Origin of the sequence: Enterobacter pseudoroggenkampii (assembly GCF_026420145.1) — a bacterium.
Taxonomy (GTDB): domain Bacteria; phylum Pseudomonadota; class Gammaproteobacteria; order Enterobacterales; family Enterobacteriaceae; genus Enterobacter; species Enterobacter pseudoroggenkampii.
Window position 1 is genome coordinate 1,942,447 of sequence record NZ_JAPMLV010000001.1, and the last position, 56,945, is coordinate 1,999,391.

Below are 56,945 nucleotides of genomic sequence, written 5' to 3' on the forward strand. Positions count from 1 at the left end.
AGCGGGAACTGCAGCCCGGAATTGACCAGCGCCGTGGTTTTACCGGAGCCCGGCGCGCCGATAATGACGTACCACGGCAGCTGATAGAGATATTGCGTGCTGAAGCGCTGCGTCCACTGGGCGCCCTGGCCCGCTTTGCTGAAGTGCGCTTTTTTAAGCATCTGCGCGGCTTCATCAAAACGGCTGGCGAGGATCTGCTCCTCGCTGTTCAGCCGCTTCTGCGGATCCGCCGCTTCCGGGCTGGCGGTATTCTCCTTGAGCTTGTCCATCAGCTTGCGGTTCAGCCAGGCGTTGTACAGGCGCGGCAGAATGTGGCCCTGCGCCCAGAGCAGATAGACCACGGCAATGCTGATAATACGGTTCTGCTCAGACTCAAGCGGTCGAGTGTCCACGATGGACAACAGGGGACCAATCATCCAGATCACCGCCGCCAGCGCCGTGACGCCGAGGAAGCTCCACAGAATGCGGTTGGTCAAAATGGAAAGAAGTGTAGTCAGCATTCCTTAGTTTCCTTGCGGCAATCCGTTCAGCTCAGCCTGAGTGTTTTCAGGCGACACCAGCAGAGTAATTTCCACACGGCGGTTACGGGCGCGATTTTCAGGCGTCGTGTTCGGCGCCACCGGGTTAATCTCGCCCCGCCCTTCCGCTTTCACGCGGCCAGGCTGAGAGAGGCTTCCCTGCAGCATTTTCTGTACCGAGCGGGCGCGTTCCAGAGAGAGTTCATAGTTAGAGGCAAAGCGCGCGCTGCGGATCGGCACATTGTCGCTGTAGCCCACCACCAGAATTTTGCCGCTGACGTTATTCATCGCCTGCGCAATGCGGTGGATGACCGGTTCATAGCGGTCACGCACGACGGTAGAGGCAGAAGCAAACAGCCCGTCGCCCTTCAGGATAACGACGCTGCGATCCGCTTCGTCTTTCACCGCGACCAGGCCAGCCTCGATTTCAGGTTTCAGGAAACCGCGCAGGTTCAGCACAGCCGGAAGCTGACGCGCCGGTTGCTGAATAGTGGTTTCCGGCAGCTGGGACTGATAAATCTTCGCCAGCACCGGGTTGGTGTTATCGCCAAGACGCCAGTTAAGCACGATATAAAACAGACAGGCGATAAACCCGGCCAGCGCCACGCAGGCCCACAGGGGAACCATCGGCCGCCAGAGCTTGCGCAGCACCGGACGATCTTCCGGATGGGGTGAAAGCGGCGGCGGATAGCTGCCGCGCACACCGCGGATCATCTGCCACAGCCGCTGCTTGATGGTTTCAAGCTGGGTGCGGCCGTTATCCAGCACCCGATAGCGTCCTTCGAAGCCCAGCAGCAGGCAGTAGTTGATCATCTCCAGCAGCAGAATGTGCTCGCGCGGGTTTTGCGACAGGCGCGCCAGCAGCTGGAAGAACTTCTCGCCGCCCCAGGTTTCGTTATGGAACGTCACCAGCAGACCGTTGCTTGACCAGACGCCGCTGCTGCCCCAGGGGGTGAGCGCGGCGGCCTCATCGAGCGCCGTACACAGGCAGTAACGTGCCCCGACGATCACTTCGTAGGGCAGCCCCGCCTGCTGGCAGCGGACTTCGAAACGGCGAATCTCATCAATCAGGCGCTGGCGTAACGCCACCTGATCGTCATGGGAGATCGAGTGACGGATCTGCGGAATCGCATTGAGCAGCGGATTGGCGGCCGCCACCAGCTGATTGTTGCTACTGGCTCCGGTAAAGGCGGCATCACTGCCGGTGTCCTGTCGTTCCTGCATATTAAGCGCTCGCTTTATTATTCTGTCGGGCTACGGATGGCCCAAAACTCCATATCCAGCCCCGGGAATTCCCCTGCAAGATGCAGGGCGAATGCACCGGACTTATCCATCTCGTGCCACAGCTCGCTGCCCTTCTCCAGTTCAAAGTAGCTATAGCCGGCATGCCACGGGATCTGCGGCGGCGCGACCGGCATGGCGCGCAGCATAATGCCCGGCAGCTGAAGCTGAACCAGATCGCGGATTTTCGAGACCGGCGCGACCTTCATCTGCGCCGGGAAATGGGTTTGCAGGTGTTCGCCTGGCACGTTGGCTTTAACCGCCAGCACGAAGCCGAACTCACGCACCATGCTGGTTTCAGGCACCGTGGCGATGTTCAGGCCGTGAGAGCGTTCGTTAAGCGGCAGCTGAATCGCGTGGTCTTCCATCACCAGCGACAGCCCCTGACGCAGCATCAGCATCAGCTTGCTGAAGCAGTTTGCCAGATCGTCATGATCGTAAATCGGCAGCACGCTTTCGGCGGTACGCTGGGACGTCCAGGTGGCGAGCTCGGTCGCAAACGGCAGCCAGCTGCGCCAGAGCGTTTCCGGATGCAGCAGCGGGAGGGTTTTTAAATGTGAAACCTCGCCCAGATGACGGTTAACCAGCGACAGCAGCGTGAACTCAATCAGCTCGGAGGTATTAAAGCGGCCGGGCTGGCGCAAACGACCGCCAATTTGCTGGCTGCGCTGCACCAGCAGACCGTGCAGATCGTTAATCATGCTGTAGATCTGCGGGCTGTTGTTGGCGTTGAGCATCGGCGGGATGTAGCTGTTGTCGAGCCGCACGTGGTTGTCGTTACGCTTCTCGGTCACAAACGCCACGCCGATGGCGGTCCACTCTGCCGTGAGGTCTTTTTCCAGCATCAGGGTCAGACGCAGGCGGCCAAACTGGACGGTGGCATCCCCCACCGACATGGCGTTATCGTCTTCCACCTCTTGCTCGAAAGCGATGAAGCGCGCCAGCGAGGCCGGTTCTTCGCTAAAAATCACCTCTTCTCTCTCGCCACGACGTACCGGCAGCGCAAGCACCACCTTTTCGTTAGTGAGATTGTCAGGAATTTTCAGCGGTGCAGGGCCGTTGCGCCCGTTACGTACCTGGAAAAAGGTGCCGTCCGGCAGCAAACCGCTGCAGTAGCTCAGGGCAATGCATCCCTGACGAAGCATCGCTTCATCCAGTTCAACGTCGAGAAAGCCCCAGAGATACGACCGCTGTAGTGCGCCCCATTCACGAACATGGTTGAGCAGATAGCTTTCAGTCCGCTGAAAATGGTGTGGACGCAGGAACATGCCTTCGGTCCAGACGACCTTTTCTGCTTTCGTCATGATGATGTGTTTCCTGTTTTGAAGCGCGTTACTGGCTGATGACACGAATGCCGTTCACGTCGAGAAAAACGTTGGCCTGAAGTTCATCTGCTGACCATTTCCAGAACTGGTAGATATGATTTTCGCCAGGCACAGGCAGAGGGAGTGAAACGCGCCATTTTTTGCCATCCAGCACCTGATACTCCGCCATCACGCCGATGTAGCGGGCCTCCGGAGAGCTTTGCCCGCTGAGGGTTTTGGACAGCTGTCCCGGCATCAGGAAGAACACGTCGCTGTTCAGCAGATTCGCGCCAAGCGTGGCCGACGCGTTGTTCTGCAGGGAGTAGAAGTCGCTGGACATGAAATCCGCATCGGATTTCAGCAACAGCACCCGGACCTTAAGCGGCGCAGATTCATTGATTTGTGGATGAGCCTGAAACTGCAGATTGTAGCGGGAGGGGTCGCTGTGTGAAGACGACGTACAACCACTGACCAGGGCGAAAATCGCCGCGTAAAAGAATAACCACAGCTTATGAAAATTTTTATTATTCATAAAAATGCGCTCATGAAAGCCGTTTAGTTCAGGATCCAGGTACCGTTAGCGCTGTCTTTGCAGGCTTTGCTGTTGCCATCGACATCGACACAGGTCGCTTTTTTACGCACTTTTGGACGAATCGCCTGTTTACGCACGGCGGCGTCGTACTGGTCGGCCTTGATAACCGCACGCATCGGGACGTAACCAATCAGCTGATCGTTGCCTTCGTCGGCAAGCGCCATCCAGTAGTGTTCAACCTGCCCCAGCACCACGTACGTTTTTCCGGTCTCGAGATTACGGATAACTTTGCCGCCGAAGTCAGGTCGGCTCATCAGGGAAGCCGGATACATGGCACGATACGGTTCGTTGACCGGCGTGAACTCCGTCGGCGGCGTCACAGCGTGACGGTGGGTTAAGGTAACGCCGTTGACCTGGCTGGTCTCGATCGTATCGTCGTTGATCACAGGTTTTTGCGGCGCTTTACAGCCCGCCACCGCCATTACAAACAGAAGTGAAAACAGTACGCGCATTTTCATATGCTTTTCCGTAGCGATATTTCGATGATGAAGATAAGGGGATGAAGTTTGACTTAAGTGCTATTGTTAAAATAGCAGGATATTTTCGGGGCGTTACTATTTTAAGGACATAGCTACCGCACGAGCCCTTCAGAATAAGGCCCAGTGTCTTCCTGACATATTTTGACAAACGGTAAGCAAGTTTACATGAGCTTCGCATCAATTCAATATTTACCGCCGCGTAACTGTTGGTAAATGAAGCAGTCGGAAAATTATAGGATTAATCCTATAAAAAAAACGATTTGCCCCACCCTTTCTTATTTCCTCACTGCAAAACCACATAACATGATGTTTTATCTATTAAAAACACAAAAGAGAACCACTTTCATTAACGCAATAACGCTATTATCGCCACTACCATAATTAGTAGAATTCGCGTTTTTTTGATGTCAAAGGAATATATCTCCGATGAATTATTTGTTGCACTAACAAGGTATCTTTAATATTGAACACGCTTCATCGCTTGGGTGAGAATATTTCACTTAATGCAGCCCGACGTTAATTTCATGCCGCAAAAAAACTGTATATTTTATGTCGTGATAATTCCACAGTAAGGTATACCTTATATCTATTATTCATTAAGCCTGAGTAAACCTTCCTGTCATTTCCTCAAACCCAAAATGCCTCCAGCAGCCCGCCAGACGTGAATCGTGGCGATATCTCCAGCGCATCAGCTTCATTCGAAGTTTTACTGGTACTACATCCTTCCTTGCTCACCGCCATCTATCTCGCCTACCGACCGATAGATAAGATTTATTATTAAAATGATAAAATTTCGTTATAATTTCTTTAAATATTTAAACATTAATCCCCATAAGCCGCTGTAATAAAAAGAATTTAAGATAAAGCATCTTCCCGCACCGCATGCGCGTAGCCATACGGTCGTCATTGCTTTTGCTTATTGTCCTGTGCAGCGCTTTTATGGGTTCAGATGTTGTTGACCAAACAAATCAGGAGTGGGTATGAACAAGAAAAGACGCTCGGTGCCAGGCATCAGACACTATGACGGCCCTGCCGGCGGCTGGGGGGCACTAAAAGCGACGGCCATCGCGGTACGTACCCAAATGGATACCCTTGACGCTCCCGCGACGCTGCTGCGCACCAACCAGCCTGATGGCTTCGACTGCCCGGGCTGCGCGTGGCCTGATAAAGAACACAAATCGACGTTCCAGTTCTGCGAGAACGGCGCCAAAGCGGTGACCTGGGAAGCGACCAGCAAACGTGTCACCCCCGCGTTTCTGGCTGAAAACAGCGTCTCCTCGCTGCTGGCAAAATCGGACTTTGAGCTGGAAGGCTACGGTCGACTGACGCACCCACTGCGCTATGATCGGGCGAGCGACACCTTCCGCCCCGTCGACTGGGACGAGGCGTTTCAACGCATCGGCGAAGTATTGCGCGGGCTCGAGCCGGATCAGGTCGAGTTCTATACCTCAGGACGCGCCTCTAACGAAGCGGCGTATCTGTTCCAGCTGTTTGCTCGCGAATACGGCACCAACAACTTCCCCGACTGCTCGAATATGTGTCACGAGGCCACCAGCGTCGGTTTACCGCGTTCAATTGGCATCGGAAAAGGCACCGTTTCGCTGGACGACTTCGATAAGACCGAGCTGGTGCTCTCCATCGGCCACAACCCCGGCACCAACCATCCGCGAATGATGGGGACCCTCCACGAGCTGGCCCGCCGGAACGTGCCGATTATCGTCTTTAACCCGCTGCGCGAACGTGCCCTGGAACGTTTCGCCGACCCGCAAAGCGTGATTGAAATGGCAACCTACAGCTCCACAGATATCGCTTCGACCTATTTCCAGGTGAAGGCCGGGGGCGATGCCGCCGCGCTGAAAGGCATTGCCAAACACCTGCTGGAAATGGAGGCCGAACGCGGTGACGTGCTGGACCACGCATTTATTGCCGAACACACCCAGGGCATTGAGGCGTTCGCCGCCGATATCGCGCAAACCCGCTGGGACGACATCGAACGCGAGTCGGGTCTGAGCCAGGCGGCGCTCAAAAAGGTCGCCGAAGCCTATGCAAAATCGAAGGCCACCATCATTACCTACGGGATGGGGATTACGCAGCACAATAAAGGGACGGCCAACGTCCGCCTGATTGCCGACGTGCTGCTGCTGCGGGGGAATATCGGGAAACCTGGCGCGGGAATATGCCCGCTGCGCGGCCACTCAAACGTGCAGGGGAACCGTACCGTCGGGATCAGCGAGAAACCCACACCGGCATTCCTTAATCGCCTGAAGGACGTGTTCGGCTTTGAGCCACCGTCGCACCACGGACACGACGCGGTGCAGGCCACGCAGGCGATGATCGACGGCCGCGCGAAAGCGCTCATCTGCCTCGGCGGCAATTTTGCCGTCGCGATGCCCGATCACGAGCGGGGTTTTCCGGCGATGGGTAACCTGGATTTGAGCGTGCACGTCGGCACCAAGCTCAACCGTACCCATCTGCTGGTGGGCAAAGAGACCTTTATTTTCCCGTGTCTTGGCCGTACCGAGCTGGATGTTCAGGCCACCGGCCGCCAGTCCATTACCGTCGAAGACTCCATGTCGATGGTGCATGCTTCATCCGGCAAGCTGAAGCCTGCATCGCCGTTGCTTCGGTCAGAACCCGCTATCGTCGCGGGCATGGCGAAAGCCACCCTGCCGGATACCCGCGTGGACTGGATGACGCTGGTTGAGGATTACGACCGGATCCGCGAACTGATCGAGCAGACGATTCCGGGGTTTGAGAACTATAACGCGCGGATCCGCGTTCCCGGTGGTTTCCGTATGCCGCTGCCACCGACGCAACGTATCTGGCCAACGGCGACGGGAAAAGCGATGTTCTCGGTGTTCGACGGGGTTCACGAGAACGCCAGCGGTGAAGGTGAGCATGTTCTGCGCCTGATCACGCTGCGCAGCCACGACCAGTACAACACCACCATTTACGCCCTGGACGACCGCTACCGTGGCGTATTTGGCCGTCGCGACGTGCTGTTTATGAACGAAGACGATATGGCGCAGTCAGGGCTGGAACACGGCGACCGCGTGGATATCGAAACCGCCCTGCCCGGCAGCGCTCAGCGTCTGAAAGACATTACCGTGGTGGCGTACAACATCGCGCCGGGGACCGTCGGCGCCTATTATCCGGAAGCCAACGTGCTGGTACCGCTTGATTATCTGGATAAGGACAGCGGTACGCCGTCGTATAAATCCGTTCCGGTTCGCATCACCCTGCGCTCAAAAGAGATCCGCATGCTGTAAGGCTGTTCGCGCAGAGAAAAAGATGGATATTAAACAGTTAAAATATTTAATCGCGCTCGACGAGACCCGCCATTTTGGCAAGGCTGCCTCGCAGTGCAACATTACCCAGCCGACTCTCTCCATGCGCATCCGCAGCCTGGAGGAGGAGCTCGGGCTGGTATTGATTGTGCGCGGGCAGCGCTTTGAAGGGTTTACGCCGGAGGGTGAACGCATCCTCGCGTGGGCCCGCGCGCTGCTGGCCGCGCACGACGGGCTACAGGCGGAAGCCGCGCTGTGCAATGGCCAGGTGGTGGGTGAACTCCGTCTGGGGATGGTGCCGCTGGCGAGCGTGGATCCGATGATTTTTATTCGCCATTTGACGCAAAAATACCCGGAGCTGACCTACAGCCTCTATTCTATGTCCTCCGCGCAGATTGCCGACGGCGTCAGTCGCAATCAGCTTGAGCTGGGAATTTGCTACCTCAACAGCATCGACACCAGCCTGTTTGACATTATCCAGCTTCCCAAAACGAAGATGGGCCTGCTGCACGACGTCCGTCATTTCCAGCTCGGCCAGGAGACATTGACCTGGCGCGATCTGACGGATTTTCCGCTGGGGTTCCTGACCAAAGGGATGCACTACCGGGCGCATATGGAGGCCGGCTTTAAGTCTGTCGGCATTGAACCGACGGCCGTTTTCGAGAGCGACTCGACGTTCCAGATCATTCAGGCGGTTCAGAGCGGCGTATGCTGCGCCGTCATGCCGCTGAACAACGGGCTGGAAGCACTGAACAGCCATTTCAGGATTGTCCCCATCGCTGACGCGAACATTGAGGCCCCTGTCGGCCTGATTATGCGCAGGCAAAAGCCTATCTCCTCCCTGGCGCTGCGCTGTTTTACCGACGCGCAGGAGATTTATCACGCGGACAATGAGGCGTAGGCCTCGCGCGTCACCACGCTAAAACCGCCGATCAGCACTGCGTCACAAATCGCCTGATGTTCCGGTGAACTGACCAGCGCATGGAGCGCATCGCGAATGGCGTTTAGCGTTTCAGGTGAGGTGTTATGCGAAGCGATCAGCGGCAGTCCCGGCGTCAGCGGGGTATGGTCAATGATCGCCAGCCCCGCAAGCCGTTCCGGCTCATGGCGCTGCAGCAGTGCCCAGGTTACGCAGTCGATGGCCGCGATATCCCCTGCCCCGCGTTTCACATCAATCAGCGACTGGCGATGGCTGCCGCTAAAGGACGTTTGCGCGAAAAATGGACCGCCACTCAACAGGGGAGCCACTTTTTTTCGCAGCGCATTGTAGCCAGACTGGGAATCCGCAGAGTTACAGACCGCCCGTCGTCCGCGAAACTCCGCCAGCGTCAGGTGCCGATCCTCCTCGCGCACCGCCAGAAAGCTGCGGTACTGGATCCCTTCGCAGCCCGGTGCCGTGTAGTGAAAACAGCCGACCACCTGCACGTCCGGGAGCTGCGTGACCAGCGGGTAACCACAGGTCTGGCTAAGGATAAGCCCGGGCTGTTGCCAGTGCGTGAGCAGATCGGACTCCGGCCAGTCGGGGACATCATCGACGGGCACACCGCGTGCAGCCAGCAATCCCTTAACCGCCAGCCAGAGCGCGCGCGTGTCGGCGCGATCCACCGCATACATGGGAAACGCCAGCAGATTACTCATACCCTTCTCCCTGTTGCTTTCCGGGGTGAACGGTGACGTCGACGGGACTGAACCAGAACCGGCGCAGCCATTCACCGTAGCCCCTGACGAGAAAACCGCGGTTTCGCTGCTGGTACGCCTCCCGGTTTTTCTGGTAGATCGTCTTCAGCCCGTACCAGGGAACGCCCGGCAGATCGTGATGTACTGAATGGTAGTTGAGATTCAAAAACAGCACCCGCCAGAACAGTCCGGCCTCGTTAATGACGGAGCGCGCCAGCGGATCGTCCGCCGCACGATGTTCGAAAAACGATCGCACCTTGGTCAGCGCGAGCGCGGGATAACTGACCGCAAGCACGAACCAGACGGGTGAAAAACCGATATGCGTCATCCAGACGAAGAGTACCGCCAGCAGCGTGATGTGAACCAGCCACATCGTCATCGCCCTCAGGTGAAGATGGCGAAACGCCGCCGCGGCGCTGCCCAGCGTCTGGACGATATCCAGCAGCGGCGCCAGCAGAAGCCGCCCGGCAAAGGTATTCCGGGCCCGGATCAGGCGCTTCTGCCTGGGGGAAAAGCGCCCCCAACTCTCGTCGGTAAAATAGTACGACTCCGGGTCATCCACCGGATGGGTCAGGCTATGGTGCCGATGATGGGCCAGATGGGAGTCCCGGTACAGGCCGTACGGATACCAGACCGCCAGCGGGAGCGTGCCAAACAGCTGGTTAAGCCAGGCAAAACGCGTGGGGTGTCCGTGGATCAGCTCATGCTGCAGGGACATGTACCAGGCGCTAAACCAGACGAGCAGCAGCGTGGCGGGCAGCAGGCCGAGCGTTTGCCAGAACGTCAGCGTGCCAAACCAGCCTGCATAAACAGTGATAATCAATAGCCAGGTGGGCAGTTCGCTTCGCCATATAAAACCCGATGCAAGATGGCGGATTTGTTCGCGTTGTTGCGGATGTAAATAGAGGGAGCTTCGTTGACTCATTCCTTCGGACGCCGTTTCGCCAGAGACAGTGCCCAGACGATCGGGGATAACGCCGGAAATAACAAAGAACTTAAATCGCTTTGCTTTGCCAGAAACGTGGGGCGCACGCGTTGCTTGACTTATTCTGTGATAAAGGTACTTTTCAGGACATGAAGAAGATCCTGATTATCGTTCCCGACGGCGGCATGCTGTTTGAAGCCGCCGGTATCGCCGACATTCTGATGCAGGCCAACCGGCTGCACCCGGAAGGGCTTGCGCAGCCCCGCTACCGGATTATCATCGCCACCACGCAGCCTCACCAGGTGATCCACGGCCAGTCCGGCCTGAACCTGCTGGCGGACTATCGTCTGCCGGAGCTGGATCCGCGTGAACCGCTGGATACCATTATCATTACCGGACGCGGCATGAACGAGCTGGAGAGCACGGCGGTGGTGGACTGGCTGCATCTCGCTGCGCCGCATGCCCGGCGGGTAGCCTCTATCTGCGGCGGCGCGATGCTGCTGGCCCAGACCGGCTTGCTGGACGGTCGTCGCGCCACCACCCACTGGCGGCTGCTGGAGACGATGCAAACCCAGTATCCGGCTATCCACGTCGAAGGCGGTCCGCTGTATATTCAGGACGGCCCCATCTGGACCTCCGGCGGCGTAAGCTCCGGGTTCGATCTGACCCTGGCGCTGGTGGAGGACGACTACGGATTTACCCTCGCCCGCGACGTGGCGCAGGATATGGTGATGTATCTGCGTCGTCCCGGCGGCCAGCTGCAGTTCAGTCGTTACAGCCTGCAGCCGCCTGGCGCGTCGGGCCCGATAAGCGAACTGCAAACCTGGATCCTGCAGAACCTCACCGCCGATCTGTGCGTGGAAAATCTGGCCGAGAAAGCGGCGATGAGCCCGCGTAATTTCACCCGCGTATTTACCCGCGACGCGGGCGTCTCTCCGGCCCGCTACGTGACCGAAGCGCGTCTGGCCGCCGCCCGCCAGCTGCTTGAGCAGACCCGCGATCCCCTTGAGCGCGTTGCTGAGCAAAGCGGGTTTGGCACCAGCATTAATTTGCGCCGCATCTTTGAGAAACAGCTTCACCTTACCCCCGGCGAGTACCGCCAGCGATTCCACTGCCGCAAGATGGCGTAATCTGATCCTTTTTTGTCGTTTACGCCAACCAGCCCGACGCCTACAGTGACTCCAGACAACAGAGATAAGGAGTGCACCATGGTTAAGGTCGGTATTAACGGTTTCGGCCGTATCGGACGTAATTTCCTGCACGCGGCGCTGGGTAACCCGGATCTGCAGATTGTGGCCATTAACGATCTGACGGACAGTAAAACCCTCGCCCACCTGCTGAAACATGATTCCCTTCTGGGCAAGCTGCCCGCACCCGTTGAAGCGGCTGACGGCGCGCTGCAGGTAGACGGGCAGCGGATCACGGTGTTTAGCGAACGCGATCCGGCGAATATTCCGTGGCGTGATGTCGGCGCCGACGTGGTGATTGAGGCCACGGGCTTCTTTACCGAGCGGGAGAAAGCGGCGGTACATATCACCCACGGTGGGGCTAAGCGCGTCATCATTTCCGCCCCCGGGAAGAACGACGACCTGACGATTGTGATGGGCGTTAACCATGACCAGTACGATCCCGCCCGGCACACAGTGGTGAGCAACGGGAGTTGCACCACCAACGGTCTGGCACCGGCCGCGCAGGTGCTGCACCAGCAGTTCGGGATTGAGCATGGCCTGATGAACACGACGCACGCCTACACCAACAGTCAGGCGCTGCACGATCAGCCGGAGAAAGATCTGCGTGGCGCACGCGCGGCGGCGCTGTCGATTGTGCCCTACTCCAGCGGCGCGGCGAAAGCGCTGGGGAAAGTCATCCCCTCCCTGGACGGCAAGCTGACCGGGTATTCCCTGCGTGTGCCGGTGCCGGTGGTGTCGATTGTGGATTTAACCGTGACGCTGAGCCGCAACGTGACCGCCGAAGAGGTGAATGACGCGTTCCGCAACGCGGCCGCCAGCGGGCCCCTGAAAGGCATTCTGGGGTATAGCGATGAGCCGCTGGTCTCCAGCGATTACCAGGGCGACCCGCGATCGTCGATTATCGACGGGCTTTCCACGCTGGTCATCGGCGGGAACATGGTGAAGATCCTGGCGTGGTATGACAATGAGTGGGGCTTCTCCAACCGCCTGGTGGATCTGGCGGTGCTGATGGATAAGAAAGGGCTGTAAGCCTGAGGCCGGGTGGCGCTAACGCTCACCCGGCCAAAAATCATTCCGCTTTCACTTTCACACCCATAAACACAATCACCATCGCCATCACCAGCAGGAAACCGCTTCCCGCGAATACACCGCTGGCGCCGTTGAGGTCAAATACTGCCCCGCCTCCGGCCGCACCGGCGCTTATCGCCAGCTGGATTGAGGCCACCAACAGCCCCCCTGCACTTTCGGCTTCATCCGGGACAGTGGTGGCAAGCCAGGTTGACCAGCCCACCGGAACCAGGCCAAATGCAAAGCCCCACAGCGCGACCAGCAGCCCGTCCAGCATGGCCAGATGACCAAAGGCGACCATCATGAGCGCGAGTACGCCCATCGCAAACGGCACCAGCGCCAGCGTCAGGCGCAGATTGCGTGCCAGCAGATGCCCGGCAACGGAGGTGCCCACAAAGTTGGCGATACCAAAGCCCAGCAGGATCAGTGATATGGTCTCCACGCTCGCTTGCCCCACCGTTTCCAGGAACGGACGCAGATAGGTAAAGAAGGCGAAATGGCCGCTGAAGATCAGAATGGTCGCCAGCATGCCGCCGATCATCCCCGGACGACGCAGCACGCGGAACAGCGTACTCAGGCTGCCGCTGCTCTCAGGCTTCATGGACGGCAGGACCCAGAGCTGCCACAGCAGCGCCAGCATGCTCGGCAGAATGCAGAGGATAAACACGTTACGCCAGCCGATCAGGCTGCCCAGATAGCTGCCGAGCGGCGCCGCGACTACCGTGGCAATCGATACGCTGGAGAAGATCACCGCCAGCGCCTTCGGCACTTTATCCGCCGGGACCAGACGCATCGTCGTGGCCGTCGACATTGCCCAGAATCCCCCGATGGCTACCCCCAGCAGCAGGCGCCCCATCAGCAGGACGTGCAGGTTGGGCGCAAAGGCCACCAGCAGGCTGGAGATAATTTGCAGCACCGAGAAAAACATCAGCACCCAGCGGCGGTCGATACTTTTGGTTGCCGGGGTGATCAGCAGCCCGGTGACCAGCGCCACCAGCGCGGTGGCAGTGACGGCCTGTCCGGCCATCCCCTCGGTCACGCCCAGGCTCGCGGCCATTGGCGTTAACAAACTGGCCGGCAGAAATTCTGCCGTAATCAAACCAAATACCCCCAGCCCCAGTGAATAAACGGCCCGCCAGGCGGGTTTTGCAGGCGCTACCGCCTCGCTCGCCGCGACACATGAACTCATCTGTTGATCTCCCGTTATAAAAATGTGACTACAGTCGCAAAAGAATAGAAGGTTCACCCTGGACGATCTATGACATATAATCTCCACTTATTGATTATTCGTCCGGAGTTGTGCCATGACCGTACAGTCACCCGATTTGATCAGCGAACTTTTACGCGGCATGCGCCTGTCAGGCGTGAAATACCGGCGCATTGAAGCCAGTGCGCCATTTGGCGTCGCGTTTCATCAGGCTCCCGGCCGGGCGCAGTTTCATTTTGTGAGCCACGGTAGCGCTCTGCTGCGCATGGAGAGCGGAGCAACGTTCGAACTGAGCGGTGGCGACGCCCTCTTTATTCCCGGCGGGAATTCCCATGCCCTGCTCTCTGACGAGCAGGCTCCTCTTACCCCTGTCAACGCCTTTCCGAGCGAGCCTATCTGCAGCTCGGTCTGCGCCATCACCTGCGAGCCCTGCCCGGAGAGCGAGAACACCCTCATCTTTAGCGGGTGCATGGATTTTGAGCTGGGCGGAATGCAGCCGCTGATCAAGGCAATGCCGGAAGTGATGATGGTCAGCCGGTTAATGTCCACCTGGCCGGAGATCCACCCGCTGCTGGCGGCGATGGAGCGGGAGTCCGTGGCGCGTCAGGCCGGGTTTGCCGGGATCCTTGCGCGACTGGCCGACGTGGTAGCGGCCTTAATTGTGCGCGGCTGGGTTGAAGGCGGCTGTGGTAAAGCCACCGGCTGGGTGCAGGTTTTGCGCGACCCGCGCCTGAGCCGGGCCATTTACGCCATGCACCAGCAGCCGGGCCTGAACTGGAGCGTCGCGGATCTGGCAAAAGAAGCGGGCACGTCCCGCTCCGTGTTCGCCGAACGGTTTCTGGCCGCGACGGGAACCACTCCGGCAAAATATCTCAGCGAGCTGAGGATGCGCCTGGCCATCCAGTACATTCGCCATGAAAATCAGCCGATAGAAACCGTTGCGCTGCGGCTGGGGTACGGCTCTCTGGCGGCATTTAGCCGGGCATTTAAGCGCATTATTGGACATGCGCCGGGCACGCTGCGGGAAGCCAGCCAGACGCCGGAAGAGGTCTGACTGGCCAGCAATATTTAACGCGAAGCGGGCAATATTCGTCTAAGGTTTTCAGGTGATTGACAACAGCGGTCACGCTGTTTAGTGAAGACAGGAGACGAACTGATGATAAGACCTCGTACACTACGCCCCGCGTTCTTGACCCTTGCGTTAGGCGGCGCGCTGCTCGGCGTAACGACATTCGGTTATGCCGACGATAGCCCCGCAGCCCAGACAGCCTCACCCGATATTTTGCTGGGCCCGCTGTTTAATGATGTGCAGAGCGCCAAACTGTTTCCCGATCAGAAAACCTTTGCGGATGCCGTCCCCAAAACCGACCCGCTGATGATTCTGGCGGACTATAGGATGCAGCACACGCAGTCCAGCTTTGACTTACGCCACTTTGTCGAGATGAACTTTACGCTCCCTGCGGAAGGGGAAAAATATGTTCCGCCTGCTGGACAAAGTCTACGTGAGCATATTGACGATCTCTGGCCCGTACTGACGCGCACCACGGATAAAGCCAGCAACAAATGGGATTCCCTGCTGCCGTTACCCAAACCTTACGTTGTGCCCGGCGGACGTTTCCGCGAGGTCTACTACTGGGACAGCTATTTCACCATGCTGGGCCTGGCAGAGAGCGATCATTGGGACAAAATCAGCGACATGGTGGATAACTTTGCCTATGAAATTGACACCTTCGGCCACATTCCCAACGGCAACCGCAGCTATTACCTGAGCCGATCCCAGCCGCCGTTCTTCTCGCTGATGGTGGAACTGCTGGCAACGCACGACAGTGATGCGCTGAAGAAGTATCGTCCGCAGATGGAAAAAGAGTATGCCTACTGGATGGACGGCGTCGACGCCCTTCAGCCGGGTCAGGCCAACAAGCGCGTGGTGAAGCTGGATGACGGCGCTGTCCTCAACCGCTACTGGGATGACCGCGACACTCCGCGCCCGGAGTCCTGGCTTGACGATGTAAATACTGCCAAAAGTAACCCTAACCGACCGGCAACCGAAATCTACCGTGATTTGCGTTCCGCCGCGGCCTCGGGATGGGACTTTAGCTCCCGCTGGATGGACGATCCGCAAAAACTCGGCACCATCCGGACCACCAGCATTGTCCCCGTGGACCTGAATGCCCTGATGTTCAAAATGGAAAAACTGCTGGCGCGGGCAGCCCAGGAGAGTGGCGACGCCGCCAGCGCAAGCAAATACGAGGCGCTGGCCACCGCGCGTCAGAAAGCCATCGAGAGCCACCTGTGGAATGATAAAGAGGGCTGGTACGCGGATTACGATCTGAAGAGCAAGAAGGTACGCAATCAGCTCACGGCGGCAGCCCTGTTCCCGCTTTACGTGAAGGCGGCGGCGCAGGATCGTGCCGATAAAGTCGCTGCGGCAACCTCCTCACGTCTGCTACAGCCGGGCGGAATAGCGACCACCACCGTCAACAGCGGTCAGCAGTGGGATGCGCCAAACGGCTGGGCCCCGCTGCAATGGGTGGCGGCGGAAGGGTTGCAGAATTACGGGCAAGAGAAGGTCTCGATGGATGTGACCTGGCGCTTCCTGAAAAACGTTCAGCATACTTATGACCGGGAAAAGAAACTGGTCGAGAAATACGACGTGTCGACAACCGGTACGGGCGGCGGCGGCGGCGAGTATCCGCTGCAGGACGGCTTCGGCTGGAGCAACGGCGTGACGCTGAAGATGCTGGATCGGGTCTGCCCGAAAGAGAAACCGTGCGACAGCGTGCCGGAGAATCGGCCTGCCGCGAATGATGAGGTGGCGCCGGTGAAGGCGACGGCGCAGTAAGTGAGTATTGCCGGGTGGCGGCTACGCCTTACCCGGCCTACTTTTTAAACTCACAGGGCTTTGCTTAGAAACTGTAACTCGCCCCTAACTGATACGTTCTGTCGCGCCCAATCCAGCAGTTGGTCGCATCGTAGCAGGTCAGCGTCTCTTTGTTGGTGATGTTCTGCGCGCTGGCCTTAAGCGTCAGCCCTGCCAGCGAAGGCAGGATTTCGCCCATCCGATAGGATGCCGCCAGATCGTACTGGGTGGTACCGCCCAGCTTACCCGCATCGTTAGCCGGTGAGATTTCCATCGGGCCGGTATAGCGCGCCCCCGCCCCCAGCATCAGCCCTTTCAGCGGCGTGTTCTCAAAGGTGTAATCCCCCCAGAGATTGAAGGCATTCTCCGGCACCTGCGTTGGACGTTTCCCTTTGTACTTATCATCTTCCGTGTTGATCGCGTGGGTGTAGGCATAGTTAGCAATCAGCGTCAGGTTGTCCGTCGGGCGGCTGATGGCAGACAGCTCAGCCCCTTTGGATTCCACCTCCCCGGTCTGACGATAGTTCAGGAAGCCCGGATCGGAGGTGACGACATTTTTCTGACGGATGTTGAACACCGAAGCGGTAAAGGTGGTGGCGTAGTCGGCCAGCAGATATTTCACGCCGCCCTCCACCTGCTTGCTGGTGGTCGGCTTGACGTCTTTCGCCGCAAGCGTTCCCTTCGGCGACACCGGCGCAAAGCCTTCGGAATAGCTGATAAACGGTGACAGACCATTATCAAAGGCGTAAAGCGCGCCCAGGCGTTTGGTGACGCGATCCTGAGAGACCCAGTCCTTATCACCGTTTTGCAGATAATTGGTGGTCACGGAGCGATAATCGTCGTAGCGCAGGCTACCCAGCAGATTTAAGCCCCCCCACTCCACCTGATCCTGCAGGTAGTAGCCGTTCTGCTGATAGCTCAGACGGTTTTTCTGGGCGGTATACAGCCCTAATGCGCTTTCACTGATTTGCGAATAGTCAGGATGACGCATATCCATGCCCGGCGTGGTCGACGCGTAACGGTAGTGGAAATGGGAGTTCAGCTTCTGGTAGTCAAACCCGGCCAGCAGATGGTGTTTCCAGTCGCCCAGCGCCACGGTTTTAGTCACCTGGTTATCGATATTGAAGCTCTGCAGATCTTCATCGGTGGTGTAGGCAAAGCGGTTAAGCTGATAGACCTCGCTTCCCGTGCCCGTCGCATAGACGCTGCGCTGATGCGTATCGACGTCGAAATAGCGCGCCTTCTGGTTAAAGCCCCAGCCGCTGTCGAACGCATGTTCAAAGCTGTAGCCCAGCATCCACTGGCGCTGCTTAAATCCGTTCCACTCATCACCGGCATAGTCGCGCTTGCCCGCGTATTTCGAGCGCAGGTAGGCGAGCGGCAGCGGGTTCGACGGCGTCAGGCTCGGGGAGTTCTGCGCCAGCGCATCCAGAGTCAGGCGGGTTTTGCTGTCGGGTTGCCAGGTGACGGACGGGGCAACCAGGTAGTTTTCATACCGGGTGGTGTGCGGCTGATCGTCATTTTCCGTCGCTTTACCCAGCAGACGGTAGTTCCAGTCGCTGTCGGCGATCTGCCCGGTTGAGTCGAGATACCCCTCTTTCAGATTGCGGTTGCCGGTGTTAAATCCGAATTCGGTTCGCGCTTCTCGCTGTGGCTTTTTACTCTGGATATTCACCAGCCCGCCCGGCGAGCCGCCGCCGTAGAGAACCGATGAGGGGCCTTTCAGGATATCAACGCTGTCAATCAACAGCGGATCGATGCGGGCTTTGGTATTGCCGGTGACGTTATAGGGCAGCTGCAGCCCGTTGTAGAACTCCTGGTCGACGGTAAAGCCACGAATTTTATATTCGCTCATGTAGGAGGTATTCCCCCGCACCTCGGTTGAGACCCCTGGCGCATAGCGCAGGATTTCATTCACGGAATTCGCATGGCGCTTGTCAATTTCCGGCGCAGAGAGGGTCGTGATGACCTGCGGCGTTTTACTTTCAGCAACGGCCGATTTCGTGGCGCTGTTCGTCCAGGCCGGCAGCGCGCTGCCCTGCTCTGCGCCGGTGACGACGATAGTGGATTCTTCGGCGAATGCCGGAACGTGCAGTGCGAGCGAGACGGCGCCTGCCAGGGCGCATAGCGTAAAACGTGAAGGAGTCATAATGTCGTCTTGTTGTTAGATGCGATACGGAACGACAATTATTATCATTTAGATTAACAAATCAATACGCAGGCAAAAAAACGGCCCTCCGCAGAGAGCCGTTTACGTCATGTTATGCTCGTCGCAGTAACCTGAATATGCCCAGCACCACAATGGCGCCCACGACAGCGACCAGAAAACTGTGCAGGTCGAAACCACTTATGTTGCCTCCGAAGCCAAACATCGTCGCCAGCCAGCCGCCCACAACCGCACCAACGACCCCGAGTACACAGGTCAAAATAAAGCCGCCGCCATCGTTTCCCGGCATGATCAATTTCGCGATAGCGCCAGCAATAAGACCAAAGATAATCCAGGCGATGATACCCATAGCGATGCCCTCTTGCAGGTTTAACGCGTGCGCAGAAAACCTTCTGCACAGCTAACTTAAGTATAGGTCATCGCCGGAAAACCATTTTCATCTCACCGACTTATCTTTACGTAAACAGGCAAAAAAAACTCACCGGTTTGTATTAAGTTTCATTGCAGATTGCCGATAACGCTAAGACAGTCTGTCATCAATCAAGGAGCCATCCGGCGTGAGTCATTACAGTGAGCAGTTCCTCAAGCAAAATCCGCTGGCTGTATTAGGGGTATTACGCGACCTGCAAAAAGGTGAAGTGCCGCTGCGCATCAGCTGGTCGAATAATCAGTTCATCAGCAAGATCCTTGACGCCTCACAGGAGCGGCTGGTGATTGATTTAGGCAGTCAGGAGTATGAAAACCGCGCGGCGCTGAAGGCGGAGAATATCGCGGTGATGGCCGAAACGCAGGGCGCCAAAGTGGAGTTTGTCCTGTCGCGACTGGAACTGAGCGAGTACCAGGGACTCCCTGCTTTTGCTACCCCACTTCCCACCAATCTCTGGTTTGTTCAGCGTCGTGAATATTTCCGCATTAGCGCTCCGCTTCACCCCGCCTATTTTTGTAAGGCCAAAATGCCGGATAAAAAAGAGATCCGCTTCCGCCTCTTCGATCTGTCACTGGGCGGCATGGGTGCGCTGATGGATACGCCGAAACCCGACGGACTGGTAGAAGGCATGCGGTTTACGCAAATTGAACTGGATATGGGGGGCTGGGGTCGCTTTTATTTCGATGCACAGCTGATTGCCATCAGCGACCGTACCGTTGTGGACAGCAAAAATGAAACCATCACCACCCCGCGTCTGAGCTTCCGCTTCCTGAACGTCGGGCCCGGTGCAGAGCGTGAGCTTCAGCGCATCATTTATTCGCTGGAGCGGGAGGCGCGGGAACGCGCAAATAAAGTTCTGTAAGAAAATCGGGCAGCGTGACCGCCGCCCGTCTGCGGCATTACATGGCATCCATCGCTTTCTGTACTTTCCAGATATAACGAGGCGCCTGTGGTGCCGGGTGATTTTTCGCCACATGCTCAAAGAATTCGTCTTTGTCCATGCCGTTAATCTCTTCTATCGCCTCTTTGCGGTCAGAGGAGAAGGTTCTGAGCAACGCGCCGGCACCGTTAACGTAAGAGACCACCAGCGCGTACTGCATCACCTCCGGATCCTTAATACCCTTCAGCACGCCGTGCTCCATGATGCTCAGATAGGCCGTGCCCATTGAAATGTTACGTTCCGGGTTCTTCAGCTCGCTGGTTGACGGCTGACCGCTCCAGCCCATATAGCGGTAAACTTCTTTCCCCGCCGTTGACGCTTTAAGCTGCATCAGCCCCACCGCGTTGGATTTGCTGACAAGCGTGGGGTTACCGCCGGACTCCACCGCAATGATCGCCGTGATAAGACGCGGACTGACGCCCCAGGCCTTCCCGGCTTGTTCACTGATCGGCATCCACTGCATGGCCCGTTTCACCGGCACTTCCGGGTTCCAGGGTGGGTTTTGATAATCATGTTTTGAACTACAGCCAGCAAGCAACACAATCAAAAAAGCAAACCATCTCAATTTCACGTCATCTATCCTTATAGCCGGTCATCGCGGTGCGCCGCCTCTTGAAGCAGGCGTCGTATACGCGGCATGATATAGACAATTAGTTTCTCATTCAGCAAGGAATTGCCATGTCTCAGTTTCATCTCATCGCGCCGTCGGGCTACTGCATTAACCAGGACGCGGCGCAGCGGGGCGTTCAGCGTTTGCTGGAATCGGGTCATCAGGTAGAAAATCAGACGATTATCCCCCGCCGCCAGCAGCGTTTTGCCGGTACAGAAGCGCAGCGGCTGAATGATATCAACAGCCTGGTGAACCTGAAGGGTGAAAACCGGATTGTGCTGGCGGTGCGCGGCGGATATGGCGCGAGCCGGCTGCTGGAGAGCATTGACTGGCAGGGTCTGGCGCAGCGCCAGCAGCAGGATCCGCTACTTATATGCGGCCACAGCGATTTCACCGTCATCCAACTCGGGCTGCTGGCGCTACATAACGTTACCACCTTCAGCGGCCCGATGCTGGCCGGTAACTTCGGCGCCCCGGAGCTGAATGCGTTTACCATGGAACACTTCTGGCGCGCGCTGCGCAATTCCACCTACAGCGTGGAGTGGCAAGGCAATGGGCCGCACTGGGAATGCGAAGGTCAGCTCTGGGGCGGCAACCTGGCGATGCTGGTTTCACTTATCGGCACGCCGTGGATGCCGCACATCGAGGACGGCATTCTGGTGCTGGAAGATATCAACGAACATCCGTTCCGCGTCGAACGCATGCTGTTGCAGCTCTATCATGCCGGTATTCTTGAACGCCAGTCCGCGATTGTGCTGGGCAGCTTCAGCGGTTCTGCGCCGAATGACTATGACGCGGGTTACTCCCTGGAGAGCATGGTTGAGTTCATTCGCTCGCGGCTGGATATTCCGGTCATCACCGGTCTGGATTTCGGCCATGAGCAGCGCACCGTGACCCTGGCACTGGGGGCACACGCCTCGCTGATCCACAATGATTCCGGCAGTCGGCTGACCATCAGCGGCCATCCTGTCATAAAGGCATAAAAAAGCCGTTATACCCCCTTAATAAAACGCTGTTGCCGTCGTTAATATGTTAGGGTTTTAGTAACAGCGTTAACATTGAGGTGGGAGTAAGAGAACATTGGATGCCGCAGCGATAATCAGCCTTTTCATTTTGGGTTCGGTCCTTGTAACCAGCAGTATTTTATTAAGTTCATTTTCATCGCGTCTCGGCATACCTATTCTTGTCATTTTCCTCGCCATCGGCATGCTGGCCGGCATTGATGGCATTGGCGGTATCCCTTTCGATAACTACCCTTTCGCCTACATGGTGAGTAACCTCGCGCTGGCGGTGATCCTACTGGACGGCGGGATGCGCACCCAGGCGAGCTCCTTCCGTGTGGCCCTGGGGCCCGCGCTGTCGCTCGCCACAGTCGGCGTGCTGATTACCTCCGGCCTCACCGGAATGATGGCCGCGTGGCTTTTCCATCTCAATATCATGGAAGGTTTGCTGATTGGCGCGATTGTTGGCTCAACCGATGCGGCAGCAGTATTTTCCCTGCTTGGCGGAAAAGGGCTTAACGAACGCGTGGGCTCCACGCTTGAGATTGAATCCGGCAGTAACGATCCGATGGCGGTGTTTCTCACAATCACGCTTATCGAGATGATCCAGCAGCACGAAAGCGGGCTGAGCTGGACGTTTGCGTTACATATTCTGCAGCAGTTTGGCCTGGGGATTGTCATCGGCCTGACAGGGGGATATCTGCTCCAGCAGACGATCAACCGTATATCGCTTCCTCTGGGGCTTTACCCGCTGCTGGCGCTGAGCGGCGGCATTCTCATTTTTGCCGTCACTACCGCAGTGGACGGCAGCGGCATTCTCGCCGTCTACCTCTGCGGGTTCCTGATGGGCAACCGCCCTATTCGTAACCGGCATGCCATTTTGCAGAACTTCGACGGTCTGGCCTGGCTGGCGCAGATCGGCATGTTTCTGGTGCTGGGTCTTCTGGTTACGCCATCGGACCTGCTGCCGATCGCCGTTCCGGCGCTGCTGCTCTCTGCATGGATGATCTTCTTTGCCCGTCCGCTGTCGGTATTTGCAGGCCTGCTGCCGTTTCGTGGCTTCAACCTGCGCGAGCGGATCTTCATCAGCTGGGTGGGCCTGCGCGGCGCGGTGCCGATTATCCTTGCGGTGTTCCCGATGATGGCCGGTCTGGATAACGCGCGGCTGTTCTTTAACGTGGCGTTCTTCGTGGTGCTGATTTCGCTGCTGTTCCAGGGAACCTCGCTCGGGTGGGCGGCTAAAAAAGCCAAAGTGGTGGTCCCTCCCGTGGGCTGGCCGGTCTCCCGCGTGGGGCTCGACATTCATCCGGAGAACCCGTGGGAACAGTTCGTCTATCAGCTGAGCGCCGACAAATGGTGCGTGGGGGCTTCACTGCGCGATTTGCACATGCCGGCCGAAACGCGCATTGCCGCTCTGTTCCGCGACAACGTTCTGCTGCACCCCACCGGCAGCACCCGCCTGCGCGAAGGGGATATTCTCTGCGTGATTGGCCGCGAGCGCGACCTGCCCGCGCTGGGCAAACTGTTCAGCCAGTCGCCTCCGGTGGCGCTGGATCAGCGTTTCTTCGGCGATTTTATTCTGGAAGCCAGCGCCAGGTTTGCCGATGTCGCGCTGATCTACGGCCTGGATGAAGGTGCTGAAGACGGAGATAACCAGCAAACGCTGGGCGAAATCATCCAGCAGCGGCTTGGCGCTGCCCCGGTCGTGGGAGACCAGGTGGAGTTTGCCGGGATGATCTGGACGGTTGCCGAAAAAGAAGATAACGCGGTGCGGAAAGTCGGTTTGAGGCCGATGGAAGAGGAAGCGGAGTAGCGGTTTTTTTGCCGGGTGGCGGCTTCGCCTTACCCGGCCTACAAAACCCTCGAACGTAGGTCGGGTAAGCGTTAGCGCCACCCGACACAAACATTCGTTACACCGTCACAACCGGCACTCTCGGTGCCAGGGCGCACATCAATTCGTACCCCACCGTGCCCGCCGCGGCAGCAACGTCATCAATCTTAATTTCGTTACCCCACAGCTCGACCGGTGAACCGATGCCCGCCTGCGGGCATGGCGTCAGGTCAACGGCCAGCATATCCATTGATACGGTGCCCACCGTTCCCGTGCGAACCCCATCGACCCACACAGGCGTACCGGTCGGCGCGATGCGCGGGTAGCCGTCGGCATAGCCGCCCGCCACGATGCCAATCCGCTGCTCGCCCTTTGCCCGGTAGCGGCTGCCGTAGCCCACCGTGTCGCCGGCCTTCAGGGTTTGCACACCAATGATTTCGCTGCGTAGAGTCATGACCGGCTTCAGGCCGCTGTTGGCGATATCCTGCCACTGGCCTGAGGGAGACGCACCGTACAGAACGATCCCCGGACGCACCCAGTTATAGTGCGCCTCGGGATGCCACAGCGTGGCCGCCGAGTTCGACAGCGAGCGCTGGCAGTCCAGCCCTTCTGCCGCCTGCTCAATGCGGACCATGGCATCGGCAATGCCGTCCGGTCTTTCCGCGTCGGCAAAATGCGCCATCAGCGTCATTTCACCTACGTTCTTCAGCGCGCGCAACTGCTGCCAGACCGTATGCACCCGCTCAGGCTGGAAGCCCAGGCGGTTCATGCCGCTGTTCACCTTAAGATAGATATCCAGCGGAGCATGGAGCTTCGCATCCTGAATCGCCTTAATCTGCCAGTTGCTGTGCACGCTGGTAGTCAGACGGTACTTATCCAGCAGCGGCAGATCGTCGGCGTGGAAAAACCCTTCCAGCAGCAGAATAGGCCCTTTCCAGCCGCGCTCGCGCAGCAGAATGGCCTCTTCCAGATTGAGTAAGGCAAAACCATCGGTGGCGCTCAGGGCGCTCCAGATACGATCGATACCGTGGCCGTAGGCATTCGCTTTCACCACCGACCAGACGCGCGAACCAGGTGCCGCCCGACGAACAATCTGCAGGTTATCTTTCAGGGCCTGTAGGTTCAGCTGGGCCAGAACAGGACGGGACATGACAGCTCCTTAGTTATGCGCGCCGTGCAGATGCTGTGGACGCGAAGGCGTAAACCCCGATTGATAGCGTGCAGCGCTTAAATCGTCAAACGGAATTGCCGGCGTGCGCCCGGAAATCAGGTCGCTCAGCAATTGGCCCGATCCGCAGGCCATCGTCCAGCCAAGCGTGCCGTGGCCGGTATTGGTCCACAGGTTTTTAAACGGCGTGCGGCCCACGATCGGCGTGCCGTCCGGGGTCATCGGACGCAGGCCGGTCCAGAACGTCGCCTGCTCCACAAAGCCACCGCGCGGGAAGAGATCGCCCACAACCATCTCCAGCGTTTCACGACGCGGCTGCAGCAGCTCGGTGTTGAAGCCGACAATCTCCGCCATGCCGCCTACGCGGATGCGGTTATCGAAGCGGGTAATGGCGATTTTGTAGGTTTCATCCAGAATGGTCGATACCGGAGCACCGCTCTCTTCTTTCACCGGAATGGTCAGCGAGTAGCCCTTGAGCGGGTAGACCGGAATGTCGAGAATACCTTTCAGCATGGCGGTGGAGTACGAACCAAACGCCATCACGTAGGCATCGGCTTTGATCACCTCGTCGCCGCACTTCACGCCGTAAATTTTTTCCCCTTCCGACAGCAGCTTGTCGACAGAGGTGTTAAAGCGGAACTTCACCCCCGCCTGCTCGCACATCTGCGCCAGACGCTGCGTAAAGAGCTGGCAGTCGCCGGTTTCGTCGTTCGGCAGGCGCAGGCCGCCTGTCAGCTTATGCGCCACTTCCGCCAGCGCCGGTTCAACCTGACCAAGCTGGCTGGCTTCCAGCAGCTGGTACGGTACGCCAGCATCTTCCAGCACGGCGATATCGCGGGTGGCATTTTCGTACTGCTGCGCCGTGCGGAACAGCTGCAGCGTTCCGCCCTGACGGCCTTCGTACTCAATCCCCGTCGACGCGCGCAGCGCTTTCAGGCAGTCGCGGCTGTATTCCGCCAGGCGCACCATGCGCCCTTTGTTCTCCATGTAGTGGCGGGTGTCGCAGTTGCGCAGCATCTGCCACATCCACTTCAGCTGGAACTGCGTGCCGTCAAGGCTGATGGCCAGCGGCGCATGGCGCTGGAACATCCATTTAATCGCTTTCAGCGGAACGCCCGGCGCAGCCCACGGAGCGGCATAGCCGGGAGAGATTTGCCCGGCGTTCGCCGCGCTGGTTTCGAGCGCCGGACCGGATTCACGATCGATAACGGTTACGTCATGTCCCGCCTGACTTAAATACCAGGCGCTGGTTACCCCAACGACACCACTTCCCAGTATGACAACACGCATAGCCACTCCATTATGTGCAAAAGAACAATCTTCTAATTACAGATTGATAACCTAGTTGAAAATATTATTCAACATATGACTTTTTTATGGTGACTTACCTCACACATCCCCCAGCATCAGGGGATAGTGCTAATTTGGGATCTCCTGCTGCGCGTTATTTTTAACCAGCATAATATGCTGAGACATACCGTTTTTTTGCCGTATCAAAAACGCGAAATCGCAAAGAAAAAATTTCTGCCCCAGCACGCTTTTTAACACGTTGATCTATGCTTGAAAGGAGGCTCTCCAGACAGAGAGAGCACCCACAACGAGGGCGCGCTAATGGCTACTATTGATTCCCTGAACAAGGACAACACACGTCTGAGCGATGGACCCGACTGGACCTTCGAGCTGCTGGATGTTTACCTCGCCGAAATCGACCGGGTCGCAAAACTGTATCGTCTGGATACCTATCCCCATCAGATTGAAGTCATTACGTCCGAACAGATGATGGACGCCTACTCCAGCGTCGGGATGCCGATTAACTATCCGCACTGGTCGTTTGGTAAAAAATTTATTGAAACAGAGCGGCTGTATAAGCACGGCCAGCAGGGGCTGGCGTATGAGATTGTCATTAACTCCAATCCGTGTATCGCCTATTTAATGGAAGAGAACACCATTACCATGCAGGCGCTGGTGATGGCGCACGCCTGCTACGGGCACAACTCCTTTTTCAAGAATAACTACCTGTTCCGCAGCTGGACGGATGCCAGCTCCATCGTCGATTACCTGATCTTCGCCCGTAAATATATTACCGACTGCGAAGAGCGCTACGGCGTGGACGAAGTGGAAAAACTGCTCGACTCCTGCCACGCGCTGATGAACTACGGCGTGGACCGCTACAAACGTCCGCAGAAAATCTCCCTGCAGGAGGAGAAAGCGCGGCAGAAAAGCCGCGAAGAGTATCTGCAGAGCCAGGTGAACATGCTGTGGCGCACCCTGCCGAAGCGTGAGGAAGAAAAAGCGGTCGCCGAAGCGCGTCGTTATCCGTCCGAGCCGCAGGAAAACCTGCTCTATTTTATGGAGAAGAACGCCCCGCTGCTGGAGCCGTGGCAGCGTGAGATCCTGCGCATCGTGCGCAAGGTGAGCCAGTATTTCTATCCGCAAAAGCAGACGCAGGTGATGAACGAAGGCTGGGCGACATTCTGGCACTACACCATCCTCAACCATCTGTACGACGAGGGTAAAGTTACCGAGCGGTTCATGATGGAATTCCTCCACAGCCATACCAACGTGGTGTTCCAGCCGCCTTACAACAGCCCGTGGTACAGCGGCATTAACCCGTATGCGCTTGGCTTTGCCATGTTCCAGGACATTAAGCGTATCTGCCAGTCGCCAACGGAAGAAGACAAGTACTGGTTCCCGGATATCGCCGGCTCTGACTGGCTGGAAACGCTGCACTTTGCGATGCGCGACTTCAAGGATGAGAGCTTCATCAGCCAGTTTATGTCGCCGAAGATCATGCGTGACTTCCGCTTCTTCACCGTGCTGGACGACGACCGCAACAACTATCTGGAGATCTCCGCAATCCACAACGAGGAGGGTTACCGTGAGATCCGCTCTCGCCTCTCTTCCCAGTACAACCTGAGCAACCTTGAGCCGAATATTCAGGTGTGGAACGTCGATTTGCGCGGTGACCGCTCCCTGACGCTGCGCTATATCCCGCACAATCGCGCGCCGCTGGATAAAGGGCGCAAAGAGGTGCTGAAGCATGTGCATCGCCTGTGGGGCTTTGACGTGCAGCTGGAGCAGCAGAATGAAGACGGGAGCGTCGAGCTGCTGGAACGCTGCCCGGCGCGGTTGAATACGCTGTAGTGCAGCCTTTTTTGCCCGGTGGCGCTACGCTTACCGGGCCTACAAGACCCGCAGGTCGGGTAAGGCGTAGCCGCCACCCGACGAAAAAAAACCTCTCATACGAGAGGTTTTTTATTTCAGCGGCTCTGAATCGCCAAATCGCCCGGCAGCGTTTTCTGCATGCGGTGCCAGATTTCACCGGAATCATGACCGTAGCGGCGCACCGTCTCATAAACCTGATCGTGCAGGCCTTCAGTACAGAGCTTGCTCAGCTTATGGTAGAAGCCCAGCGCAAGGCTACGCGCTTCCGGATTGGCAAAGTAGTGGCGGCCGATGCGGGTATAAAGCCCTTTCATACCGTTGAGGATCAGGCCATACACCGGGTTGCCGGAGGCAAACGCCAGGCCGCGAAACACGTTGTAATCGAGGGTGGCAAAAGCATCGGCGTGATCTTCCACCTCGTTCGCTGTGGCCAGCACCGCAAGGGCGTCTTCCGGATGCTGACGGAAAGCGGTACGAATAAAGATCGTCGCGATGTTGGTGCGAACGGAGAGAAGATTATCAATGAGCTGCGGCACGCTTTCATGGTCGAGACGCGCCAGCGTTTCAAGAATGTTCAGCCCGGACGTTTCCCAGAAGTTGTTTACTTTCGTCGGCTTGCCGTGCTGGATAGTCAACCAGCCATCGCGCGCCAGCCGCTGGAGCACTTCACGCAGCGTGGTGCGAGTGACGCCAATCAGTTCAGAGAGTTCGCGTTCAGCCGGAAGAATGGACCCCGCAGGGAAACGATTATTCCAGATGCTTTCAATGATGTACTCTTCCGCGAAACCCGCCGGGCTCTGCGCCTTAATGACCATAGTGAGATTTCCATTACACAGCTTTAGCAAATTGGACTCATCATACCAGAGGCAGCCAGTGGCAGGTAGCACGGCAAAGAGAGAAAAGAGGGATCGCCGTTTCATTTTTATGAAATTTACAATGCAGCCTTATCCGCCTCCAGGCCGCGATTTTTGCGTATACTGATGTTTTGTCTTACTTGACGGGGATGGACGTCTGTCGTGGAAATTTCTTTTGGGCGCGCACTGTGGCGCAACTTTTTAGGCCAGTCTCCGGACTGGTACAAACTTATACTTCTGGTGTTCCTGGTCGTTAACCCTCTCCTCTTTAGCGTAAACCCGTTCATTGCCGGGTGGCTGCTGGTGGCGGAGTTTATCTTCACCCTGGCCATGGCGCTGAAATGCTATCCCCTGCTGCCGGGCGGACTGCTGGCGTTTGAGGCCGTCGTCATCGGCATGACCCGCGCCGAGCACGTCAAAGCCGAGCTGGCATCCAATCTCGAAGTGCTTCTGCTGCTGATGTTTATGGTGGCGGGCATCTACTTTATGAAACAGCTGCTGCTGTTTATCTTCACGCGCCTGCTGCTCAGCATTCCGTCGAAAATGTTGCTCTCGCTGGCGTTTTGCCTTGCGGCCGCCTTCCTGTCGGCCTTCCTGGATGCGCTGACGGTCGTCGCGGTGGTGATAAGCGTAGCGGTGGGGTTTTACGGTATTTATCACCGCGTGGCCTCCTCTCGTCCGGGCGAGGATTTGCAGGATGACAGCCACGTCGATGCGCATAATCGTGAGGTACTGGAACAGTTTCGCGCCTTCCTGCGCAGCCTGATGATGCATGCTGGCGTCGGTACCGCGCTGGGCGGCGTGATGACCATGGTGGGCGAACCGCAAAACCTGATCATTGCCAAAGCGGCGGGCTGGCACTTCGGTGAGTTCTTCCTGAGAATGGCGCCGGTGAGCGTACCGGTGCTTTTCTGCGGGCTGGCGACCTGTCTGCTGGTGGAGAAGTTTCGCCTCTTTGGCTATGGGGCCCAGCTCCCGGAGCCGGTACGTCAGGAGCTGCATAAATTCGATCTGCAGAGCCGACGCCAGCGGACGCGCCAGGAGACGCTGCGTCTGATTGCGCAGGGCATCATCGGCGTCTGGCTGATCGCCGCGCTGGCGTTCCATCTTGCCGAAGTGGGGCTGATTGGCCTGTCGGTCATTATTCTCGCCACCACCTTTACCGGCGTGACGGACGAGCATGCCATCGGTAAGGCGTTTACCGAAGCCCTGCCATTTACCGCCCTGCTGGCGGTGTTCTTTGCCGTCGTGGCGGTGATAATCGACCAGCATCTGTTCGCGCCGATTATTGCCTTTGTCTTAAAGGCATCGCCGGATGCTCAGCTGTCGCTGTTTTACCTGTTCAACGGCCTGCTCTCGTCGATCTCAGATAACGTCTTCGTCGGGACGGTCTATATCAACGAGGCCAAAGCGGCTATGGAGCAAAGCGTTATCAGCGCCGGACAGTTTGAGCTGCTGGCCGTGGCGATCAATACCGGCACCAACCTGCCATCGGTGGCGACGCCAAACGGCCAGGCCGCCTTCCTGTTCCTCCTGACCTCCGCCCTCGCGCCGCTCATACGACTTTCTTATGGCAGGATGGTGTGGATGGCGCTGCCCTATACGCTGGTGCTCACGATCGTGGGATTGCTTTGCGTCAAAATTACCCTCATTCCCTGTACGCAATGGTTGATACAAGCGGGTATACTTGCGGCGCAATAAACACTGCATCTCGGGCAGTTCGCTGCCCGTTTGCCTTTTCGCACGATAAACATCCAATTACGTTTTATTTCGCCAGGTACAGGTGGCGCGAAAAACGAATTCGTTTACACTGCGATTTCTAAGCATGTTCCAGGGAAATGATTATGTTGAGATTTTTAAACCAGTGCTCCCGCGGTCGCGGAGCGTGGTTGTTAATGGCCCTGACCGCCTTTGCGCTGGAAATGGTCGCGCTGTGGTTCCAGCATGTAATGGGACTCAAACCTTGCGTGCTTTGTATTTATGAACGCTGCGCACTGTTCGGCATTATGGGTGCGGGCCTGGTGGGCGCGATTGCCCCAAAATCGCCGCTTCGCTATGCCGGTATTGCCATCTGGATATACAGCGCCTGGAAAGGAATTGAACTCTCCTGGCAGCACACCATGATGCAATTGCATCCGTCACCGTTTATGACCTGTGATTTTGCCGCCCGCTTCCCGAGCTGGCTGCCGCTGGACAAATGGCTGCCGCAGGTGTTTGTCGCATCCGGTGACTGCTCCGTTCGTCAGTGGGAATTCCTGACGCTGGAGATGCCGCAGTGGCTGGTGGGTATTTTTGCCGCCTACTTCGTCGTGGCGCTGCTGGTGCTGATTGCCCAGCCGTTCAAACCGAAGAAACGCGATTTGTTCGGAAGGTAAAAGCAAAACGGCAACCTCGGTTGCCGTTTTTAGTGTTTGCGCCCTCTCCCGTGGGAGAGGGTTGGGGTGAGGGCATCAGGCCGCACAAACACAATAAAAAACCCGCCTCGGCGGGTTTTTTATTGTCAACGGGTCGGGTGGTTCATGATGTGGTCTTCCCAGTCACGCACCTCGGACTCTTTCACCGCGATGTGGCGCACTGAAATGCGCTCACCGTGCATCGCCGCTTTTGAACCGGTTAACAGCGGATGCCAGTCAGGCAGACCTTTCCCTTCCGCCAGCAGGCGATACGCGCAGGTATGCGGCAGCCATTCAAAGGTGGGCAAATTATCCCGGGTTAACTTGATGCAATCCGGCTCAAACTCGAAGCGGCGCTCATAGTTACGGCACTGGCAGGTTTTAATGTTTAACTGCTTGCAGGCAACGTTGGTGAAGTAGATTTCGTCCGTGTCTTCATCCATCAGCTTGTGCAGGCAGCACTGACCGCAGCCGTCGCATAAGGATTCCCATTCCGCGTCCGTCATGTCGTCGAGAGTTTTGCTTTGCCAGAAAGGGATGTCGTTCATCAGGATGTCCACACGTCAAAAGAAAGCGCACCTTATAACGAGTCTGGCACGTCGATGCAAGTTTTGCCGCCCTTTTCAGGCGGCAAGAGGAGGTTACAGCACGCGGGTTTTCAGCGACAGGCCGTTAAAACCGACCTCAAGCTCGTCACCGCTGAGCAGCGGGCCAACACCTTCTGGGGTTCCGGTCAGGATCACATCGCCCGGCTTCAGGGTAAAGAAGCGGCTCATGTAGGCGATCAGCGGCACAATCTTATGGATCATGTCTGCCGTGGTCCCCTGCTGGCGGATTTCACCGTTAACCTTCAGGCTGAGCGGGGTGTCCTGCGGATCGCCGGTAAATTCGCTCACCGGCACAAACGCCGAGATCGGGCAGGAATTATCAAACCCTTTGGCTTTTTCCCAAGGCTGCCCGGCTTTCTTCATTTTGCCCTGCACGTCACGTAGCGTCAGATCCAGCGCCACGCCGTAGCCGGCAATCGCTTTCTGAACATGATCTTCGGAGGCCTGACGCAGCGTTGCGCCGATCAGCACGGCGAGTTCAACTTCGTGATGCACCGAGCCGAGCTCCTGCGGCAGGGCCAGCGGCTGGCGGATATCGCAAAGCGCCGTTTCAGGCTTAATGAACAGAACCGGCTCTTCTGGCGTCGCGCTGCCCATCTCCTGAATATGTTTTGCATAGTTGCTGCCCACGCAGACGACTTTGCTGACGGGATAATCCAGTAATGCACCTTGCCAGTTGTGATGTTGATACATGGTCGACCCCTAAACGGTTGATGTGTTGTGCCCAAAAACAGTTGAGACTATTTTTTACCGTTCGCCTCAAGATGCTGTTTTAATAAATTCTCGGGTGGCGGTGGAAGCTGTAAATAATAGCCTTGCTCGGCTAAGGCCGTTTTTACTTTATCCAGATCGGCATTAATCAGTTTCTTACGACCATCAAGCGGCAGCAGCATCGCCAGCTGTGGTCGGCCAAAGTTCTTCATTAATTCTTCAGGCACGCGTGAAAAATCGTCTTTCTTTTCGACATAAAGATAGGTCTGGTCACGGCTTGTACTTCTGTAGATCACACAAAACATGTTTTTACTCTGAATTAATGGGTGGTTGCTTGCCTCAATATACTCCTGACTATAACATGCCTGATACTCTTCGGAATATCGCAGCGAGTGGTTGCGGTTAATAGCAAATTGAGTAAGGCCAGGATGTCAAACACGCCCATCGAGCTTAAAGGCAGTAGCTTCACCTTATCAGTAGTACATTTGCATGATGCAAAACCCGAGGTTATTCGTCAGGCGTTAGAGGACAAAATCGCCCAGGCTCCCGCCTTTCTGAAGCACGCCCCTGTTGTTATCAACGTTAGCGGTCTTGAGGCTCCGGTTAACTGGAAACTTCTCCAGCAGGCCGTCTCCTCGACCGGACTGCGTATCGTGGGCATCAGCGGCTGCAAAGATACTGAGCTGAAAGCGGAAATTGAGCGTGCGGGGCTGCCTCTTCTGAATGAGGGCAAAGAAAAAGCCTCGCGTGCAGCACCCGTTGCCGTGCAAACGCCCCCTCCTGCGGTGCAAAACGTTACTACCGTCACAAAAACGCGAATGATTGATGTGCCGGTTCGTTCCGGTCAGCGCATTTATGCACCAAACTGTGATCTGATTGTTACAAGCCACGTCAGTGCTGGCGCTGAGCTGATTGCAGATGGCAACATTCACGTATACGGTATGATGCGTGGACGTGCGCTCGCGGGTGCAAGTGGCGATCGAGACGCGCAAATATTTTGTACTCACCTGACGGCGGAACTGGTGTCCATCGCAGGTGAATATTGGCTGAGCGACAAGATCCCAGCCGAATTTTATGGCAAAGCGGCTCGCCTGCTTCTGGCAGACGACGCGTTGACCGTTCAACCGTTGAATTGATCCCTTTTTAACAAGGAATTTCTATGGCACGCATTATTGTTGTTACTTCGGGTAAAGGAGGCGTTGGCAAGACCACCTCCAGCGCGGCCATCGCTACTGGTTTGGCCCAGAAGGGAAAGAAAACCATCGTTATCGACTTCGATATCGGTCTGCGTAACCTCGACCTCATCATGGGATGTGAGCGTCGCGTCGTGTATGACTTCGTGAACGTCATTCAGGGCGATGCCACGCTGAACCAGGCGATGATTAAAGACAAGCGCACCGAGAACCTCTACATTCTCCCGGCCTCTCAGACGCGTGACAAAGACGCCCTGACCCGTGAAGGAGTGGAAAAGGTGCTCGATGAGCTGAAAAAAATGGATTTCGACTTCATTGTCTGCGACTCCCCTGCCGGCATCGAAACCGGTGCCCTGATGGCACTGTACTTCGCTGATGAAGCGATCATCACCACTAACCCTGAAGTTTCATCCGTGCGTGACTCAGACCGCATTTTGGGGATCCTCGCCTCTAAATCCCGTCGTGCGGAAAATGGCGAAGACCCGATTAAAGAACACCTGCTGCTCACCCGCTACAATCCGGGCCGCGTGAACAAAGGTGACATGCTGAGCATGGAAGACGTGCTGGAGATCCTGCGCATTAAGCTGGTGGGCGTTATCCCGGAAGATCAGTCCGTGTTACGCGCTTCTAACCAGGGCGAGCCAGTGATCCTTGATACATTGGCAGATGCAGGTAAAGCTTACGCCGATACCGTTGACCGTCTGCTGGGAGAAGAACGTCCTTTCCGCTTCATTGAAGAAGAGAAGAAAGGTTTCCTCAAACGCCTGTTCGGAGGATAAGTTATGGCATTACTGGACTTTTTTCTCTCGCGGAAAAAGAACACCGCCAACATCGCAAAAGAACGTCTGCAAATTATCGTTGCGGAGCGTCGTCGTAGCGACGCCGAGCCTCACTACCTGCCACAGCTGCGTAAGGACATCCTGGAAGTGATCTGTAAGTACGTGCAGATTGACCCGGAGATGGTGACGGTGCAGCTGGAACAAAAAGACGGGGATATTTCGATTCTGGAGCTGAACGTGACGCTCCCGGAAGCGGAAGAGTCGCGTCCGTAGGTTTGTGATTTCGTAGCCCCGGTAAGCGCAGCGCCACCGGGGGAATATGCCGGGTCTATCGCCCGGCATATTTTTTATCGCGGATACCCTTCCAGCAGCGTATTCAGGCGATCGGCCATCAATTCCCCGCGCCACCCCGCCATCATTTCCGGTACGCCATTCTGCGGCTTCAGCTTCCAGTGCCAGTTCAGCAGCTGGTTAATCTGACGACGTGAGGCGAGCAGTTCAGCGCTTAGCTTGCTTTCCGTTGCAACGTTCTGCACCAGCGCTTTGATCTCCTTAAACGCTTTGCGATAGCCCGGCATATCCATCAGGTTCAGCAGCGGTTCCGGTAGCGCATCTTCCGGCAGCTCCTGCGCTTTTGCGACCAACGCCAGCAGGGTTTTGCCGTGGAAGCGGATCTCGCTGCCCGAAAGCCCAATGCTGTCCAGCTCTCCCAGGCTGCCCGGCATATAGCGCGCCACCGCCCAGAGATGTTCTTCGCGAACCACAAAGTTAACGGCCAGATCGCGCTCGCGCGCTTTACGCAAACGCCAGTCTGCCAGCAGCTGCAGGCACGCCAGCTGACGCGTACGCAGCTGCCAGGCGTTGCTGATGTCGCGCCAGGCCTCTTTCGGGTCAACGACTTCCTGACGACGCTGCTGGGTCATACGACACTCGTCGAGCGCCGCAGGCAGCCATCCGGAGGCTTCTGCCTCTTTCATTAACTGTCCGGCAATCGGCAGCAGGTAAAACACGTCTGCCGCCGCATACTCCAGCTGACGCTCGGTTAGCGGACGCGCCAGCCAGTCGGTACGGGATTCACTTTTATCCAGCGTCAGCCCCGTATACTCCTCTACCATGGCAGCAAAGCCCCATGAGAGCGGACGATTGCTGAATGCCGCAAGGATCTGCGTGTCAATCAGCGGCTGGGGCATGATGCCAAAGGTGTTCAGAAAGACTTCCAGATCTTCACTGCCTGCGTGCAGGTATTTCGTCACGGCGGTATCGAGCAGCAGGTCACGCATCGGCGTCCAGTCGGTAATGCCGAGAGGGTCGATCAGCGACACGTGTTTACCGTCGTACATCTGAATCAAACCCAGCTGCGGATAATAGGTCCGGGTACGGACAAACTCGGTATCCAGGGCAATGGCAGGAAAGTCGCGCGTCACTTCGCACAGCGAAGCCAGCTCGTCGTTGGTCGTGATCATCTGGTAATTCAAAACGGGTTCTCTTTTGTTTGCGCCCATAAAAAACGCCGGCTTAACCGGCGTCTGGGCGATTAGCGTGAAGCTCAGGCCTTATTGTCTACTTTGCCACGGGCTTCGTCACGTAATTCTCGTCGTAATATCTTCCCGACGTTGGATTTCGGCAGCTCGTCGCGGAATTCCACCAGCTTCGGCACCTTGTAGCCCGTCAGCTGACGACGACAAAACGTTACCAGCGCTTCCTCGGTGAGAGAAGGATCTTTCTTGACCACAAATATCTTCACCGCTTCACCGCTGCTGCCGGAAGGCACGCCGACTGCCGCCACTTCGAGCACGCCGCTGTGCTGCATAACCACGTCTTCGATCTCATTCGGATAGACGTTGAAACCGGAGACCAGGATCATGTCTTTCTTACGATCGACGATGCGCAGGAAGCCTTCGTCATCCATCACCGCAATATCACCGGTGTGCAGCCAGCCGTCTTTGATGATTTCGTCGGTCGCATCGGGGCGCTGCCAGTAGCCCAGCATCACCTGCGGACCTTTGACGCACAGCTCCCCCGGCTCGCCCGGCGCGACTTCGTTATCGTTATCATCGACCAGTTTGGCCTCTGTGGAAGGAACCGGCAGACCAATGCTTCCACTGTGATAGTCGATATCATGCGGGTTAACGCTGACCAGCGGCGCGCATTCCGTCAGGCCATAGCCCTCCAGCAAATACTGACCGGTGAGCTTCACCCAGCGCTCGGCGACCGCCTGCTGAACCGGCATGCCTCCGCCCGCTGAGAGATGCAGCGTGGAGAAATCCAGCTGCTGGAACTCTTTGTTATTCAGCAGCGCGTTAAACAGGGTGTTTACCCCTGTCATGGCGGTGAACGGGTATTTCGCCAGCTCTTTCACCAGGCCCGGGATATCGCGCGGGTTGGTGATGAGGATGTTCTGACCACCCAGTTCAATAAACAGCAGGCAGTTCATGGTCAACGCAAAGATGTGATACAGCGGAAGCGCGGTGATCACCACCTCTTTGCCCGGATGCAGCAGCGGCCCGTAGGTGGCGTTTACCTGTTCAAGGTTTGCCAGCATATTGCGGTGGGTAAGCATGGCCCCTTTGGCGACGCCGGTGGTCCCGCCTGTGTATTGCAGAAACGCAAGATCTTCCGCGACCACTTCGGGTTTCACATACTGCATACGGTAACCCGCATGCAGCGCGCGGCGGAAGGAGATGGCGTCCGGCAGATGATATTTTGGCACCAGACGTTTGACGTATTTGACGACAAAGTTAACCAGCGTGCCTTTAGCTGTGGAGAGCTGGTCCCCCATGCGCGTCAGGATGACGTGTTTCACCTGGGTTTTGTCGACCACCTTTTCCAGCGTATGGGCAAAGTTGGACACAATGACAATCGCAACCGCGCCGCTGTCGTTCAGCTGATGCTCCAGCTCGCGCGGGGTATACAGCGGGTTGACGTTGACGACGATCATCCCGGCACGCAGGATACCGAACAGCGCCACCGGGTATTGCAGCAGGTTCGGCATCATCAGCGCGACGCGATCCCCTTTTTGCAGCCCCAGCCCTTCCTGCAGATACGCCGCAAACGCCCGGCTGCGCTCCTCCAGCTTACGGAACGTCATCACCTCGCCCATATTCACAAATGCGGGCTGGTCCGCGTAGCGCCTTACCGAGTGTTCAAATAATTCCACCAGGGATTGATAACGGTCAGGATTGATCTCAGCAGGAACATCTGCGGGATAACGGTTAAGCCAAACCTTCTTCAATGCATCACCTCTGAAATGAGTGTTCGTCGTCATCACAACCCCGATAATAAACAGTTTGTTAACATTATATTAACTCAGCGTACCAGTTTATTAATTGTTCATATTTAAGGTTGCGAAGCGCGTCACTCTTTTTTTTCGTTTTATCCGTAAAAAAACAGAGACAGCGGCTGAGCCGCTGTCTCTTTTCTAACAATAACAGTAAGTTACTCAGTAACGATCGTCTGAACCTGTGCAGGGCCCGGGTTGTACCAACCCCAGCCCGGGTAGCCATAACGATAAGGATGTGGACCCCACATCCACGGATCCATCGGCTGAGGCGGCATGATCACCTGCTGTGCCAGCCGCCAGCGTTTATACCCGTTGACCTGCATGGTCATAAATTTGTACGGCGTGTTGCCGATTTTGCCCTGCACGGCGCCGGTAATCGGCCCGACGACGGTCACCAGCTGTCCGCGGAAATCGACCGGATCGAGGAAACCGCTGACGTCCGCGTAGATACGTCCCCGGGAGGCCTCGCCCAGTACAGGCCGCGCGCCGCTGTCCAGCGGAACGGTGGCGATCTCCAGACGGGTTTTCCCCTGCTGGTTTTGTACGTCTATGACCTTACCGCCAAAGCGTGCTTCCTGGCCGACGTACAGCTCAGGGGCATTCATCACCCGAACCAGATCCTGCTGTGGCGTCGGGCTGCTGCCCTTAATCGCATCAGGAACGGAAACGCATCCGCTCAGTGCTATGGCAACTGCGCCTGCCATAATAAGGCGTACTACTTTAGTCTGAACCGCCATGATGCGACTCCTTTTTCTCAGTTCCTGTTACTGAGATTCACTCGCGGCCCGGAAGTTTCTTCCACGCGACGGTGTTTCGCAAATAAACCGGCTCCGCCTGTTCAACGGCCACGGTTTTTCCTGCTGCGAGCAGCTGGCTGGCAATCGGAAGCATATCTTCAGCAGCCGGGAGCAGCATGTTGCCGTCCACCAGCGTCAATCCGGTGTCGTTCGCCATCTCAGGCCACGCTGGCCAGCCCGTGCCGACGGTCGCCCACTCGCCGGACAGCTGCTTCAGTCGTTCTGTGACCGCTTCTGGCTTAAGCACGGCTTCCGTCTCTTCGCCGTGCCACACGCCCTGCTCGTCGCGGGTGTATTCGGCCCAGTAGACTTCGCCCATGCGGGCATCAATCGCTGCCAGGACGCGCGTTGCCCCGGTCATGCGCCATGCGCCCTGCGCCATGGTGGCAAGGGTAGAGACGCCGATCATCGGCAGTTCGGCGCCCAGCGCCAGCCCCTGCGCAATGCCAATCCCGATACGTACGCCCGTAAAGCTGCCGGGGCCGCGGCCAAAGGCCAGCGCGTCGAGGTCGGTTAAGGAGGTGTTGCCCTGGGTTAAAATGGCTTTTACCAGGGGCAGAATGCGTTGGGTGTGTTCCCGGGGGCACTCTTCGAAATGGGCAGAAACAGCACCGTCGTTCAACAGAGCAACAGAGCAAGCCTCTGTCGCGGTATCAATAGCCAGAATTCGCATCAGTCGTCGCGCTCTCGCAAGGGTCAGTCACAAAATGGCGCGCATCTTAGCACACTCCGGGGTAAATTACTCCGCCGTTGGGTTTGCCAGGAAACGCACCGCGCGTTTTATGTCCCGCGTCCGCGGCGCGGGCGGCAGGCTTGCAAGGAAAGTCGCACCGTAAGGACGCATCACCAGCCGGTTATCGCAGATGACCAGCACGCCGCGATCGGTGACGTCACGGATTAAGCGCCCTACCCCTTGCTTAAGCGTGATGACCGCATCCGGCAGCTGTACCTCGTCAAACGGATCGCCGCCGCGCAGACGGCAGTCTTCCATCCGCGCCTTCAGCAGCGGATCGTCCGGGGAGGTAAACGGCAGCTTATCAATGATCACCAGCGAAAGCGTGTCGCCGCGCACGTCCACCCCTTCCCAGAAGCTGCTGGTTGCGACCAGCAGGGCATTACCGGCGCTGACAAACTGCTGTAACAGCTGGCCTTTGCTGGTTTCGCCCTGCAGCAGCACCGGTAGGGTCATCGTGGCGCGGAACTGCTCGGCGAGATCGCGCATCATGGCGTGGGAGGTGCAGAGCATAAAGCAGCGGCCGTTGTTGGCCTCGATCATCGGTTTTAGCATTGCAGCCAGATGGCGCGCAGCACCCGGCTGGTTCGGCAGCGGCAGATTACGGGGAACGCAGAGCAGCGCCTGTTTTTCGTAGTCGAACGGGCTGGGCAGGAGCAGCGATTCCGCCTGCTCAATGCCGAGGCGCTCGGTGAAGTGGTGCAGATCGTCATTCACCGACAGGGTTGCCGAGGTAAAGATCCAGCTTCCCGGCTTTTGCGCCATCACCTCTTTGAATTTATCAGCCACCGTCAGCGGCGTGAGCGCCAGCGTGAAATGCCGCGAGGTGCACTCGTACCAGTAGCTGTACCCCGGCTGGTTGATCTCTTTCAGCCGTTTGAGCCGACCGCGATAGAGCGTAGCGCGCTCGAAGGCTGCATCCAGCAGCGCGGAGCGGCCGAGGGACAGTTTCGCCACGTCGTAGCAGAGCTCCAGGGCGTCATCGAGCAGCAGCAGCGCGCGCTGGATATTTTTGTCCGCCAGCAGCTCGCGCAGGTTGCCGCGATAGCCCGGCTCGCCGAGCTGTAAACGGAAATCCTGCGCGCTCTGCGCCAGGCGGTCGGCGCACTTCTGCAGCTGCTGGGTATCTTTGAGTTCGGTCCGGTAAGCAATGGTGAAATCTTTCGCCAGATCCTGCAACTGACGGCTGGAGAGCGACTGGCCGAAGTACTGGCTGGCGATATCCGGAAGCTGGTGCGCTTCATCAAAGATCATCACGTCCGCTTCCGGGATCAGCTCACCAAAGCCGCTGTCCTTAACCACCATATCCGCGAGGAACAGATGGTGGTTCACCACCACCACATCCGCATCCATCGCCGTTTTGCGCGCTTTCACCACAAAGCAGTCTTTATACAGCGGACAGTCGCTGCCGAGGCAGTTGTCGTTGGTGCTGGTCACCAGCGGCCAGGCCGGGGAATCTTCCGGCACGCTCGCGCAGGTGCTGATATCGCCCTCTTCCGTCTGGTTCGCCCAGGCGCGAAGGATAATGACGTCGCTGAGAGTTTGCACCGGCAGGTCGCCGCCCGCCAGCGCCTGCTGCTCAAGGCGCTCCAGGCAGAGATAGTTGGATCGCCCCTTCAGCAGGGCCAGACGTCCCTTGTATTTCAGCGCCTTAGCTACCGTGGGCAAATCGCGGCTGTAGAGCTGATCCTGCAGCGCTTTTGAACCGGTGGAAATAATCACCTTCTTTTTCGCCCGCAGCGCCGGCGCAAGGTAAGCATAGGTTTTACCCGTGCCGGTACCGGCTTCAACCACCAGCGGCTGAGCCTTATCGATGGCGCGTGCAACGGCGTGCGCCATCTGTCGCTGAGGCTCACGGGGTTTGAAGCCGGGGATAGCCTGCGCTAATTGACCTTCAGGGGAAAAATCGTCTGCCACGGTGCTCTCTCACTGTATTTTTGCACAGGGATTATGTCAGCCCATCCTCTCATGTGCCACCCCAAATAGTGACGACAGGAGAACAATATGGCAGTCTTGCCGCCTGATGACGAAAAATAACGAGGAAACGTTTATGACAATTGTGCGCATTGATGCCGAAGCCCGCTGGTCTGATGTGGTGATCCATAACCAGACGCTCTACTACACCGGCGTCCCGGCTAACCTGGACGCGGATGCGTTCGAGCAGACGGCAAATACCCTGGCGCAGATTGACGCGGTGCTGGAAAAACAGGGCAGCGACAAATCCCGCATTCTGGATGCGACGATTTTCCTGGCAAACAAAGATGACTTCGCGGCAATGAACAAAGCCTGGGATGCGTGGGTGGTGGCGGGTCACGCGCCTGTACGCTGCACCGTACAGGCCACGCTGATGAAGCCGGAATACAAGGTCGAGATTAAGATTATCGCGGCGGTTTAAGCCCGATTACTCTTCATCTTCATCCTCGAAACGCGCCACGATCCGCTCGCCGGTATGCGTGGCGCGCAGTTCTTCCGCCACCTGGGAAATCGCCTGTCCGCTGCTCATCCCCTGGGACATCAGTTCCTGAATTCGCTCAACCGCTTTCTGCTGCTGTTCATGGCTCAGAGAAGGTAAACCTGCAAACATCGTCAACTCCTGCTAAATTATTCGCGCTAATTATTTCACGCTGCCCGGTAGTATGCCATACATGAACATGCGCTTCCCCACTGTTATTACCCTGCCCTGGCGGACAGACGCCGCTGAATACTGGTTTGCCCGCCTGAGCCATCTTCCGTTTGCGATGATGCTGCATTCCGGCCATGCGGATCATCCCTATAGCCGCTTTGATATTCTGGTCGCCGATCCGCTGAAGACGCTGACAACCGATGACCTTTCGCTGACGGACGATCCGCTGGTGCAGCTTCAGCACGACATTAACGCGCTGGGCTTATTTGCCACACCCAACCCGGACCTTCCTTTTCAGGGGGGAGCGCTGGGCCTGTTTGGCTACGATCTGGGTCGCCGTTTCGAAACGCTGCCCGAGCATGCGCAGGCTGATATTTCCCTGCCCGACATGGCCGTGGGGCTGTATGACTGGGCGTTAGTTGTTGATCACCAGAAAAAAACGGTTTCCCTGCTGAGCCATCGTGACGTGCAGGCGCGTCTGGCCTGGCTTGAGGCGCAACAGGCTGCACCCGCAGAGATGTTCACGCTGACCTCCGGCTGGCGCTCGAACATGAGCGCCGCAGAGTATGGCGAAAAATTCGCGCGCGTTCAGGCGTATCTGCAAAGCGGTGACTGCTACCAGGTTAACCTTGCCCAGCGCTTCCAGGCGACATACCGGGGAGATGAGTGGCAGGCATTTACCCGTCTTAATGCCAGCAATAAGGCGCCGTTTAGCGCGTTTGTGCGTCTGGAACAGGGGGCGATCCTCAGCCTGTCGCCCGAGCGTTTTATTCATCTGGCCGAGGGCACGATTCAAACCCGTCCGATTAAAGGCACCTTGCCGCGTCTTGCCGATCCCGACGCCGACCGCAAGCAGGCGGAAAAACTCGCCGCCTCGCCGAAAGACCGCGCCGAAAACCTGATGATTGTCGATCTGATGCGTAACGACATTGGCCGGGTGGCCGTTCCGGGCAGCGTCCGCGTGCCGGAACTGTTTGTCGTCGAGCCTTTCCCGGCGGTGCATCATCTGGTCAGCACCATTACCGCGCGGCTGCCTGACTCGCGCACGGCCAGCGATCTTCTGCGCGCCGCGTTCCCGGGCGGCTCCATCACCGGCGCGCCGAAGGTGCGGGCAATGGAGATCATTGATGAGCTGGAGCCCCACCGCCGCAATGCCTGGTGCGGCAGCATCGGCTATATCAGCCTGTGCGGCACGCTGGATACCAGCATTACCATCCGTACGCTGACCGCCTGCAACGGAAACCTTTACTGTTCGGCCGGGGGCGGCATTGTTGCCGATAGCCAGGTCGATGCGGAATATCAGGAAACCTTTGATAAAGTTAACCGTATCCTGAAACAACTGGAGTAAACACGGGTGGAAAAAGAGAATCTGACGCTGGATGACTTTTTATCTCGCTTTCAGCTACTAAGACCGCAGGTCAACCGCGAAGCGCTGAATCAACGTCAGGCGGCCGTGCTGATCCCGGTCGTGCGTCGCGCGCAGCCGGGCCTGCTGCTCACCCAGCGTTCCGCCCATTTACGCAAGCACGCGGGTCAGGTCGCTTTTCCGGGGGGCGCGGTAGACAGCTCCGACGCCTCGCTGATTGCCGCCGCGCTGCGCGAAGCGCAGGAAGAGGTTGCCATTCCGCCGGAGGCCGTTGAGGTCATCGGCGTGCTGCCGCCCGTCGACAGCGTCACCGGTTTTCAGGTCACGCCGGTGGTCGGCATTATCCCGCCGGGCCTGCAGTATCACGCCAGCGTCGATGAAGTCTCCGCGGTGTTTGAAATGCCGCTGGAGGAAGCCCTCCGACTGAGTCGTTACCACCCGCTGGATATTCAGCGTCGCGGGCATGACCATCGGGTCTGGTTGTCCTGGTATCAGCATTATTTTGTCTGGGGCATGACGGCGGGCATTATTCGTGAGCTGGCGTTGCAAATCGGCCTGAAGCCTTGACTATACTTTACATTCAGCCCTCTTCTGCCAGGTTTGCGATCTGCGTCGCGCTATTAGCAAAACCCATCGTTAACCATTAGTTTAATTCATGTGAATAGTTAAGCCGAGGTCGGTGTTCCCTCTTACACTATGCGCAGTTATAACATCGTTACTGGAACCCCGGTAACCCTGTCAGGAGTGTGAAAGTGATTAGTATATTCGACATGTTCAAAGTGGGAATTGGCCCTTCGTCTTCCCATACTGTTGGCCCGATGAAGGCCGGTAAACAGTTCGTCGATGATCTGGTCGAAAAAGGATTACTGGAAAGCGTTACCCGTGTCGCCGTGGATGTTTACGGCTCGCTGTCATTAACGGGTAAAGGCCACCACACCGATATCGCCATTATTATGGGTCTGGCAGGCAACATGCCGGATACCGTTGATATTGATGCCATCCCGGCATTTATCCGCGACGTGGAAACACGCGGTCGCCTGCTGCTGGCAAACGGCCAGCAGGAAGTCGATTTTCCGCAGGATGACGGCATGCGTTTCCGTAGCGACAACCTGCCGCTGCATGAAAACGGCATGACCATTCACGCCTGGAGCGGTGAAAAAGAGATCTACAGCAAGACGTACTACTCCATCGGCGGTGGTTTCATCGTGGATGAAGAGCATTTTGGCAAAGACAGCGTCGGCGACGTCAACGTACCGTACCCGTTCAAATCGGCTACCGAGATGCTGGGCTACTGCAAAGAGACCGGTCTTTCACTGTCCGGTATGGTGATGCAGAACGAACTGGCCCTGCACAGCAAAAAAGAGATTGAAGACTATTTTGCGAACGTCTGGCAAACCATGCGCGCCTGTATCGATCGCGGGATGAACACCGAAGGCGTTCTGCCGGGTCCACTGCGCGTACCGCGTCGTGCCTCCGCCCTGCGCCGTATGCTGGTGACCACGGACAAGTTCTCCAACGACCCGATGAACGTGGTTGACTGGGTAAACATGTTTGCCCTGGCCGTTAACGAAGAGAACGCCGCCGGTGGTCGCGTCGTGACGGCGCCAACCAACGGCGCCTGCGGTATCGTCCCGGCAGTGCTGGCCTACTACGATCACTTTATTGAGCCCGTGACGCCGGACATCTACATTCGCTATTTCCTGGCGGCAGGTGCCATCGGCGCGCTGTACAAGATGAACGCCTCCATCTCCGGTGCGGAAGTGGGCTGTCAGGGTGAAGTCGGCGTGGCCTGTTCCATGGCGGCGGCAGGTCTGGCAGAGCTGCTGGGCGCAAGCCCTGAGCAGGTCTGCGTGGCGGCTGAAATCGGTATGGAACATAACCTCGGTCTGACCTGTGACCCGGTCGCGGGCCAGGTGCAGGTGCCGTGCATCGAGCGTAACGCGATTGCCTCGGTGAAAGCCATCAACGCCTCACGTATGGCGATGCGCCGTACCAGCGAACCTCGCGTATCGCTGGATAAGGTGATTGAAACCATGTACGAAACCGGCAAAGACATGAACGCGAAATACCGCGAGACGTCCCGTGGTGGCTTGGCCATTAAGGTGCAGTGCGACTAATACTGCCTTTCGCCCATCTGCAACGGATGGGCGAATTTCCCTCTTCTTCCTCGTCTCCCGCTGTTTTCCCCACTACACTTTCACTGTTGCGTCCGGCTTTTGTGGCTGGTGGCTTATCAGGCGACCGTTCATGCAAACTGCACAAACGATCATTAAAAACTATCGCCGAAAACGCGTTATCGTCTGTGTCACGGTTGCGCTCCTCACACTCATCCTGACGTTAGGCATTCGCTTTATTTCACAGCGCAATGTTAATCAACAGCGGATCCTCGATTTTACCAGCCACACCGTCCGCGCCCTTGATAACATACTGCTTTCTCTGGAGAACCGCCGCAGCGTGCTGCAGCCCCTGGTGGGACAGCCCTGTCCCCAGGCGCACCTGGCGCTGCGAAAGCAGGCCGCCATTTTGCAGACGGTACGCTCTATCGCCCTGATTAAAGACGGTATCCTGTACTGCTCGAGTATTTTCGGAAGCCGCGATCTGCCCGTTCGTGACTTCCTGAAAGAACTCCCCGCCAGCACGACGAAGCTGATTTTATCCACCGACCAGTGGTTGCTTAAGGACAGCCCGATATTGATTCAGTGGTATCCCGTTTCTCAGGACGGTGAAGCAGGCGTCATCGAGATCATCAATATCGATCTGATCGCCAAAATGATCCTCGAGCCCCAGCGCCCGCTTATCAATGACGTGGCGCTGACCGTGGGCGATCGCTTTCTGCGCTATGGTCAACGCGTCAGCGACAGCCTGACGTTTGATGATGAAGACTCTCTTTTCCAGCAGTCATCAACCCGAAATCCTTTCACCATTACGGTCAGCGGGCCAGGTCCTGGAGCATTAGCCTTAAAAAGCCTGCCAGCCCAGCTGCCGCTGGGGCTTATGCTGAGCCTGTTGCTGGGCTATCTCGCCTGGCTGGCGACGGCAAACCGGATGAGCTTTACGTGGGAGATTGATATGGGCATTGCGGGGCGGGAATTTGAGCTTTTCTGCCAGCCGCTGGTGAATGCCCGCACCCAGGCGTGTACTGGCGTGGAGATCCTGCTGCGCTGGAACAACCCCCGTCAGGGTTGGATCACCCCGGAGGTGTTTATCCCTCTGGCAGAAGAACATAACCAGATTGTCCCCCTGACCCGCTATGTCATCGCCGAAACGGTGCGCCAGATAGGCTACTTCCCTTCCAGCGCCGGTTTTCACATCGGCATTAACGTTGCCGCCAGCCATTTCCGTCACGCGGTGTTGATACAGGACCTGAACCGTCTCTGGTTCAGCGCCTTTCCGCGCCAGCAGCTGGTGATAGAACTCACGGAACGGGATGCGCTGCTGGATGCGGATTATCGCATCGTGCGCGAACTGCATCGCAAAGGGGTGAAGCTCGCCATCGACGATTTTGGCACCGGAAACAGCTCCCTCTCCTGGCTTGAGAAGCTGCACCCGGACGTCCTGAAAATCGACCAGTCCTTTACCACCGCCATCGGCACCGACGCCGTGAACTCGACGGTGACAGATATGATTATTGCGCTGGGCCAGCGGCTTGATATTGAACTGGTTGCTGAGGGGGTCGAGACAGAGGAGCAGGCGCGCTATTTGCGCCGCCACGGCGTGCCTGTCCTGCAGGGCTTTTTCTATGCGCGGCCCATGCCGCTACGGGATTTTCCGAAGTGGCTGGCGGGGAGCGCGCCCCCGCCAGCGCATCATAACGGGCACATCGTGCCCTTAATGCCGCTGCGCTAAGCCGGCTTACTCATCTTCGTCGTGGGCTGATTGTTCTTTAACAATACGAACCATATCAACGCGATAGTCGTTGGCTTCAACGATCGTAATGTGCAACGGCGAAAGCTCGATCACATCTCCGACGCGCGGGATTTGCCCGTTAACCGCGATCACCAGACCAGCAACGGTCGCGATGTCTTCTTCATCGTTAATCACGTTTTCCAGCCCCAGCGTGTGCGAGAGCGCGTGCAGGTCGGTGGTACCTTTAACCAGCCAGCCTTCACCGTCGGCAACAATCTCTGGCGTTTCGTCGGCATCCGGGAACTCACCGGCAATTGCTTCCAGCACGTCCAGCGGCGTAACCAGCCCCTGCACCACACCAAACTCATTGGTGACGATAACAAAGCTACCGCGAGCGCGACGCAGCACCCCGAGCAGGTTGATCGGATCCAGCGTTTCCGGCACGACAATCGCAGGCGACGCCGCAGCAACGGCTTCCACGTTGACGCCCTCTTCCAGGGCCACCAGCATCTCTTTCGCCCGCACGACGCCGATGATCTCATCCAGCTCACCACGACACACCGGGAACAGGCTGTGCGGTGAAGAGAGCAGCTGCTGGCGAATTTCATCAACGCTCAGGTTAGCATCGACCCAGCTGATTTCCCCGCGCGGCGTCATGATGCCGCGCAGCGAACGGGAGGCCAGGGAGAGCACGCCGTTAATCATGTAGCGTTCCTGTTCCACAAACGCCCCTTCCGGGACCGGAACCGGATTATGGTTTTCGGAATCAGACTGAACGTTCACCTGACGACGACCGCCCATCAGGCGCAGAATGGCATCTGCGGTACGGGCACGCAGCGGCTGATTCGACTGCTGCTTAATAAAGTTACGACGCGCAATCTGGTTGAACAGCTCGATCAGGATCGAGAAGCCAATCGCGGCGTACAGGTAGCCTTTCGGAATATGGAAGCCAAAGCCTTCCGCCACCAGGCTCAGACCAATCATCAGCAGGAAGCTCAGACACAGCACGACCACCGTTGGATGCTGGTTGACGAAGCGCGTCAGCGGCTTCGAGGCCAGCAGCATAACCGCCATTGCAATAACGACAGCCGCCATCATTACCGGCAGATGGTTCACCATGCCGACCGCCGTGATCACCGCATCCAGCGAGAAGACTGCATCAAGCACCACGATCTGCAGCACGACCACCCAGAAGCTGGCATAGCCTTTACCGTGCCCATCATCGTGCTGACGGTTTTCCAGCCGCTCGTGAAGCTCTGTCGTCGCTTTGAAGAGCAGGAATATCCCCCCGATCAGCATGATTAAATCACGCCCGGAGAAGGTGTAATCCATGACGGAGAACAGAGGTTTGGTCAGTGTGACCATCCAGGAGATGACGGAGAGCAGCCCCAGTCGCATGACCAGCGCCAGCGAGAGACCAATCAGACGCGCTTTATCACGCTGTTTTGGCGGCAGTTTGTCCGCAAGGATGGCGATAAACACCAGGTTATCAATGCCGAGAACAATCTCCAGCACCACCAGCGTGAGCAATCCCACCCAGATTGACGGGTCCATTAAGAATTCCATGACAAGCTCCTGCTAAAGGAATGACGAAACGGTGCCCCACTCAATGTGGGCAAAACAGAGGTAAACAGAGTCGATACGTGGCGAGGATCGCCGGTGAATAAGGCGCGAAATGGCCTGGTAGATGACTGACGTCGGTGACGGTCCATATAGTGGGCTGTAGCCCTATACTCCTGAACAATTAAACGGAGGCTAAACATATCAGAGACACTGTGTTTTTAGCAAAGATTTACGTTCCTTTGCAAAGTTCTGTAACACAGCCGCTTTACGCTACAGATAAATCTGTAACGCGTGGCTAAATTACGGATCTTCATCACATAAATTATTTTTTCACTATCTAAAATAATTCGCGGAAGTCTTAGTTTTTTGAACTCTAACCCTTATCTGAATCGATTCGGTTCGCCAATACGATTCTCAGTACGACTGCCTGGCAGGCGTATTAATGATAATAAAAGGAGGTAGCAAGTGACCATTGCTATTGTCATAGGCACACATGGTTGGGCTGCTGAGCAGCTACTCAAAACGGCAGAGATGCTGTTGGGCGAGCAGGAAAACGTCGGCTGGATCGATTTCGTTCCCGGTGAAAACGCCGAGACGCTGATTGAGAAGTACAACGCTCAACTCGAGAAGCTGGATACCAGCAAAGGCGTGCTGTTTCTCGTTGATACATGGGGCGGCAGCCCGTTCAATGCTGCCAGCCGCATTGTCGTCGATAAAGAGCACTATGATGTTGTCGCCGGGGTCAACATTCCCATGCTGGTGGAAACCTTCATGGCGCGCGACGACAATCCGGCGTTCGATGAGCTGGTGGCACTGGCCGTTGAAACTGGTCGCGAAGGGGTTAAGGCCCTGAAAGCGCAGCCGGTTGAAAAACCTGCCCCTGCGCCTGCAGCGGCACCGAAAGCGGTAGCACCGGCAAAACCGATGGGCCCGAACGATTACATGGTTATCGGCCTTGCGCGTATTGATGACCGTTTAATCCACGGCCAGGTCGCCACGCGCTGGACCAAAGAGACCAACGTTCGACGCATTATCGTGGTCAGCGACGAAGTGGCCGCCGATACCGTTCGTAAAACCCTTCTGACTCAGGTTGCTCCTCCTGGCGTTACCGCGCACGTCGTGGATGTCGCCAAGATGATCCGCGTTTACAACAACCCGAAATACGCGGGTGAACGCGTGATGCTGCTGTTCACTAACCCGACAGACGTTGAGCGCATTGTTGAAGGCGGCGTGAAAATCACCTCCGTGAACATTGGTGGTATGGCATTCCGTCAGGGCAAAACGCAGGTCAACAACGCCATTTCAGTCGATGCGAAAGATATCGAGGCATTCAACAAGCTGAATGCGCGCGGTATTGAGCTGGAAGCCCGTAAGGTTTCCACGGATCAAAAACTGAAAATGATGGATTTGATCGGCAAAGTTGGGAAATAAGCCCGCGCCGGTTCTCATATAAAGTTTACGTAATAGGAGAAGTGCAATGGAGATTACCACTCTTCAGATTGTGCTGGTGTTCGTGGTCGCATGTATTGCGGGTATGGAATCCGTACTTGATGAATTTCAGTTCCACCGCCCGCTGGTGGCCTGTACCCTGATTGGGGCCGTTCTGGGTGACATGAAAACCGGTATCATCATCGGTGGTACCCTGGAAATGATCGCCCTGGGCTGGATGAACATCGGCGCGGCGGTTGCGCCCGATGCCGCGCTGGCCTCTATCATTTCGACCGTTCTGGTTATTGCCGGTCACCAGAGTATTGGTGCAGGTATCGCCCTGGCAATCCCGCTGGCAGCCGCAGGCCAGGTTCTGACCATCATCGTTCGTACTATTACCGTTGCCTTCCAGCACGCGGCGGATAAGGCGGCCGACAACGGCAACCTCACGGCCCTGTCATGGATCCACGTTTCATCCCTGTTCCTGCAGGCGATGCGTATCGCGATCCCGGCGGTTATCGTGGCGATCTCTGTGGGTACCAGTGAAGTCCAGAGCATGCTGAACGCCATTCCTGAAGTGGTCACCGGCGGCCTGAACATCGCGGGCGGTATGATCGTGGTCGTTGGTTATGCGATGGTCATCAACATGATGCGCGCAGGCTACCTGATGCCGTTCTTCTACCTCGGCTTCGTGACCGCGGCCTTCACCAACTTCAACCTGGTTGCACTGGGTGTGATCGGTGCGGTGATGGCGATTCTCTACATCCAGCTCAGCCCGAAATATAACCGCGTCGCGGGTGCCCCAGCGCAGGCTGCTGGTAACAACGATCTCGATAACGAACTGGACTAACAGGTGAGCGAAATGGTTGATATGACAAAAACTACCACCGAGAAAAAACTCACTCCGGGTGATATTCGTGGCGTGTTCATCCGTTCTAACCTGTTTCAGGGTTCATGGAACTTCGAACGTATGCAGGCGCTGGGCTTCTGCTTCTCCATGGTACCGGCGATCAAACGCCTGTACCCGGAAAACAACGAAGCGCGCCGTCAGGCCATCAAGCGTCACCTGGAATTCTTTAACACCCATCCTTACGTTGCGGCTCCCGTACTGGGCGTAACACTGGCAATGGAAGAACAGCGTGCAAACGGCGCAGAGATTGACGATGGTGCTATCAACGGTATCAAAGTCGGTCTGATGGGTCCGCTGGCCGGTGTCGGTGACCCTATCTTCTGGGGTACCGTGCGTCCGGTCTTCGCGGCACTGGGTGCCGGTATCGCGATGAGCGGCAGCCTGCTTGGCCCGCTGCTGTTCTTCATCCTGTTCAACGCCGTGCGTCTGCTGACCCGTTACTACGGCGTGGCCTATGGCTACCGTAAAGGGGTGGACATCGTTAAGGACATGGGCGGCGGCTTCCTGCAGAAACTGACTGAGGGGGCGTCAATCCTCGGCCTGTTTGTCATGGGGGCACTGGTTAACAAGTGGACGCACGTGAACATCCCGCTGGTGGTATCAACCATCACCGGGCAGGATGGTCAGACGCGCGTCACCACCGTGCAGACGATTCTGGATCAGCTGATGCCGGGCCTGGTCCCGCTGCTGTTGACCTTCGCCTGCATGTGGCTGCTGCGTAAGAAAGTGAACCCGCTGTGGATCATCGTTGGCTTCTTCGTCATCGGTATTGCGGGCTACGCCGTCGGCCTGCTGGGTCTGTAAGTATCAATGCTATAGGCCGGGGGCTTGCCCCCGGTTTTTTTTATCTGGAGGATGAATGACTGTCACGGACATCGTACTGGTTTTATTTGTTGTTGCCCTTCTGGCTTACGCGATCTATGACGAGTTCATCATGCCCCGCCGTCACGGCGAGACGCTGCTCTCCCTTCCCCTTCTGCGACGCGGGCGCGTGGATGCCTTTATCTTCGTGGGTCTCATCGCCATTCTTATTTACAATAACGTTACCAGCCATGGTGCATTATTAACCACATGGTTATTATGTGCGCTGGCATTAATGGCGATTTATCTGTTCTGGATCCGCACGCCGAAAATCATTTTTAAATCCCACGGATTTTTCTTCGCCAATGTGTGGATAGAATATAACCGTATTAAAGAGATGAATTTATCCGAAGACGGCGTGCTGGTGATGCAATTAGAACAACGCCGCCTGCTTATTCGGGTGAGGAATATTGACGACCTGGAAAAGATATACAAGTTACTCGTTAAAACTCAATGAGTTAGATATATAGCAATGGCTATATATTGCGTTTATCTTGCGCAAGAAATATAGCCAAAGCTATATCTCCTTCGTTAATTTTATCTCTATTTGTTAACGATATTTTCACGCTTAAAGACAAATGAAAATCGTTATCAACAAGTGTTTTAAATAATGCCTCTTCAATGTTGTTTTATATTCTCAAAATATGTTAAGGTTGCGCCCGTCGTTGGGGAGTAGCCGATTTCCTGTTCGCAGGAAATGTACGTGTCAACATACTCGTTGAAAAACGTGGCACGTACGGATCGCTGACAGCACATCTATGTGCAGCGCGATCAGGCGAGACCATAGATACATCAACTGCTGTTTACTGGGGGCAGTGATGTGTCATATGGATATCCCCGGTCTGGACGCTGTTATGAATATCTCCGCTACGATCCTTCTCGCTTTTGGCATGTCCATGGACGCATTCGCGGCTTCCATCGGAAAAGGCGCCACGCTCCACAAACCTAAGTTCTCAGAAGCCCTGCGTACCGGTCTGATTTTTGGCGCTATCGAAACGCTGACGCCGCTTATCGGCTGGGGTCTTGGCATGCTCGCTAGCCAGTTCGTGCTGGAGTGGAACCACTGGATTGCGTTCGTCCTGCTGGTATTTCTCGGTGGCCGAATGGTGATTGAAGGTTTTCGCGGCGGCGATGAAGAAGACGAGGAGCCTCAGCACCGCCACGGGTTCTGGCTGCTGGTCACTACGGCCATTGCCACCAGCCTTGATGCGATGGCCGTCGGTGTCGGTCTGGCATTCCTGCAGGTCAATATCATCGCCACCGCGCTGGCCATCGGCTGCGCAACATTGATTATGTCCACGCTAGGCATGATGGTCGGACGGTTTATCGGCCCGCTGCTGGGTAAACGCGCCGAGATCCTGGGGGGGATTGTGTTGATTGGCATTGGTGCCCAAATCCTCTGGGCACACTTCGCCGGTTAATCTTCGCGCTGCCAGAGGTGGATGCTGAAGTCCGTCTGGCAGCCAAATGTTGAGTGTGCCGCTAACGCTTCCCATACTTCCGGTTTTGCCCGCCACGCGAACGGCGTCATCTGCAGCAACGCGGTGGCCTCTTCCCCTTTCAGCGTCATTTCATACGCCACGGTTTGCTCCTGCTTCAGGCTAAAACCGGCCAGCTGTTCAGAATGAGGGGCATGCAGACGCACTTCGTCGTAGATCAGCCCTTTCAGCTCCATCAGATGACGCGGGCCTGGGGTCACGGTGACTACCCATCCGCCCGGTTTTACCACGCGAGCCAGCTCTTCCGCCTTGCAGGGCGCGTAAATGCGAATAACCGCGTCCATGCTGGCATCGTCAAACGGCAGTCGGTGGCTGGATGCCACGCAGAACGTCACGTCCGCGTAACGCTTTGCCGCTGCGCGAATCGCCACTTTCGACACGTCCAGACCGAACGTCTGTGCGCCCTTCTCACGGGCGATCTCGGCAAACCGCGCGGTGTAGTACCCCTCCCCGCAGCCGATATCGAGCATGGCGGTGGCTGAATCCGGCAGAATGTCATTCAGCATCTGCGCGACGGCCTCCCGCAGCGGCAGATAGTGCCCGGCATCAAGAAACGCGCGTCGCGCCTGCATCATCTCAGCACTGTCGCCTGGATCGCGGGAGCGTTTATGCTGCACCGGCAGAAGATTCACGTAGCCTTCTTTTGCCCTATCAAACTGATGCCCCTGCGGACAGGTATAACTTTTATCTGAGTGCGTCAGGGGGGCGTGGCAAAGGGGACAGCTGAAGGACATGGTGACTCCGGAGCATAATCAAAGGGCGAAGTGTACCGCTATTCGCCCTGGTTATAAACGCCCGGTTAACGCATAACGATAAGGTGATCGGACCCTGCCGGTAACCCGTCAGGTTTCACATTTTCCAGACGCAGCACGTTACCCATAATCTCACTGAAGACAGGGGCGGAGACGGCCCCGCCGTAGTAGGCACCATTTTGCGGATCGTTAATCACCACCACCAGGGCAAAACGCGGATTGCTGGCAGGTGCAACCCCTGCGGTGTAGGCGACGTATTTATCGACATACTTCCCGCTATCGTCAATTTTCTTCGCCGTACCGGTTTTCACCGCCACACGGTAATCACGAACGGCGGCCTTAACCCCTCCGCCGCCCGGCAGCGCAACGCTCTCCATCATGTGCTCCACCTCGTGCGCAATCTCTTCTGGCATGACGCGTTGCCCGATAACGGGGGGATCGATACGCGTAATCGAGAGAGGTCGCTCAAGCCCGAAGCCGCCAATCGTGGCGTAGACGTGCGCCAGCTGGAGCGGCGTCACCATCAGCCCGTAGCCGAAGGCAAATGTCGCGCGGTCCAGCTGGCTCCAGTATTTACGCTGGGGCAACAGCCCCGCGCTCTCACCCGTTAAGCCAAGCCCCGTATTCGTGCCGAATCCAAAATTTCGATAGGTATCAATAAGATGCTGGACAGGCATTGCCAGGGACAGTCGGGACACGCCGGTGTCACTCGATTTTTGCAGGATCCCGGTCATTGTCAGTTCAGGATAATAGCCCACATCGCGGATACGATGCCCGTCGAGGGTATACGGGTGCGTGTCAATCACGCTGTCCGGCTGGACCAGCCCCTGCTGCAGGGCCGTCATCAGCACCAGCGGCTTGACCGTGGAACCCGGTTCGAACGTATCGCTGATCGCACGGTTGCGAAAATCATTTATCGTTGCGCCTTCCCGGTTATTGGGGTTGAAATCCGGATAGCTCGCCATGGCGAGTATTTCCCCTGTGGGGATATTAATGAGCACCGAGGCCCCAGACTCGGCCTTGTTCCAGGCCACGGCATTATCGAGCGCATCCTCGGTGATGGTTTGCAGACGCTCGTCGATACTTAACTGGATGTTATGCGCCGGCGCGGGCGCAACTTCCGTCAGGTTTTCAACCACGCGTCCATAGCGATCTTCCCTTACCTGGCGCACACCCGCCTTGCCGGTCAGCTGCGCGTTGAAGCTTTTTTCCACGCCCTCAATGCCCTGCCCGTCAATATTGGTGAAGCCAATCAGGTTCGCTGCCACATGGCCGGCAGGATAAAAACGGCGGGATTCATCGCGTAAATTGATGCCGGGCAGATTGAGTTTATCTATCCACTTTGCCTGTGCCGGATCGACCTGACGGGCAAGATAAATAAAACGGCCCTGCGGGTTGGCGTTGATTCGCGCCGAGAGTGCGCCCAGGGAGAGATGTAGCGCGTTTGCCAACGCCTGCCAGCGTTCGTCGACGCCAACGCCTCCTTTTGCCAGCACCGTTTTAGGATCGGCCCAAACGGCCCGTACAGGCACGCTCACCGCCAGGGGACGACCTTCGCGATCCATTATCATGCCGCGCGGCGCATCAATCGCCAGCTGGCGGAGGGAGCGCATATCTTCCTGCTTCACCAGATTGTCAGGCTTGATGATTTGCAGCCAGGCTACCCGGCCAAGTAAAAAGACCAGACTACAGAAAATAGCTAAACAGAGCAGCGCAAAACGCGCTGGCGTGAAATTGCCAGCGGTCATTATCAATTTCTTCTTCACCTGAACCCCAGGACTGTTAAACAACGCCCTGATTTAACGGGAAAAGATGCGCTTAGGGAGGCGAAACAGTGCTACTAACCTCGCAGCTTTGCAACAAGTTACTAACAAGACCGTGAATGGTAATATTTTGAAAGATTAAGGACATAAAAAAGCCCCGCGTTATGCGAGGCTTTATGTCTGAGAGTGAAGTGCTAAGCGCTTCAGTCAGCAGCGGTTCGATCAGATAGCAGTTACGTTAACTGCAGCTGGGCCTTTCTGGCCGTCCTGAATTTCGAACTCAACGTTCTGGCCTTCAGCCAGAGTTTTGAAGCCGTTACCCTGGATTGCAGAGAAGTGTACGAACACGTCTTTGCTGCCGTCAGCAGGAGTAATGAAACCAAAACCTTTAGACTCGTTGAACCACTTAACTTGACCTTTAATCTTTGCCATTTTGCAAAATTCCTTAGAGTGTTTTCTTAGCCCGCAGGCATTAACTGAGATAAAACTGAGACATTACTGCATGAGGCACTAATATAAGGTTCGGCAGAGAAGCGGTATTCAACGACAACGTGTTTACTCAGGACTTCTTTACTGAAAATGCCACACATAAACAGAACTGTACCTCGTTTGACCCAAAACGTGTTATCACACACTATGTTTAATATGGCAAGCCATTTTTAAACATGTCTCGATCCGCCGCACAAATTCGAACAGTGCCTGTCAGGTTTTGCACAATTATGCGCATCACGTCCAGACAGCCCTGCTGCGTAACAAAGACCCAGCATTGCTTTCACAACCGCTGTAATCTAAGACTTTTTTAACATAGCTCAATCATAACGAAGCGTCCAGCAACCGGGAAAAGAAATCTTACGTCTTGATTGAGTTAGAACAATTTGTGAAAACTTATGCTTAAATCATTGTAACGCGACCAAATTGTTTCAGAGAAAAAACAGTGTTAATAACCCGCGCCCAGTTGTATTAAAATGCACCAGCGAATAAACAGCGTTATGCACCAAAATAATGAAATTTTTATGACCCTGCATCAAAAGAAGGCAAGCAAAACGTTTCGATAAAAATAAAACATTCCTGCACGCGTTTACATCAACAATATATGCAACAATTTATCGCTTCGTTTATAAGGATAAATATTCACCAATTTTCAGTATCCTGAAAGAATGATTAACTGGTGCTAAATTATCGAGTGCGTGAGTTAACTCCTGCACAGGTTCATCTAAGGCTTCATCTGCCAGTTCAAACACGCCCCAGTGAATGGGGAATGCCAGGGGAGAGCCCAGCTGCTGCCACAA

Annotated in this window: 54 protein-coding genes, 2 pseudogenes and 1 riboswitch (2 of these 57 only partly in view); of the genes and pseudogenes, 25 read left to right on the forward strand and 31 right to left on the reverse strand. The window is 56.6% G+C overall.

Annotation, left to right across the window (positions count from 1 at the left end; all coding sequences use genetic code 11):
• The 5 genes in view from tssM to OTG14_RS09570 are tightly spaced (at most 28 nt apart) and all read right to left on the reverse strand, a layout consistent with a single transcriptional unit that may run on beyond the window.
• Positions 1-500: the 5' portion of a type VI secretion system membrane subunit TssM gene (gene tssM, locus OTG14_RS09550; protein WP_267214994.1), read on the reverse strand. It extends 3,121 nt beyond the left edge of the window; 500 of the gene's 3,621 nt are visible here — the first part of the coding sequence; the start codon lies at positions 498-500; its stop codon lies beyond the left edge, outside the window.
• A gap of 3 nt (positions 501-503) precedes the next feature.
• On the reverse strand, positions 504-1,742 hold the full coding sequence (locus OTG14_RS09555; protein WP_024909830.1) for a DotU family type VI secretion system protein: 1,239 nt from the start codon (positions 1,740-1,742) through the stop codon (positions 504-506).
• Between the two features lie 17 nt (positions 1,743-1,759).
• A complete protein-coding gene (tssK, locus tag OTG14_RS09560; protein ID WP_024909829.1) occupies positions 1,760-3,103 on the reverse strand; it encodes a type VI secretion system baseplate subunit TssK in 1,344 nt (447 codons plus the stop codon).
• A gap of 28 nt (positions 3,104-3,131) precedes the next feature.
• Positions 3,132-3,635 (reverse strand): type VI secretion system lipoprotein TssJ, encoded by a 504-nt coding sequence (tssJ, locus tag OTG14_RS09565; protein ID WP_024909828.1) that lies wholly within the window; start codon positions 3,633-3,635, stop codon positions 3,132-3,134.
• Between the two features lie 23 nt (positions 3,636-3,658).
• On the reverse strand, positions 3,659-4,153 hold the full coding sequence (locus OTG14_RS09570; RefSeq protein WP_024909827.1) for a hypothetical protein: 495 nt from the start codon (positions 4,151-4,153) through the stop codon (positions 3,659-3,661).
• A gap of 1,001 nt (positions 4,154-5,154) precedes the next feature.
• Between OTG14_RS09570 and OTG14_RS09575 the strand changes: the two genes are divergently transcribed.
• Complete coding sequence (locus OTG14_RS09575) at positions 5,155-7,443, forward strand: FdhF/YdeP family oxidoreductase (RefSeq protein ID WP_248272667.1); 2,289 nt, start codon at positions 5,155-5,157, stop codon at positions 7,441-7,443.
• A 22-nt stretch (positions 7,444-7,465) separates the two neighbouring features.
• Positions 7,466-8,362, forward strand: a complete 897-nt coding sequence (locus tag OTG14_RS09580) for a LysR family transcriptional regulator (protein ID WP_267214995.1) — start codon at positions 7,466-7,468, stop codon at positions 8,360-8,362.
• On the opposite strand, the gene OTG14_RS09585 is transcribed toward OTG14_RS09580, so the two are convergent.
• Positions 8,341-9,099 carry a phosphate/phosphite/phosphonate ABC transporter substrate-binding protein gene (locus tag OTG14_RS09585; protein ID WP_267214996.1) on the reverse strand — a complete coding sequence of 253 codons (759 nt, stop codon included), beginning with the start codon at positions 9,097-9,099 and terminating at the stop codon, positions 8,341-8,343. The two genes, OTG14_RS09580 and OTG14_RS09585, sit on opposite strands and share 22 nt — an antisense overlap.
• Entirely contained in the window at positions 9,092-10,063 is a 972-nt protein-coding gene (locus OTG14_RS09590) for a fatty acid desaturase (RefSeq protein WP_267214997.1), read from the reverse strand. Before OTG14_RS09590 ends, OTG14_RS09585 begins: the two co-directional genes overlap by 8 nt.
• Positions 10,064-10,212: 149 nt before the next feature.
• Between OTG14_RS09590 and OTG14_RS09595 the strand changes: the two genes are divergently transcribed.
• Together OTG14_RS09595 and gap are read left to right on the forward strand one after the other, a co-directional pair.
• The gene (locus OTG14_RS09595; RefSeq protein WP_267214998.1) at positions 10,213-11,193 is read left to right on the forward strand and encodes a GlxA family transcriptional regulator; all 981 of its coding nucleotides are present in this window, start codon (positions 10,213-10,215) and stop codon (positions 11,191-11,193) included.
• A gap of 78 nt (positions 11,194-11,271) precedes the next feature.
• Positions 11,272-12,282 (forward strand): type I glyceraldehyde-3-phosphate dehydrogenase, encoded by a 1,011-nt coding sequence (gene gap / locus OTG14_RS09600; RefSeq protein WP_267214999.1) that lies wholly within the window; start codon positions 11,272-11,274, stop codon positions 12,280-12,282.
• 40 nt (positions 12,283-12,322) lie between these two features.
• Here the strand turns inward: gap and OTG14_RS09605 are convergent, their stop codons facing one another.
• Positions 12,323-13,510 carry an MFS transporter gene (locus tag OTG14_RS09605; RefSeq protein ID WP_148770143.1) on the reverse strand — a complete coding sequence of 396 codons (1,188 nt, stop codon included), beginning with the start codon at positions 13,508-13,510 and terminating at the stop codon, positions 12,323-12,325.
• A gap of 115 nt (positions 13,511-13,625) precedes the next feature.
• On the opposite strand from OTG14_RS09605, the gene OTG14_RS09610 reads away from it, so the two are divergent.
• Together OTG14_RS09610 and OTG14_RS09615 are read left to right on the forward strand one after the other, a co-directional pair.
• Complete coding sequence (locus tag OTG14_RS09610) at positions 13,626-14,582, forward strand: AraC family transcriptional regulator (RefSeq protein WP_024909819.1); 957 nt, start codon at positions 13,626-13,628, stop codon at positions 14,580-14,582.
• Between the two features lie 102 nt (positions 14,583-14,684).
• Entirely contained in the window at positions 14,685-16,370 is a 1,686-nt protein-coding gene (locus OTG14_RS09615; protein WP_267215000.1) for an alpha,alpha-trehalase, read from the forward strand.
• A gap of 64 nt (positions 16,371-16,434) precedes the next feature.
• Here the strand turns inward: OTG14_RS09615 and OTG14_RS09620 are convergent, their stop codons facing one another.
• Positions 16,435-18,537 carry a TonB-dependent siderophore receptor gene (locus OTG14_RS09620; protein ID WP_090419832.1) on the reverse strand — a complete coding sequence of 701 codons (2,103 nt, stop codon included), beginning with the start codon at positions 18,535-18,537 and terminating at the stop codon, positions 16,435-16,437.
• Positions 18,538-18,649: 112 nt separating this feature from the next.
• On the reverse strand, positions 18,650-18,904 hold the full coding sequence (locus OTG14_RS09625) for a GlsB/YeaQ/YmgE family stress response membrane protein (RefSeq protein WP_008502662.1): 255 nt from the start codon (positions 18,902-18,904) through the stop codon (positions 18,650-18,652).
• Positions 18,905-19,112: 208 nt separating this feature from the next.
• Here OTG14_RS09625 and ycgR point away from each other — a divergent pair, with 208 nt between their 5' ends.
• Positions 19,113-19,844, forward strand: coding sequence for a flagellar brake protein YcgR (gene ycgR / locus OTG14_RS09630; protein WP_024909816.1), 732 nt, complete (start codon positions 19,113-19,115; stop codon positions 19,842-19,844).
• A 37-nt stretch (positions 19,845-19,881) separates the two neighbouring features.
• Here ycgR and emtA read toward each other — a convergent pair whose 3' ends face one another.
• On the reverse strand, positions 19,882-20,493 hold the full coding sequence (gene emtA, locus OTG14_RS09635) for a membrane-bound lytic murein transglycosylase EmtA (RefSeq protein ID WP_024909815.1): 612 nt from the start codon (positions 20,491-20,493) through the stop codon (positions 19,882-19,884).
• Between the two features lie 107 nt (positions 20,494-20,600).
• On the opposite strand from emtA, the gene ldcA reads away from it, so the two are divergent.
• Complete coding sequence (gene ldcA, locus OTG14_RS09640) at positions 20,601-21,515, forward strand: muramoyltetrapeptide carboxypeptidase (RefSeq protein ID WP_248272659.1); 915 nt, start codon at positions 20,601-20,603, stop codon at positions 21,513-21,515.
• 97 nt (positions 21,516-21,612) lie between these two features.
• The gene (locus OTG14_RS09645) at positions 21,613-23,346 is read left to right on the forward strand and encodes a potassium/proton antiporter (protein ID WP_157189357.1); all 1,734 of its coding nucleotides are present in this window, start codon (positions 21,613-21,615) and stop codon (positions 23,344-23,346) included.
• Here OTG14_RS09645 and OTG14_RS23815 read toward each other — a convergent pair.
• The 3 genes and pseudogenes from OTG14_RS23815 to OTG14_RS09655 form a co-directional block, all read right to left on the reverse strand.
• Positions 23,284-23,427, reverse strand: a pseudogene (locus OTG14_RS23815) (hypothetical protein); the annotation flags it as partial. The gene OTG14_RS09645 and the pseudogene OTG14_RS23815 sit on opposite strands and share 63 nt — an antisense overlap.
• Before the next feature lie 16 nt (positions 23,428-23,443).
• Positions 23,444-24,514 carry a catabolic alanine racemase DadX gene (gene dadX, locus OTG14_RS09650; RefSeq protein WP_267215001.1) on the reverse strand — a complete coding sequence of 357 codons (1,071 nt, stop codon included), beginning with the start codon at positions 24,512-24,514 and terminating at the stop codon, positions 23,444-23,446.
• A gap of 9 nt (positions 24,515-24,523) precedes the next feature.
• Entirely contained in the window at positions 24,524-25,822 is a 1,299-nt protein-coding gene (locus tag OTG14_RS09655; RefSeq protein ID WP_267215002.1) for a D-amino acid dehydrogenase, read from the reverse strand.
• A 321-nt stretch (positions 25,823-26,143) separates the two neighbouring features.
• On the opposite strand from OTG14_RS09655, the gene OTG14_RS09660 reads away from it, so the two are divergent.
• Positions 26,144-27,676 carry a SpoVR family protein gene (locus OTG14_RS09660; RefSeq protein ID WP_024909810.1) on the forward strand — a complete coding sequence of 511 codons (1,533 nt, stop codon included), beginning with the start codon at positions 26,144-26,146 and terminating at the stop codon, positions 27,674-27,676.
• Between the two features lie 116 nt (positions 27,677-27,792).
• Here the strand turns inward: OTG14_RS09660 and fadR are convergent, their stop codons facing one another.
• Positions 27,793-28,512, reverse strand: coding sequence for a fatty acid metabolism transcriptional regulator FadR (gene fadR / locus OTG14_RS09665; protein WP_024909809.1), 720 nt, complete (start codon positions 28,510-28,512; stop codon positions 27,793-27,795).
• Positions 28,513-28,713: 201 nt separating this feature from the next.
• Between fadR and nhaB the strand changes: the two genes are divergently transcribed.
• Positions 28,714-30,252 carry a Na(+)/H(+) antiporter NhaB gene (gene nhaB / locus OTG14_RS09670; RefSeq protein WP_267215003.1) on the forward strand — a complete coding sequence of 513 codons (1,539 nt, stop codon included), beginning with the start codon at positions 28,714-28,716 and terminating at the stop codon, positions 30,250-30,252.
• A gap of 143 nt (positions 30,253-30,395) precedes the next feature.
• A complete protein-coding gene (gene dsbB, locus OTG14_RS09675) occupies positions 30,396-30,926 on the forward strand; it encodes a disulfide bond formation protein DsbB (RefSeq protein ID WP_024909807.1) in 531 nt (176 codons plus the stop codon).
• A gap of 125 nt (positions 30,927-31,051) precedes the next feature.
• On the opposite strand, the gene OTG14_RS09680 is transcribed toward dsbB, so the two are convergent.
• The 3 genes from OTG14_RS09680 to OTG14_RS09690 form a co-directional block, all read right to left on the reverse strand.
• Positions 31,052-31,492, reverse strand: coding sequence for a YcgN family cysteine cluster protein (locus tag OTG14_RS09680; protein ID WP_024909872.1), 441 nt, complete (start codon positions 31,490-31,492; stop codon positions 31,052-31,054).
• 93 nt (positions 31,493-31,585) lie between these two features.
• Complete coding sequence (locus OTG14_RS09685) at positions 31,586-32,245, reverse strand: fumarylacetoacetate hydrolase family protein (RefSeq protein WP_267215004.1); 660 nt, start codon at positions 32,243-32,245, stop codon at positions 31,586-31,588.
• A 47-nt stretch (positions 32,246-32,292) separates the two neighbouring features.
• On the reverse strand, positions 32,293-32,568 hold the full coding sequence (locus OTG14_RS09690; RefSeq protein WP_029742143.1) for a YcgL domain-containing protein: 276 nt from the start codon (positions 32,566-32,568) through the stop codon (positions 32,293-32,295).
• A gap of 123 nt (positions 32,569-32,691) precedes the next feature.
• On the opposite strand from OTG14_RS09690, the gene minC reads away from it, so the two are divergent.
• Genes minC through minE form a run of 3 tightly spaced genes read left to right on the forward strand, consistent with a single transcriptional unit; the run spans position 32,692 to position 34,508 of the window.
• Positions 32,692-33,399 carry a septum site-determining protein MinC gene (minC, locus tag OTG14_RS09695; RefSeq protein WP_023312186.1) on the forward strand — a complete coding sequence of 236 codons (708 nt, stop codon included), beginning with the start codon at positions 32,692-32,694 and terminating at the stop codon, positions 33,397-33,399.
• Positions 33,400-33,422: 23 nt separating this feature from the next.
• Positions 33,423-34,235, forward strand: a complete 813-nt coding sequence (gene minD / locus OTG14_RS09700) for a septum site-determining protein MinD (RefSeq protein ID WP_024909869.1) — start codon at positions 33,423-33,425, stop codon at positions 34,233-34,235.
• A 3-nt stretch (positions 34,236-34,238) separates the two neighbouring features.
• Positions 34,239-34,508 carry a cell division topological specificity factor MinE gene (minE, locus tag OTG14_RS09705; RefSeq protein WP_008500504.1) on the forward strand — a complete coding sequence of 90 codons (270 nt, stop codon included), beginning with the start codon at positions 34,239-34,241 and terminating at the stop codon, positions 34,506-34,508.
• Positions 34,509-34,582: 74 nt separating this feature from the next.
• Here minE and rnd read toward each other — a convergent pair whose 3' ends face one another.
• The 5 genes from rnd to yoaA form a co-directional block, all read right to left on the reverse strand.
• Positions 34,583-35,710 carry a ribonuclease D gene (rnd, locus tag OTG14_RS09710; RefSeq protein ID WP_152680667.1) on the reverse strand — a complete coding sequence of 376 codons (1,128 nt, stop codon included), beginning with the start codon at positions 35,708-35,710 and terminating at the stop codon, positions 34,583-34,585.
• 71 nt (positions 35,711-35,781) lie between these two features.
• The gene (gene fadD, locus OTG14_RS09715; protein ID WP_073961507.1) at positions 35,782-37,467 is read right to left on the reverse strand and encodes a long-chain-fatty-acid--CoA ligase FadD; all 1,686 of its coding nucleotides are present in this window, start codon (positions 37,465-37,467) and stop codon (positions 35,782-35,784) included.
• A gap of 203 nt (positions 37,468-37,670) precedes the next feature.
• A complete protein-coding gene (locus OTG14_RS09720) occupies positions 37,671-38,252 on the reverse strand; it encodes a Slp family lipoprotein (protein WP_061714891.1) in 582 nt (193 codons plus the stop codon).
• 37 nt (positions 38,253-38,289) lie between these two features.
• Positions 38,290-38,985 (reverse strand): tRNA (adenosine(37)-N6)-threonylcarbamoyltransferase complex dimerization subunit type 1 TsaB, encoded by a 696-nt coding sequence (gene tsaB, locus OTG14_RS09725; RefSeq protein ID WP_024909864.1) that lies wholly within the window; start codon positions 38,983-38,985, stop codon positions 38,290-38,292.
• A gap of 66 nt (positions 38,986-39,051) precedes the next feature.
• Positions 39,052-40,962, reverse strand: coding sequence for a DNA repair helicase YoaA (yoaA, locus tag OTG14_RS09730; RefSeq protein WP_023293935.1), 1,911 nt, complete (start codon positions 40,960-40,962; stop codon positions 39,052-39,054).
• A 133-nt stretch (positions 40,963-41,095) separates the two neighbouring features.
• On the opposite strand from yoaA, the gene OTG14_RS09735 reads away from it, so the two are divergent.
• Positions 41,096-41,440, forward strand: a complete 345-nt coding sequence (locus tag OTG14_RS09735; protein WP_008500498.1) for a RidA family protein — start codon at positions 41,096-41,098, stop codon at positions 41,438-41,440.
• A gap of 6 nt (positions 41,441-41,446) precedes the next feature.
• Here OTG14_RS09735 and OTG14_RS09740 read toward each other — a convergent pair whose 3' ends face one another.
• Positions 41,447-41,629 carry a YoaH family protein gene (locus OTG14_RS09740; RefSeq protein ID WP_008500497.1) on the reverse strand — a complete coding sequence of 61 codons (183 nt, stop codon included), beginning with the start codon at positions 41,627-41,629 and terminating at the stop codon, positions 41,447-41,449.
• Positions 41,630-41,690: 61 nt separating this feature from the next.
• On the opposite strand from OTG14_RS09740, the gene pabB reads away from it, so the two are divergent.
• The 4 genes from pabB (at position 41,691) to OTG14_RS09760 (ending at position 46,880) form a co-directional block, all read left to right on the forward strand.
• Positions 41,691-43,016 (forward strand): aminodeoxychorismate synthase component 1, encoded by a 1,326-nt coding sequence (gene pabB / locus OTG14_RS09745; protein ID WP_267215210.1) that lies wholly within the window; start codon positions 41,691-41,693, stop codon positions 43,014-43,016.
• 6 nt (positions 43,017-43,022) lie between these two features.
• Positions 43,023-43,601 carry a CoA pyrophosphatase gene (locus tag OTG14_RS09750; protein ID WP_048029449.1) on the forward strand — a complete coding sequence of 193 codons (579 nt, stop codon included), beginning with the start codon at positions 43,023-43,025 and terminating at the stop codon, positions 43,599-43,601.
• A gap of 185 nt (positions 43,602-43,786) precedes the next feature.
• Entirely contained in the window at positions 43,787-45,151 is a 1,365-nt protein-coding gene (sdaA, locus tag OTG14_RS09755) for an L-serine ammonia-lyase (protein ID WP_024909859.1), read from the forward strand.
• Between the two features lie 130 nt (positions 45,152-45,281).
• The gene (locus tag OTG14_RS09760; RefSeq protein ID WP_267215005.1) at positions 45,282-46,880 is read left to right on the forward strand and encodes a cyclic diguanylate phosphodiesterase; all 1,599 of its coding nucleotides are present in this window, start codon (positions 45,282-45,284) and stop codon (positions 46,878-46,880) included.
• Between the two features lie 6 nt (positions 46,881-46,886).
• Here OTG14_RS09760 and yoaE read toward each other — a convergent pair whose 3' ends face one another.
• Together yoaE and OTG14_RS23820 are read right to left on the reverse strand one after the other, a co-directional pair.
• Positions 46,887-48,446, reverse strand: a complete 1,560-nt coding sequence (yoaE, locus tag OTG14_RS09765; protein WP_032647743.1) for a CNNM family cation transport protein YoaE — start codon at positions 48,444-48,446, stop codon at positions 46,887-46,889.
• Positions 48,434-48,643 carry a protein YoaL gene (locus OTG14_RS23820; protein ID WP_071994519.1) on the reverse strand — a complete coding sequence of 70 codons (210 nt, stop codon included), beginning with the start codon at positions 48,641-48,643 and terminating at the stop codon, positions 48,434-48,436. Before OTG14_RS23820 ends, yoaE begins: the two co-directional genes overlap by 13 nt.
• Positions 48,644-48,908: 265 nt before the next feature.
• Here OTG14_RS23820 and manX point away from each other — a divergent pair, with 265 nt between their 5' ends.
• The 5 genes from manX to mntP all read left to right on the forward strand — a co-directional run bounded on the left by manX (position 48,909) and on the right by mntP (position 53,063).
• Positions 48,909-49,874, forward strand: coding sequence for a PTS mannose transporter subunit IIAB (gene manX / locus OTG14_RS09770; protein WP_267215006.1), 966 nt, complete (start codon positions 48,909-48,911; stop codon positions 49,872-49,874).
• Between the two features lie 46 nt (positions 49,875-49,920).
• Entirely contained in the window at positions 49,921-50,721 is an 801-nt protein-coding gene (manY, locus tag OTG14_RS09775; protein ID WP_024909729.1) for a PTS mannose transporter subunit IIC, read from the forward strand.
• 12 nt (positions 50,722-50,733) lie between these two features.
• The gene (locus tag OTG14_RS09780) at positions 50,734-51,585 is read left to right on the forward strand and encodes a PTS mannose transporter subunit IID (protein WP_006810994.1); all 852 of its coding nucleotides are present in this window, start codon (positions 50,734-50,736) and stop codon (positions 51,583-51,585) included.
• 55 nt (positions 51,586-51,640) lie between these two features.
• The gene (locus tag OTG14_RS09785; RefSeq protein ID WP_248272652.1) at positions 51,641-52,099 is read left to right on the forward strand and encodes a DUF986 family protein; all 459 of its coding nucleotides are present in this window, start codon (positions 51,641-51,643) and stop codon (positions 52,097-52,099) included.
• Between the two features lie 198 nt (positions 52,100-52,297).
• Positions 52,298-52,486: riboswitch (yybP-ykoY riboswitch) on the forward strand.
• Positions 52,487-52,496: 10 nt separating this feature from the next.
• Positions 52,497-53,063: a manganese efflux pump MntP gene (mntP, locus tag OTG14_RS09790; protein WP_032642447.1), complete on the forward strand. Its 567-nt coding sequence runs from the start codon at positions 52,497-52,499 to the stop codon at positions 53,061-53,063.
• On the opposite strand, the gene rlmA is transcribed toward mntP, so the two are convergent.
• The 5 genes and pseudogenes from rlmA to OTG14_RS09815 form a co-directional block, all read right to left on the reverse strand.
• Positions 53,060-53,875 carry a 23S rRNA (guanine(745)-N(1))-methyltransferase gene (rlmA, locus tag OTG14_RS09795; RefSeq protein WP_267215007.1) on the reverse strand — a complete coding sequence of 272 codons (816 nt, stop codon included), beginning with the start codon at positions 53,873-53,875 and terminating at the stop codon, positions 53,060-53,062. The two genes, mntP and rlmA, sit on opposite strands and share 4 nt — an antisense overlap.
• A 65-nt stretch (positions 53,876-53,940) precedes the next feature.
• Positions 53,941-55,641, reverse strand: coding sequence for a peptidoglycan glycosyltransferase FtsI (gene ftsI, locus OTG14_RS09800; RefSeq protein WP_267215008.1), 1,701 nt, complete (start codon positions 55,639-55,641; stop codon positions 53,941-53,943).
• Between the two features lie 237 nt (positions 55,642-55,878).
• On the reverse strand, positions 55,879-56,088 hold the full coding sequence (gene cspE / locus OTG14_RS09805; protein WP_001062678.1) for a transcription antiterminator/RNA stability regulator CspE: 210 nt from the start codon (positions 56,086-56,088) through the stop codon (positions 55,879-55,881).
• Positions 56,089-56,101: 13 nt separating this feature from the next.
• Positions 56,102-56,246 (reverse strand): annotated as a pseudogene (locus OTG14_RS09810) (DUF2627 domain-containing protein).
• 525 nt (positions 56,247-56,771) lie between these two features.
• Positions 56,772-56,945: the 3' portion of an MBL fold metallo-hydrolase gene (locus tag OTG14_RS09815; RefSeq protein WP_267215009.1), read on the reverse strand. 816 nt of this gene lie beyond the right edge of the window; the window shows 174 of its 990 coding nt (coding positions 817-990); its start codon lies off the right edge, out of view — the gene reads right to left on this strand; the stop codon is at positions 56,772-56,774.

Excerpts from the sequence above, each read along its gene's own strand:
- OTG14_RS09740 (WP_008500497.1), bottom strand. The coding sequence starts at position 41,629 with ATGTTTGCAGGTTTACCTTCTCTGAGCCATGAACAGCAGCAGAAAGCG.
- OTG14_RS09555 (WP_024909830.1), bottom strand. The coding sequence starts at position 1,742 with ATGCAGGAACGACAGGACACCGGCAGTGATGCCGCCTTTACCGGAGCC.
- OTG14_RS09605 (WP_148770143.1), bottom strand. The coding sequence starts at position 13,510 with ATGAGTTCATGTGTCGCGGCGAGCGAGGCGGTAGCGCCTGCAAAACCC.
- fadR (WP_024909809.1), bottom strand. The coding sequence starts at position 28,512 with ATGGTCATTAAGGCGCAGAGCCCGGCGGGTTTCGCGGAAGAGTACATC.
- tssJ (WP_024909828.1), bottom strand. The coding sequence starts at position 3,635 with ATGAATAATAAAAATTTTCATAAGCTGTGGTTATTCTTTTACGCGGCG.
- OTG14_RS09570 (WP_024909827.1), bottom strand. The coding sequence starts at position 4,153 with ATGAAAATGCGCGTACTGTTTTCACTTCTGTTTGTAATGGCGGTGGCG.
- OTG14_RS09760 (WP_267215005.1), top strand. The coding sequence starts at position 45,282 with ATGCAAACTGCACAAACGATCATTAAAAACTATCGCCGAAAACGCGTT.
- dadX (WP_267215001.1), bottom strand. The coding sequence starts at position 24,514 with ATGTCCCGTCCTGTTCTGGCCCAGCTGAACCTACAGGCCCTGAAAGAT.
- pabB (WP_267215210.1), top strand. The coding sequence starts at position 41,691 with ATGAACATGCGCTTCCCCACTGTTATTACCCTGCCCTGGCGGACAGAC.
- ldcA (WP_248272659.1), top strand. The coding sequence starts at position 20,601 with ATGTCTCAGTTTCATCTCATCGCGCCGTCGGGCTACTGCATTAACCAG.
- OTG14_RS09620 (WP_090419832.1), bottom strand. The coding sequence starts at position 18,537 with ATGACTCCTTCACGTTTTACGCTATGCGCCCTGGCAGGCGCCGTCTCG.
- dsbB (WP_024909807.1), top strand. The coding sequence starts at position 30,396 with ATGTTGAGATTTTTAAACCAGTGCTCCCGCGGTCGCGGAGCGTGGTTG.
- mntP (WP_032642447.1), top strand. The coding sequence starts at position 52,497 with ATGAATATCTCCGCTACGATCCTTCTCGCTTTTGGCATGTCCATGGAC.
- OTG14_RS09575 (WP_248272667.1), top strand. The coding sequence starts at position 5,155 with ATGAACAAGAAAAGACGCTCGGTGCCAGGCATCAGACACTATGACGGC.
- OTG14_RS09785 (WP_248272652.1), top strand. The coding sequence starts at position 51,641 with ATGACTGTCACGGACATCGTACTGGTTTTATTTGTTGTTGCCCTTCTG.
- OTG14_RS09625 (WP_008502662.1), bottom strand. The coding sequence starts at position 18,904 with ATGGGTATCATCGCCTGGATTATCTTTGGTCTTATTGCTGGCGCTATC.
- minC (WP_023312186.1), top strand. The coding sequence starts at position 32,692 with ATGTCAAACACGCCCATCGAGCTTAAAGGCAGTAGCTTCACCTTATCA.
- OTG14_RS09660 (WP_024909810.1), top strand. The coding sequence starts at position 26,144 with ATGGCTACTATTGATTCCCTGAACAAGGACAACACACGTCTGAGCGAT.
- OTG14_RS09680 (WP_024909872.1), bottom strand. The coding sequence starts at position 31,492 with ATGAACGACATCCCTTTCTGGCAAAGCAAAACTCTCGACGACATGACG.
- OTG14_RS09615 (WP_267215000.1), top strand. The coding sequence starts at position 14,685 with ATGATAAGACCTCGTACACTACGCCCCGCGTTCTTGACCCTTGCGTTA.
- manY (WP_024909729.1), top strand. The coding sequence starts at position 49,921 with ATGGAGATTACCACTCTTCAGATTGTGCTGGTGTTCGTGGTCGCATGT.
- minD (WP_024909869.1), top strand. The coding sequence starts at position 33,423 with ATGGCACGCATTATTGTTGTTACTTCGGGTAAAGGAGGCGTTGGCAAG.
- OTG14_RS09720 (WP_061714891.1), bottom strand. The coding sequence starts at position 38,252 with ATGGCGGTTCAGACTAAAGTAGTACGCCTTATTATGGCAGGCGCAGTT.
- cspE (WP_001062678.1), bottom strand. The coding sequence starts at position 56,088 with ATGGCAAAGATTAAAGGTCAAGTTAAGTGGTTCAACGAGTCTAAAGGT.
- OTG14_RS09735 (WP_008500498.1), top strand. The coding sequence starts at position 41,096 with ATGACAATTGTGCGCATTGATGCCGAAGCCCGCTGGTCTGATGTGGTG.
- tssK (WP_024909829.1), bottom strand. The coding sequence starts at position 3,103 with ATGACGAAAGCAGAAAAGGTCGTCTGGACCGAAGGCATGTTCCTGCGT.
- OTG14_RS09610 (WP_024909819.1), top strand. The coding sequence starts at position 13,626 with ATGACCGTACAGTCACCCGATTTGATCAGCGAACTTTTACGCGGCATG.
- OTG14_RS23820 (WP_071994519.1), bottom strand. The coding sequence starts at position 48,643 with ATGTTTAGCCTCCGTTTAATTGTTCAGGAGTATAGGGCTACAGCCCAC.
- OTG14_RS09780 (WP_006810994.1), top strand. The coding sequence starts at position 50,734 with ATGGTTGATATGACAAAAACTACCACCGAGAAAAAACTCACTCCGGGT.
- OTG14_RS09580 (WP_267214995.1), top strand. The coding sequence starts at position 7,466 with ATGGATATTAAACAGTTAAAATATTTAATCGCGCTCGACGAGACCCGC.
- OTG14_RS09690 (WP_029742143.1), bottom strand. The coding sequence starts at position 32,568 with ATGTTTTGTGTGATCTACAGAAGTACAAGCCGTGACCAGACCTATCTT.
- OTG14_RS09655 (WP_267215002.1), bottom strand. The coding sequence starts at position 25,822 with ATGCGTGTTGTCATACTGGGAAGTGGTGTCGTTGGGGTAACCAGCGCC.
- OTG14_RS09585 (WP_267214996.1), bottom strand. The coding sequence starts at position 9,099 with ATGAGTAATCTGCTGGCGTTTCCCATGTATGCGGTGGATCGCGCCGAC.
- OTG14_RS09685 (WP_267215004.1), bottom strand. The coding sequence starts at position 32,245 with ATGTATCAACATCACAACTGGCAAGGTGCATTACTGGATTATCCCGTC.
- gap (WP_267214999.1), top strand. The coding sequence starts at position 11,272 with ATGGTTAAGGTCGGTATTAACGGTTTCGGCCGTATCGGACGTAATTTC.
- rlmA (WP_267215007.1), bottom strand. The coding sequence starts at position 53,875 with ATGTCCTTCAGCTGTCCCCTTTGCCACGCCCCCCTGACGCACTCAGAT.
- OTG14_RS09595 (WP_267214998.1), top strand. The coding sequence starts at position 10,213 with ATGAAGAAGATCCTGATTATCGTTCCCGACGGCGGCATGCTGTTTGAA.
- tsaB (WP_024909864.1), bottom strand. The coding sequence starts at position 38,985 with ATGCGAATTCTGGCTATTGATACCGCGACAGAGGCTTGCTCTGTTGCT.
- ftsI (WP_267215008.1), bottom strand. The coding sequence starts at position 55,641 with ATGACCGCTGGCAATTTCACGCCAGCGCGTTTTGCGCTGCTCTGTTTA.
- minE (WP_008500504.1), top strand. The coding sequence starts at position 34,239 with ATGGCATTACTGGACTTTTTTCTCTCGCGGAAAAAGAACACCGCCAAC.
- OTG14_RS09590 (WP_267214997.1), bottom strand. The coding sequence starts at position 10,063 with ATGAGTCAACGAAGCTCCCTCTATTTACATCCGCAACAACGCGAACAA.
- yoaE (WP_032647743.1), bottom strand. The coding sequence starts at position 48,446 with ATGGAATTCTTAATGGACCCGTCAATCTGGGTGGGATTGCTCACGCTG.